The following is a 56296-nucleotide window of genomic DNA, read 5'->3' as shown; positions in this document are numbered from 1 at the left end:
TAGGTAGCCCTCACCTGTATCGTAAAACTCTTGAACTGAGACTGTAATTGTCCGATTGGCAAGATGGCGATGTACCATTTGAATGTGCTTGCCCTGAACCCAGTACCTATCGGTAGAAGATAAGCCCGAAACAAGAACTTCAGTGATGTCTGAATTTTGTGGCTCTCCATAGGCAAAGGCGTGGCCACCGTGTTCCTCGTCGAAGGAATGACGAACGCGATGCACCATGACTTCCCACATCTGTTCCCGTATTTTCTGGCGGATCTCCTCGTCCTCGACGCCGGCAACATCGATCTTCATGTTGCGGTCAATACTCACAACTCCTGAGAAGGAGAGGCTGCTGTCACCTTCTTTGGGAAAGTAGGTTATCTCAGCTCGGTAGCCAGGAAAGTCTTTGTCCCAGGTGTAGCGATTCTCAAAAGCCTCCTTGAATAGCTCTCGGGCCGGAGCTTGCTGTGCTGCCATAATCTCCTCCTTAATGAGAAATTTTACTATTTAAATCCTAGTAGAGGCTGATGGCTGGCCTTGGGATTTTAAGGTTTCCTTATGACTGGCCACCCGCTCAGCTCTCTTGTTCTCGAAGTTTCTCGAAGTTCTTGGCGGTTACCGATGGGCAGGAAGGCGGAACCTCAATCCTTCACTTGGCCTGAGGGGAGCCTTGAAGTTAATGAAAACCATTGGCAAGGCGCTGTCCACTGGCAACAGAGGGAGAGAGCTAAGCTAAAGCTCGGCGCTGTTGGCCTTTTGGCGACAAGCTGGCAGGAAGAGAGTCTGCTTTCTCAACTCACTCCATGTCCAAAATCCAACCCCTGAACCCAGAGCGGATCGCCCAGATGGCCGCGGGAGAGGTGATCGACTCGCTGGGGGCTGCTCTGCGAGAATTGCTGGAAAATGCCCTCGATGCTCAGGCCACCCGCATTCAGGTGGAGATCTGGCCCAGCCGCTGGCAGGTGCGGGTGGCCGATAACGGCCAAGGGATCCCCGCTTCGGAGCTGGAGCAGGTGGCCCGTCGCCACACCACCAGCAAGTTGGACGGTTGCAGCCTGGGGTTTCGGGGCGAAGCCTTGCACAGCCTGGCCCGGCTGGGATCCCTAGCTATCCAAACCCGCCACGCTGACGATGCTCACGGCTGGCTGGCCGCCTACGACCGACAGGGGGAGCTGATCCACAAGCAGCCGGCAGCCACTGCCTTGGGAACGGTGGTCACGGTTGCGGATTTGTTTGCCGACTGGCCTCTGCGCCGTCGGGCTTTGCCCCAAACTCGCCCGCTCCTAACCCTGGTGCAGAATGCAGCCCTAGCCCATCCCTGGGTCAGTTGGCAGGTGCATCAGGAAGGGCAATTGCTGCTCAGCCTCTGGCCGGGAAAGTCTCTGCAAGATCTGCTGCTGCAGGTGTTGCCGCAGGTGGATCCCACGGATCTGCGCTATCGGCGGATCCAGGATGGGGATAGCGATTGGGAAGTGGTGCTGGGCCTGCCGGATCGCCTGCATCGCCCCCACCCCGATTGGATCCGTGTGGCCGTAAACGGACGGTTTGTGCAGATGCCCGACTGGCAACGGCTGATCCAGTCGGTTTTTCACCACGCGTTGCCTCGCCACCGTCATCCACTGGTGGTTGTTCACCTGCGCCTGCCCCCAGAGCAGGTGGATTGGAACCGTCATCCTGCCAAAAGCGAGCTCTACCTGGAGAATCTGACGGCCCGCCAGGAGCAGTTGCGCCAACACCTGCACTCCCTTCTGCAATTGGGATCCGGGCAAGCCAGCCGCCGCTCTGTGCATCTGATCCGGGCCAGCGAGGCCAAGGTGGTCTATCGAGTCTCGCCCGATTTTCAGAGCCATCTTCCTCCCTCTGACCGGCCAACTTCTCCCTTGCCTCCCCTCAGGGCGCTGGCCCAACTGCATCGGATCTACATCTTGGCAGAGCACCCCCAGGGGTTATGGCTGGTGGAGCAACACCTGGCCCACGAGCGAGTTCGCTATGAGTACATCCAGCAGCATTGGCAACTGGTGGCACCGGCGACGCCCGTAACGCTGCAAGGACTATCGCCCCAAGCCCTGGAGCGGTTGGAGCAGTTGGGGCTGGAGCCGGAACCCTTCGGCCCCAATACCCATCTCATTCGACGCCTCCCTTTGGCTTTGGAGTCGGAAGATCCAGAAGAGGTACAGGGATCCCTGCTAGAGCTCAGCCGTTGTCAAGATGTGCAGGCAGCCCAGGTGGCGGTGGCCTGTCGAGGGGCCTTGCGCAATGGGATCCCACTGACCCTGGAGCAGATGCAAAAGCTGTTGGAAGCCTGGCAGCGCACCGCCAATCCCCACACTTGCCCTCATGGTCGCCCGGTCTACCTGGCCCTGGCAGAAAAAGATCTGGCCCGTTACTTCCGCCGCCGTTGGGGCCTCTGCGACCGGCCTATCTCCGACTCCAAACTGGGATCCCTATGGGAGCTGGATCCGCTGGGAGACAGGTTTGCCGCCCAGGTGCGCTCTTCTGCGTCGGATCCCACGGACGAGCCCAGCTCCACCCCACTATAATCGGGGGTGTCCAACTGCTGAAACCCCTGAAACTCCATGGCTTCTTATCTCAAACTCAAAGCCCAAGAAGAGACCTGGCTGCAGCGCCATTCCCGTCTGATCTTGGCGATCTTGGCCGGCCTGGGATCCCTGTTGACGGCCTATCTCACCTACACCAAGCTGACGGAGCAGCCCGCTGCCTTCTGCACGGGGGATGGGGGGTGTGACCTGGTGCTCTCCAGCCGTTGGGCAGAGTTTTTGGGGATCCCGACCGCGGCTGTTGGCCTGTTGGGATTTTTGGGAGTCTTGGCGCTGGCGGTGCTGCCGGATGGGCTCCCACTGGTGAAGCGGTGGCGCTGGCCGGCCCTGTTTGGCTTGGTTTCCGCCATGACCGCCTTTGAGATGTACATGCTTTACCTGATGGTGGCGGTGCTGCGGCAATTCTGCATGTATTGCACCACCGCGATTATCTTGGTGGCGGGGCTGGGGCTGGTGACCGTGCTGGGCCACCGCTGGCTGGATGGGGGCAAGCTGGCCTTCAGCTACATTCTGGTGGCCTTTCTCACATTGGTGACCACGATTGGGGTGTACGCCAACCAAGTTCCCCCGCCTAGCCCCCTGGCGGTAGGGTTGGCAGCCCACCTGCGGCAGATCGGCGGCACTATGTACGGGGCCTATTGGTGCCCCCATTGTCAAGATCAGAAAGAGCTGTTCGGGGCAGCTTTCGACCAAGTGCCCTACGTGGAGTGCTCCCCCAACGGCCCCGGCACTCCACAGGCTCGAGAATGCACAGAAGCGGGGATCACCAGCTATCCCACCTGGATCATCAATGGCCGCACCTACACAGGCGTTCGCTCTCTGGAAGCCTTGGCAGTGGCCTCTGGCTATCCGCTGGAAGAGGGCAGATAAACCCCTGGAGTCGGGATGAGGATGTGAACTCGGTTGCGCCCTGCCTGCTTGGCCTGGTAGAGCGCGCTATCCGCCTGCTGCAAGGCGGTTTCCGGTTCTGGGCAGTAGTCTTCGCTGAGCACGATCCCACCAATGCTGAGGGTAACCGGCAAGCTGCGCTTGGGGGAGATGTCAATGGGCCGTTTGGCGATAGCCTGCCGCAGAGACTCTGCGTAGCGACCACAGCGAGAGGGGCTAAGTCCGGGCGTAAGGCAAACAAATTCTTCCCCACCATAGCGGTAGAGCAGGCTGGAGGGCCGCAGTTGATTTTGCAGCCGCCCGACGATGGCCTGCAGCACACAGTCGCCAATGTAGTGGCCGTGGCTGTCGTTGATTTGCTTAAAGTGATCTACATCCATCATCAGCAGGCAGAGATAGCGGTAGCGAGCCTCCCCGCGGGCTCCCACCTGCTTGAGCAAATGGGGCAGTGCCTGATCCAGAGCTCGTCGGTTCAGCGCCCCGGTCAAGGGATCCGTCAAAGACAAAGACTCCAACAACTCATTGCGGGCTCGCAATTGCCGGTTGGCCTGGGCCAAAGCTTGGGTGAGCCGCTGGAGGCGCAGCCCTGCCCGCACCCGCGCTCGCAGCTCCTCGGGATCGACCGGCTTGGTGATGAATTCATCCGCCCCCGCATCCAGCCCCTCTACCCGAGCCTCAACTTCAGAACGGGACGTGAGCAAAATGAAATAGACGAACTGCCCTGCGGCGGATCCCTTGAGACGGCGACAGAACTCTACCCCCGATATCTCAGGCATGACCCAATCGCAGATCACCATGTCGGGCCACTCGTTCTCTTCCAAGCTTTGCAAGGGATCCCAAGCTGCTCGGCCGCTTTCCCAGCTTTCCACGTGGTACTGGGAGCCTGTGAGAGCATCGACAATATAGCGACGGACTACTGGGTCATCATCGACAACCCAAATGCGGGGAGTCCGGGCCGGAACAGAGCTCCAAAAGGTTTCTTCTGCTGAACCAGAAGGGTGGTACGCAGAATCCAAGCCCTCCAGATCAAGGGATGGCATAGCTAAAAAAGAGGGATCGCCCACTGTAGTCGGATCCCAATCTTAGCGCCAACAGCTAGTTGGAACCAGAGCCGGGAGCGGCCAGACAAGCATGGTTGGAGGCCCGCTCACGGAGCGCAAGGTGCAGTGCTTCCACAAACTGCCGCACCCGAATCGGGTCGATCATGGGAAAGGGATCCGAATAGCCTGCCGGCATGCCTGCGGAACGGGAAGACCGCTTCAGAGAACTGGCCACAATCACTCCATCTGCCCGCCGGATCAGGCTGCCGATGTTTTCAGCAGTAGCCCCCGAGCCGATGAGCAGCGGCACCTGAGGAGCAACTTTGCGGGCCAGCTCCAGCTCCTCGAGCAGGGGTGGCTTGCCGGTGGCCCAGCCGGAAAGGATGATGGCATCGGCCAGGCCGCGCTCCACCGTGTCGGTGATGGCCGCATCCAGGCTGATGGGACTTAGGGGTTGAGCGTGTTTCACCAGCACATCGGCAAAAATCTTGATATTAGCCCCCAGCTCCCGGCGATAGCGCAGCAGGCGGTAGGCATTCCCCTCGATAATGCCTTGGTCGGTCACCATCGCCCCGCAGAGCACATTCACCCGGATGAACTGCGCCCCCACGCAGGCGGCAATTGCCAGAGCACTGCAGCCATCGTTGCGCAAGACATTGATCCCAACCGGCAGCGAGACCAGGGTTTTCAGCCGCTGGACGATGACGGTCATGGCGCTGACCACCGCTGCGTCCACCCGATCCTTGGCAAAGGGGGCATCGTAAAAGTTCTCGACAAGGATCCCGTCTACCCCTCCTGCAGCCAGGGCAGTAGCTGCCTGTTCTGCCTGAGCGATCACCCATTCCAAGTCCCCCCCCCAGCGGGGTGAGGTGGGCAGCGGCAACAAATGAACCACCCCAATGACCGGATGGGGGGTTTTGAAGAGGTGTTGCAGCAGGTTCACCGGCAAGCTTCCTCAGGGATCCCTAACGATCTTACGCCTGGATCTGACCCACAGGGGTATTCTCTGGGGGAAGTGTAACATCAGGGCTGGGGGGAGAAGAGCGGGCTAGGCCTCGGAGCAATTGCGGCACCATACCCGGCCCTTCGTAAACCCAGCCGGTGTAGACCTGCAGCAGGCTGGCTCCCGCTTCCAGTTTCTCCAAGGCGTCGGCCAAGGTGAAGATGCCCCCCACTCCGATGATGGGCAATTTTCCTTGGGTGGAGCGGTGGATGTAGCGGATGACTTGGGTGGAACGCTCCCGCAAGGGGGCACCGCTGATCCCGCCGGCTTCTGCAAGGATTGGCCTAGACTCCGCTGGTGCGAAGGGGATCCCGCGGCCAGGCAGGAAACGGGTTTTCAGGTTATCGCGGCGCAGGGTGGTGTTGGTGGCCACAATCCCGGCCAGTTGATGGTCTTGGGCCAGCTCCAGGATGCTGTCGATGTCGGGCCAGTCCAGATCGGGGGCGATCTTCACCAGGAGGGGTTTTCGCTTCTGATTTTCCCGCTGTAAGGCAGATAGGATGGGCTCCAGTTGCTCAGCAGCCTGCAGGGATCGCAGCCCCGGCGTGTTGGGGGAGCTGACGTTGACCACAAAGTAGTCCCCCAGCTCCTGGAGCAGCCGGAAGCTGGCCAGGTAATCGGCAGCCGCTTCTTCCAGAGGGGTGATTTTGGCTTTGCCCAGGTTAATTCCAATGGGGATGGGACGTTGCTGTAGCCGGCGCAACCGTTCCGCCAGAGCCGCCGCCCCTTGGTTGTTAAAGCCCATGCGGTTGAGGGCGGCGCGATCTTGGGGCAGTTGAAACAGGCGAGGTTTGGGGTTGCCCGGTTGGGGCTGAGGAGTGATGGTGCCCACCTCTACAAAACCAAATCCTAGGCTGGGCCAGACGCCCAGAGCCAGGCCATCTTTGTCGAAGCCCGCAGCCAATCCAAGGGGATTGGGAAAGGTAAGGCCCCACAGCGACACCGCTAGCCGGGGATCCCGGTAGCAAAACAGTCGCTCCAGAGCCGATAGGATCCCGGTGGCCTGGGTGGCATCGATCCAATGCAAGGCGCGCAGCAGGCCCATCTTGACCGCTTCCGGGTCGGCTCTCAGCCCAGAAAAAAGCAGAGGCCACAACACATCTCGGTACAGGTTCACCGCAAAGACCCTCTACAGGTAAACTGCCCCTTGGCTGTAGCTTGCTTCCGCGTCGCAAAAATCGGTGAGCAACTGATGGACTCCGGGCTCACTGCCAGCTAAGGGATATCCCATTGCAGCACTCAACGGTAACCTCTCTGGGCTTGCTCTTTGCCGGAGATGGAGTCCCTTTGCCGCTCAAGGCTGGCTCCCCAAACTGCCCCCAACAGCAAGGTTACCAGCAGGTGAATGCGGCCATCCAACATCACCACATCCAAAAGCCCTGAGGCAAAAAACGCCGTCAAGGCCAGCAGCATCCCCAGCAGGACACTTTCTTGAGAGCGCCGCCAAGCATGCCATCCCCGCGCCAAAATCCAACCCCACAGGATCAGGTGGCCCAACAACAGCGGGATCCCACCCTCAGCCGCCAGGTGCAGGTACAAATTGTGGCAATGGCCCAGCAGCTCCGGCGGATCTTGAGCATTGTAAAGAGCGGCAAAGCTTTGCCAGCCCCAACCGGTCAAGGGCCGCTCCTGCACCATCTGCAGGGCGAATTGCCAAGCATCCAGCCGGTTGGCGGTGGAACTAAAGTAGAGCGCTTGAGGATCGAAGGTGTCTGCCAGACGGCTCCAAATCAATCGGGGCACAACAGCCCGCCAGCCCGGCCAATCCCAAGCAGCAGCCAAACCGGCCAATCCCAGACCGGCCAAGATCCCGATCCCCCACCAACAGCGCCGCAGGGCCAGCCCCATCATCAGCGCCAGCCCCCCCACTCCCCAGCCGTTGCGAGAGGCTGTCAGCAGCAACAAGAGGGATCCCAGCCCCAACACAGCTCCCAGCCCTACTGCCTGTGGCCAGTCTCTATCGGCTCGATCCAGCCACAGCCCTGCCGCCAAACACAGGTGGATCACCAGGTAGATGGCCAGGATATTGGGGGAAGTAAAAGCTGCCGCCGGTCGCTCTCCCCCGGCAACCCCCGTAATCCAAACCGGCCCCCAGAAGAAGTGCCCCTGCCATCCCCACAGCACTTCTCCCCAACCCAAAAGCAGCATCAGCCCGCTGCCCAGCACCAACACCTGGGCCAACCGCCGACGGCCTACAGGATGGAACTCCGTCCCGCTGACGCGAAAGGACTCCGTCCCGCTGACGCGATCGGCCAGAACAGCGGCAAAGGCCGGCAGCATCAATAAAAAAGGCCAGTAGTTGAACATCCCTGGCAGGCTCAGCCGCCAATCTTCCCCCAAAAAAGCCACTCCCACTGCCGCCAGGCTTAGGAGAGCCGCCAGTCCAAACAAGGGATCCCGCAGGATCGCCCCACCATAGCGGGTATAACCCTGGATCGTCCCCACCAAAGCCAAGAGTAAGCTGGGAGCCAGATTCACCGGGATCAGCGCCGCTGCCGCCAGCAGCCAGCCCCGCGGTTGAGAGGGCAAGGGATCCGGCGACAGTTGTTGAGACGAAACCGGTGCCGAAGAAGACATCACTCATCCTCGATGGGGATCCCTGGCCTGACCTGCCCCTGGCCGAAGTAGCGCCCAAATTGCAGCTCGTACACCTCATCTTCATCTTGGGTTTCTACCCAGAGCTCCGAGCGGGCATAGCCCACGCACAACAGCCCATACCCCTGCTCCTTCAACTCCCGCGAAATGCCCATGGCTTCCGGCTGGTACAGGGATCCCCGCCGTACCCGCACCGCACAGGTGGTACAGGCGCCATTGCGACAGGCAAAGGGCAGTTGGATCCCTTGGGCCTCGGCGCTGGCCAAAATGTATTGATCCGCCGGCACCTGGATTAGATAGTGAGTGTCCCGTTGGCGGTCATGGATGTGAACCGGGTAAGAAGGGACAGAAGAGAAAGGACGCATCGAGAAGTGGCCTTTTTGCAGAGGTCTTTATTCATGATTCCACAGGATTCTAGCCACTGCCCTGGCAAGCCCGAATTGGCTGGGGATCCCCAGGAGCTGAAGCCGATCTGTTGGTGGGTCTAAAGATAAACAAACAGACCCCGAGTTGGTTGTTGAGATAAGCTAAAGGTAGGGCTCCCAAGGAGAGCATCCATGCTGGAAACCCCCAATGCCAATCTGGCCTCACCGGAAAAACCTTCGCCTTCCCTCTCTGCCGAAACCCTCAACAAGCTGATCGAGAGCAATGCTGAAAGTCGGCCTTGGGGGAGCTTTACAGTGCTGGAAGAGGGCCCTGGCTACAAAATCAAGCGGATCGTGGTTTTGCCCAAGCATCGCCTTAGCCTGCAGTTGCACTACCATCGCAGCGAACACTGGATCGTCGTTGCCGGCACCGCCAAGGTCACCTGCGGAGATGAAGAAAAGCTCATCACGGCCAACCAATCCACCTACGTGCCCCCTTGCACCAAGCATCGCCTGGAGAACCCCGGCGTCATCCCTCTGGTGATTATCGAGGTGCAAAACGGCCAGTACTTGGGCGAAGACGACATTGTCCGCTTCAGCGACGACTACGCCCGGGTTAACGGTGGGCAAAAGTAGCCAATCTCAAATGGCCTAGGCGAGCTCTTCGCTGCTGAGGATCGCGATCCTCTAGAACAGCATCACCAGCAGGGCAACCACCAACAACAGCACAGCCCACATAGCCTGCCAGAAGGGATGGTAGCTGGTGAGTAGTTGGCCATGGCGGCTTTGAAAGCGGGCCAGATCCAGGTAAGGGGCCACCCCCCGTCGGAACCACCCCACTGCGGATCCCTCTTGGCCGATTACCCCCCCTGCCTGGCGCGCTCCAAACAGGAAGTTGCCCAGCGGCCCAAAGCGGGAAGCATAGCGCAGGAAGATCATCCCTGTCTCATCCTGGAACTTGAGATCGGAGCCAAAGCGATAGCCCGGATCCCCCCGCCCGATCACCCGCCCCTCCAACTGCATCGGCAACCCGCGCAAGGGGCTGGCGTAGGGATTGCTCATGGCCTTCAACACGGTCAACGCTGGCGGGTTTTCTAAGCTGGGGTACATCACTGTCATCTTCAGCAGCAGGCCCAAGCCCACCCCCATCAGGATCAGCCCGGCAAACATTTCATAGAAGCCCACCTGCAAGGCCGGGATCCCGAGCAGCGCCCCCACAATCGCCCCCAGCCACTCGGCGTTCAACAGCAGCACATCCAGGAGGAAGTTCCCGTAGAGCTGTTGCCGGTTGAGCTGCTTGCCCTGGGCAACCACGCTGGCCATATCGAACTCCACCGGCAGATCCAGTTGCTCCGCATAGGTGCTCAGCGCCCGTACCCGTTTGCCCGTGAGGGGATGGGTGGAGTTCAGCTCCATCCACCAGGCCCAAGGGTTAAACAGATCCCACAAAAATACCCTGCCCACCTGGCCGGGATCCGAGGCAACCCGGTAGGCCGTCCCCGCCGTAACAGCCGCCTTGGCATCGTAGATCCCCAAAGCCCGCGTTCCTTCCAGCAGGCGAGCACTGCGCTGTCGGGTTTCCTCATCCCGCTCCCGCTCTCCCTCTTGCACAATGCCGTAGGCAATTTTCACCAAAGCCCGCGAGAGCCCATTGGGGTTGCCGGTGGTTTCGGCAGCAAAGTGGTCGGCAAAGTACTCCCGCACCCGCGACAGATAGAGCAATAAATAGGAGCCAGCCACGTAGAAAAAGTAGGCGACCAAGGCCAGGAAGCGGAGGCTTCTGTCCACTTTGTCGTCGCCGCGCGCATTGCGCATGTAGACGTAGAGAAGGTAGAGAATCTGCACCAGCGTGGAAGCCAGGGTCATGACGGCGAAATCCCAGTGGATCACATGCCCCAGCTCGTGGGCATAGACCGTAGCCACCTCTTCATCTTCCAAGTAGGTGAACAACCCTTCGCTGACGACGATGCGGGCCGTATCCGGCAGGCTGCCGTAGGTAAAAGCAGTGGGGTTTTGGTCGCGGATCAGCCCCAGCTTCGGCTGCTTCAGCTTGTACTGGCGGCAGACCCGTTCAATGACCTCCGCACTCTCTGGGCTGCGACGCCCGATTTCCGCCAAGCTCACCCACTCGGTGCCATAGAGGCTGTGCTGGATCCAGTCCATCAGCCAGGGAGACAAGAAGAAAATCAAAGCGTTGAAGGCGAGGGTGAGCAGAATGGCGAAGATGAAAGAGCCCAGAGAGAATCCCCCCTCTAAGCTGCCCAAGACGGTCAGGAAAAGCACAAACACCATACCGAACAGCAGGCTCAGGGTCACACCTGAGGCCGCCGTCAGGTTGCCGGCAAAGCTGGCCAAAATCAGCGAGACCCCCACCTGAGGCGCGCGGTAGCTGCGCTTGGTTTGCCCAATTTTGAGACCTGAGGTGGCGGGATCCAATTCCGCTAGGGTGCGGCTGGGGTTGAAGCAATAGCGGCTCAGCCAAACGCTCAATAGACGCAGCTCGTGAGGATTCAGGCTTTTCAGAGGCTCCAGCCACAGGGCTGCCTCCACCGACAGCATCACCGTCGAGACGGCGCTGGGATTGCGAAACAAGGTGGGCAAGAGGGGCAGAACCTCCTGTTTTTGCCCAGAAGTGAGGCTGTGAAAACCCAAAACCGCCTGGCGGAGCAAACCAGGCGGCTGAGGAAGGTCGGCAGTAAGCAACTGGCGATCGCTGACAAAGCAGTAGCGGCTTAGATCCGGACTCTCCGGGGACTCCGTCCCACTGACGGGTTCGCGAGAGGGTCGCGTAGCGGTAAAGTGCTCTGCACTGCTAACACGACCGGGATCCACCTTGTCTGTCGCCGGCTCCGGATCCAGCCTCACCTGAGTTTTCCAGTCGGCAGCCTGCTGGCCCATGGGGCGGCTGTAGAGGGCCAACCGTTTGACTTGGGGGTAGCGAGTGGGAATCGCCTTCTGGAACCAGGCCGTCAACTCCTCATAGTTGAGAGCAAGGCCGGCAGGGCGGTTGATCATAATGACGAGGGCATAAGCCTTGGGACTCTCCTGGAGCGGTTGGGCTTTGGCCTGTAATCTAAGGTGGGGATTGGCCAGCGCCTGCTCCAGCCACTGCACCACTTCCTGTTCGTTCATGGCCCTCTCCCGGATCTAGTGGGGTGAAGAAGATCAACTATTCATCAACCATTCAACTGTTGCCTCGGTTGCCGACTGCCGATTGGCCTCACGGGAGCTATTCTGGCATTTCCTCCCGTCAACGGGATCCCCATCCTCCTACCAGCCCAGTACAGTTCCCCTGCTGGGAAAGCATGAGAACCTGAGCTTTGGGAATTTTTGGCTACAAAATCGAGCGCTGCCCTTCTGGGCTGATACCAATAATGGTGAGCTGGCAATCCAACACTTTGAAACCGTACTTTTCTGCCACCTTCTGGGTGATGTTAAGAATGGCGTTGTTTTTGAACTCGATCACCTTGTTGGTCTTGACGCACACCAGATGGTGGTGGTGGTGGGGGGCCGGCTGGTTGATCTCGTAATGTTTGTGCCCTTCGGTCAGTTCCAGTTCTCGCAAAATGCCCATGCGGGACATCAGCTTGACGGTGCGGTAAATGGTGGAAAGGCTAATGTTGTGGCCTTCTTCCCGCAACTTTTTGTGCAACTCCTCCGCGCTCAGATGCGTGCCCTCAGGCAAGTTTTGAAACGTTTGCAGGATGATCTCCCGCTGCCGAGTGGCTCGCCAGCCTTTGGCATTGAGCTCTGCCTTGAACGCCTCTTCGGTGTAGACCATGATGCCGCCCCTCCGCTGTTGGGCAACGTCGCCGTAACAGTCAATAAGTTCTGTAATTGATAATAACTTCATTTATGACGACACCACCCGACTTGGTTGCTGAAGACATCGTTCAGGCTCAGTTCAGGCCCAATAGAACAGGGACGCAACTGAGGCGCATGGGCTGCCGGGAGAGCCTCGGGAAGGGTGCGGGAAACCCAATCCCTCATCCATCCGGGATGAGCTAGCCTACAGAGCAGAGCCATGTGGCGGACTGTTTCTGGTGTTCGGGCGCGCCTAGGCTAACATACTCAAGAAAAGGCCCGCGGCATCCTGACAGCGTTGGCAAGCGTAGTGATCGGGGAAGGAAAACGAAAATGCGGTTTGAGCAGCCCAAAACCTATTCCATTTCTCTGGGTGGCTGGGGGTTCTGGCTGGGATCCCTGGCGTTGGCAGCTTTGCTGACCAGTGTCGGGCTGGGGTGGCTGGTCGCCGGATTGGTGGCTCTGTTGCTGTTTTTGCTGTCCTTGCCGGTATTGGTGCTCCTGGCCTTTCGCTGGTGGGCGCGCCGCTGGATTACCACCGATCGCTGCCCGGTGTGTGGGTCGGAATCGCAAGCCATTGAGGGCAGCCATTTCTTTTGCCCCAATTGTGGAGAGCCGCTGTTTGTTGCAGACGGACGTTTTTATCGGCAAACGCCCCCCGGCACCATCGATGTAGAGCCTGTGGAAGAGGGTGGCTGGGAATTGACGAGCTGATGCCCCCTCGGTTGCCGGGATGTTTAGAGGGTGTTTTCCGTGAAAAGTGCTATGCCTGCGGCACCCCATGGTGCTACACAACACTGTTGCTCCGCAACGCTGACGCCACGGCACGAACGACATCTGTGGGGCTGGCCCAGCAGACAGCTGGTTTCCAGCTGGGTTGGGCTGCTCTCGGCGGCCACTCTGTTGCTGAGTTTGTCTCCCACTTCTCAGGCGACGGAGCAGGGATCCCTGCAACCTCAGGTGGAAACTTATCTGGCTCAGTTGGCCGGTCGGGGGTTTTCGCCCACAGCTCAGGGGGTTTGGCTGCAGATGGAGGATCCTTCGCCTCAGCGGGACAGAATCCTTGTTTTGGGACAGCATCAGGGATCCACACCCTTGCCGGCTGCTTCTTTGACCAAGGTGGCAACGACCCTGGCCGCTTTGCAGCACTTTGGCCCGCAGCACCGCTTTGTTACCACCTGGCTGGCCACTGGCCCCTTAACTGCTGAGGGAGTTCTACAGGGGGATCTCTGGGTTCTGGGGGGGGAGGATCCCTTGTTCGTCTGGGAGGAAGCCTTCTCCGTCGGCAACCTGCTCAATGCCTATGGGATCCGCCAGGTGCGCGGGGATCTGGTGGTGGTGGGCCGCTTTTACATGAACTTTTCCCGGGATGTGGCGCAATCGGGATCCCTGTTGCGGCAGGGGCTGGATGCGCGGCGCTGGCCGCCAGAGGCGGAGGCCCAATTTCAAACCTTACCCCCCGGCACACCCAGACCGCAGGTGGAGATCTTGGGTTCGGTGCGGGTTGCCCAGCAGATCCCGCCCGGCGCTCAGGTTTTGCTCAGACATGAGTCCCCCCCCCTCATTTACCTCGTCAAGCTGATGAACCTCTACAGCAACAACTCCATGGCCGAGATGTTGGCCGATGCGGTGGGGGGTGCTGACCAGGTGGCGCAAATTGCCCGAGCCATCACCGGGATCCCGCCCGAAGAGCTACACCTGATCAACGGCTCCGGGTTGGGGGTGGAAAACCGCATTTCGCCGCGGGCCAATGTAGCTATGCTTCAAGCCATCCAGTCTCTTCTGGAGGAGCAGGGGCTCACTCTGGCGGATGCTTTTGCCGTCGTTGGCCAAGATGTGGGAGTGTTGGAGCGGCGTCTGTTGCCAGGGATCCTAATTGCCAAGTCGGGCACCCTGAGGAGCGTCAGCACCTTGGCGGGTGTATTGCCAACCGAGCAGGGGGACATCTGGTTTGCCCTGATGAATGGCGGATCCGATCTGGTCGGCTTTCGCACCCAGCAGGGACAATTCCTCAGCCGCCTCCAATCCCAATGGGGATCCCCCACCACCTTGCCTGAGCGTTGGATCCCTCGCTCTGGAGATACGGGATCCCGCACAGAGCTGAACCCCCGTCTTTGAAACTGGGCGTCAACAGCCCTCAACCCAGAAACCTCGTCCGGCAGGGATCCTCCCCATGGGGCGTACAGGGATCGAACCTGTGTAAGGCAAATTATGAGTTTGCTGCCTAAACCGCTCGGCCAACGCCCCTGATTCTTTTACTCTAGCGTTTACTCTAGCGCCCTTGTCTCCTCCAGAAGCGGCTGAAAACAGGATAAGCTGCATGTCGGTGGTTAGGATCTGACGCCATGGCTGCGCCGCGTTCTTGGCAGGGGCAAATGGCCCTGGGCTTGGGGCTGATTGCCTTGTCCTCGGCTCTCTGTTTTGGCTTCTTGGCCGTTGGGCAGCACTATCTCTACGAGGATGGATCCGCTGTGGATTTCCAGCCTGCCGGGGAGAGTTTGGCTTTGTCTCCCGCCCCCAGTACTGGGCCTCCGACGACACCGCCCCTCCCTAACCCCCCCTCTTCCGACGGCAATCTCCCAGAGGGATCCCCGCTGCAGCTCTGGCTTGTTACTTTTTTAACCGTGTTTGTGGCGGAAATGGGCGACAAAACCCAGTTGGCAACCTTGCTCATGAGTGCCCAATCCCAATCGCCTTGGGCGATCTTTTTCGGTTCCGCCGGTGCCTTGGTGACCGCCAGTTTTTTCAGCGTAGTGTTGGGAGAAGGTCTGGGCCAAGTCATTCCCCCGGGCTGGCTACAATGGTTGGCGGGTGCAGGGTTCCTGGTGATCGGGGGCTATGTATTATGGCAGGAGTGGCGGGGGAACAAGCTCCCAGAGGGCTAGCCTCCCTGAGCAGCCGATGCCAACCCGGCAGGACAGAGTGGAGAACAACCGAGGAACGTGTTGATCCAAGACAACGACAGCCGAACCCCGTCTTTTTTGCTGCGGCAAATGGCCGGACGGGCCGCCCTAGTGAGCTTTGGCTCGATTCTGCTGGCCGAAATGGGCGATAAAACCCAATTGGCGACCCTGCTCCTCAGTGCCCGCTCGCAAAACGCTGGGGTAATCTTTTTGGGCGCTGCTGCTGCTTTGATCAGCACCAGCCTAATTGGGGTGTGGGCAGGAGCTTGGGTGGCCCGCCTGATCCCACCTCGCTGGATCAAAACCCTGGCAGGCGTGGGGTTTGTTGTGATGGGCCTAGTCTTGTTGTGGGGATCCCTGCCCATAGCCGGCTGAGCAGAGGGCTTCAGGATGGCTTCGGCAAAGCGTGATAGGATTAAGAGCGCCTCACTTTGACACTTCAAACTGAGGACCTTCACTTGAGTCCGGACAACCGGTCAGGAAAACCAGCATGGCCAAAAAACGCAACCTGAAGCGGGAAAAAGCCGAGCGCAACCGCGAATATGCCAAACAGTTCCAAAAAAGTCGTGCTCGCAATGGCCGCCGCTTCCGTTCTGCCCCCCGCGACAACGAGGCCAGCGCTGGCGAAGAACAGCAGTAAGGTTGTTTTTGTCGAGATGCTCTGTCGGTCAATCCTGTGAGCGGAGCTAGTTCAACAAACCTGCTATCGTATGCAGGGGTGGGCCGGAGCGGATAAGCATGAAATATCGACGGATTCTACTGAAGTTGAGTGGTGAAGCCCTGATGGGGGAGCGCCCCTACGGGATCGACCCCGAGGTCTTGAAGTCCATTGCCGGCGAAGTGGCCTCAGTGGTACGGGCCGGTGTGCAGGTGGCGATTGTGGTGGGAGGGGGTAACATCTGGCGCGGGCGCAAAGAGGCGGCTGCCCAAGGGATGGATCAGGCTTCTGCCGACTACGTAGGGATGCTGGCCACCGTCATCAACGCCTTAACCCTGCAGGATGCCATTGAGCGAGCCGGGATCCCCACCCGGGTGCAGACGGCCATCGCCATGCAGGAGGTGGCGGAGCCCTATATTCGTCGCCGCGCCATTCGTCACCTGGAAAAGGGGCGGGTGGTGATTTTTGGGGCAGGATCTGGCAACCCCTTCTTCACCACCGATACCACTGCGGCCTTGCGGGCGGCGGAGATCGATGCCGAGGTGATTTTCAAAGCCACCAAGGTGGACGGAGTTTACGATGCGGATCCCAAGACTCACCCTCAGGCCCGCCGCTACGATGTCCTCAGCTATCAGGATGTGCTGAACCGCGATCTGCGGGTTATGGACAGCACCGCCATCGCCCTCTGCAAGGAAAATCAATTGCCCATCGTGGTCTTTGACCTGACTACCCCTGGCAATATTTATCGAGTGGTGCAGGGAGAACCCATCGGCACTTGGATCGGACAGCGGACGGTCGAGAACAACGGGATCCCCAGCCCAGGAGAGTTGATCCCAAGTTAGGGGGGAAATCGGCCTTGAGAGTCCGGCGACGCCCTAGCCAGGATTGAGTCCGAAGGATAGCCTGGCTCAAGGGTGTGCTCAGGCCGTTTGGAGGGAAAGGCAATGACAGATCAGGTTCAGCATTCGGCCCAAAAGGATCCCGTCTTGCCCAAATGCTCTGCTGCCCAAGGCGCTATACCCAGGTCACCCCATGTTGCTACGCAACGCTTACGCGAACGCTGGGGTCGGCGTCTTTTGCAGAGCTTGATTTTCCTGTTGGTTCTGGTCGGGGGATTGGGCTACTGGCAGTGGCAGACCTGGCTCCAGCCGGTGGGCGGCCCAGAACCGATCCAAGTAACAATCCAGCCGGGCAGCAGCAGCCGTCTGATCGGGCAAAAACTGCGCCAAGCAGGGGTGATTCGCTCAGCTCTGGCTTGGGAGCTGTGGAGCCGCACCTTCGGGCGCGACTGGGTGTTTCAGGCGGGCACCTACGCTTTGGATCCCAACCAGGACATGCTGGCCGTGGCCCAGCAACTGCGGCAGGGAAGGATCCTGCAAAGACGTCTGACCATCCCGGAGGGTTGGCGCATCGAGCAAATGGCAGAGGCTCTGGCCCAGCGCAACTGGCTGGCAGCCGATGCCTTCATTGCCGTGACCCGGGTGATTCCCCCCCTCGACTGGCTGCCCCCCAACTTGAGCTCACTAGAAGGCTACCTGTTCCCAGACACCTATCTTTTCCCCATCGAACAGGTGGAGGGATCCCTGCCGGATCGGGAAAAGGCCCAGATGGTGGTCGACGCCATGCTGCAGCGATTTGTCGCGGTGGCCCTGCCCCTGTTTCGCCAGCACACCACTTCCCTGTCTCTGCACGAGTGGGTTACCCTGGCCAGCATTGTGGAGCGGGAGGCCGTGGTGCCGGAAGAACGCGCTTTGATTGCAGGTGTCTTTCTGAACCGGCTTAAGAAAGGGATCCCCCTGGGAGCCGATCCGACGGTGGAATATGCCTTGAATATCCGGCAAACCCCAGATCGCCGCCTCACCCTTGCGGAGGTGCGCACCCCCTCTCCCTACAACACCTACCTCAACCCGGGCTTGCCCCCTGGTCCCATCGCCAGTCCGGGCTTGGCCAGCCTAAAAGCCGTTTTGCAGCCTGAGCAAACCGACTATCTCTACTTTGTGGCCCGCTACGATGGCACCCACGTTTTCAGCAAAACCCTAGCAGAGCACGAGGCAGCCCAATTGCAGATTATTCAAGAGCGTCGGCAAGCTGCCCAGGGATCCCACCATAGTCCTCAACCCAGTCCTTAGCCGAGGAGCGGATGGTACACAAACCTTGGTTCAAGCTCCTGCAACCGGATCTGGTGGTGGCCGGCACTGTCTTAAAGTTGCGGGCAGAAGACCTGTGGGCCTGGCAGGTAAAAGGCATCATCTTTGACGTAGACGGTACACTGGTGCCGAGCCGACAGGTTGAGGTGGATCCCGCTGTGGCTGCTTGGCTGGAGCAGTTGCGTCCGCACTTTCAAATTTGGCTGGTGAGCAACAACCTCAATCGCAACCGGATTCAACAAATCGGAGAAAGCCTGAACCTGCCCTACATTCACCGCGCTGGGAAACCCTCACGGCGGGCTTTGCGGCGGGCCGTAGCCCAGATGGGCTTGCCGGTAGAAGCGGTGGCTATGGTGGGAGACCGCCTGTTGACGGATATTTTGGCGGGCAATCGACTGGGGTTGGTAACCGTGCTGGTCAACTCCCTCTTGTCCGAAGCAGTCGAAAAGAACCCTGCTACCCTCTAGGGGCTGCGCTTTTGAGAGATTTGAGAGTTGGACAACTGTAATTGTTTCAAACTGAATTGAAAAGGTTTCCAAGCACTCCCCCTTTCCTTCGCAAAGAGAGAAGACCAAAAGACAATCCTGCTGCTCGGAAGGACTTAGTCACTCCAGTTTAGGGTGAGACGCCTGGGCAGCTGAGAAAAGCCCTGTGGCCCCATGCATGTTTCATGCATGTTTTAGGTTTGGGTACACTGTCCCAGTTTGAATCGAAATGACCAACCACAGGTTGTCAGCGCTGACAACTGCTGACCGGATGGGTAGCACATCTAAAAATCAAGACAAAAATCGAGAGAGATTTTCCAGACCTGACCCATCTGCCCCAATTTTTTGTAGAGTGACGGCAGGTGAGCCGGATCCCGCGTTGAAGCCCAGTAGGCGGCGGTGTGAGGGCGGTGTGAGATCCAAAGGTCAAGCATGCGAACCATCCCTATTGTCAAGTCTGCCATGCAACGGCTAAAGTCCATGCTGCAAAAATCCCTGCGTTCTGCTGCGACTTCCCCCGGCTCCAGATCCTCGCTTGTATCCAATGGACGGAGCCTGATCAAGCTGGGCAGCTTTCTGGCCTTGCCGTTGATATTCTCGACATCACCCGCTTGGGCTTTAACAGTGATGGCGCGTCCGGATCTGCGCGACCTCAAACGTGCAACCGTGTTTCGGGTGGTCAACTACAACACCCTGGTTGTTCAGCTTGAAGGAGACTTGAATTTGCGGCTGGTGCAACTGATTGGGATCGATCCCTTGCCTGACCCGATCAACCCCAACTGGACGGAGTTGCGCGGACAAACCCCTCTGGCAGTTTACAATGCCGGCCAATATCTGCAGACTGCTCTGCTGGGACGTGAGGTGTTTTTGGAGTTGGATCCTGCCCTAGCCCCTGCTCCCACCTTGCCTGCCTACGTTTGGCAAGCCAATACCCTCATCAACCAGGAAATGCTGTTTTTGGGGCATGGCCTGTTGTCGCCTCAAGCCGATGGCTTGAAGTACGGCCCCATTCTTACTGAAGCTGCCGATGCAGCCAAAAGACAAGGACGCGGCTATTGGACAACCTACGGCCCTCGCTAGAGACCAAGCCAAACCCAGAGCTGGAATTGCCGGCCTGTTTGTTGAGAATAATCTCAACAGCCATCTTCCGCCGGTCGGTGAGAGGTAGGTATTGTGGGCATAGCTGCTCCGAATGGCAGAGAAACAGCCCGAAGATTCTGAGCTCTCCTCTCCACTCTTGGCTGGTCACCCCCCAGAGCCGAGCTGCCGGGAAAGGGTTGAGCTGCTCTCTTGGGATTTCTCGCTTGTTTATGATGATCTCGTGTGGGTTTCCAAACGCGGGCTGCCCAGCTTTTCAGGGAAACGTAAGGGATCCCACTGTGGGGTTTGGAGTTCCCTATGGCGGATGAGTTGCCATTTACCTTAGATCAGCTCCTCATTGTGCGGGCAATTGCCCAGCAGGGTAGTTTTCGCCGTGCTGCCGATAGCCTGTTTGTCTCCCAGCCTGCCGTCAGCTTGCAAGTACAGAACCTGGAGCGACAGTTGGGGGTGGTGCTGTTCGACCGCAGTGGGCGCAAGGTGGAGCTGACGGATGCCGGGAAAGTGGTGCTGCAGTACAGCGAGCGCATCCTCAAGCTGTGCCGTGAGGCCGTCGAGGCCCTAGCGGATTTGCAGAAAATGGAGGGGGGGCATCTGGTTCTGGGGGCCAGCCAAACGGTGGGCACCTATGTCATGCCTTCTTTGATCGCCCAATATCACCGCCGCTATCCACAAATTTCCGTACAGCTCTTGGTGCAATCCACGCGGCGAATTGCCCAGAAATTGGTGGACGGCCAGTTGGATGTGGCCATTGTTGGCGGGGAGATCCCCTTTGAGCTGCAGCGGCACTTGAAGGTGATGGCTCTGGCGGAAGATGAATATGTGTTGGTCGGTGCTCCCGGGTGTGCCATCGACTCTCCGGCTCTTGTGGATCTGCTGGCTTTGCCCTTCATCACCTTGGATCCCCAGTCTTCCACTCGGCAAACCATCGATCGGGTGCTGAACCGCCACGGCATTAACCCGGCCCAATTGAACGTGCGGCTGGAACTCAGCTCGATTGAGGCGATCAAAAATGCCGTCCAGGCGGGGTTGGGGGTGGCCTTTCTGTCCATGGTGGCAGTGGGATCCGATGTGGAACAGGGACGGTTCCGGAAGCTGGCGGTGGAAGGGCTACAGATACGGCGTACCCTCTGGCTGGCTTTTAACCCGGAGCGCTATCAATCGCAGGCAGCCACCCGCTTCCTCCAAGGGCTGCTGACCCGCCAAGACTGGCTGAAAACTCCCCCGCCCCATTTGCAGTTGATCGGCTAAGTTGCGATGCGTTACGGCCTTTTCCGAGTTGATGGGATCCCAGGTAGATTCCGGTGGATTGAGCAGGATCCCTGTTCAAAGAGATACGAGAGATATTTCCGTATAGGTGCATTCGCTGTAGCCAATGCTGCTCCGGAAGAAACTGCATCTGCTGAATCTGTCTGTGTCTACTGACCCCAAGCCGATGACCAGGCAAACGCTGTTGGAACGACTCCCCCTGGCCCAGCGCTTGGCGGAGTTACAGGCCCGCGTTCAAGAGATCCCGCTGCACAGGGTGAAATTGGAAGGGTTGAACATCGCAGGGGCAGAGTCCTGCTGGGCTGCCTATCGAGACTGGGGAAAAGGGATCCCACTGCTGTTTCTGCATGGCTTTATGGCCACTCATGCCAACTGGTGGCCGCTGATGCAAGGGTTGGGAGACGAATATCGCTGCATTGCCTTGGATTTACTGGGGTTCGGGCAGTCCGGCCAACCGGCCTTGCACTACGACATCGCTGCAGAAGTAGAGTTTGTGCGCGGATTTGTCCAAAGGCTGGGCCTAGCTGCTCCGGTTTTGGTGGGCCATTCCTTTGGGGGATGGGTGGCGGCAGCTTACGCCGTGCGGTATCCGCTGCGGGGGTTGGTTTTGTTGGCTCCTGCCGGGATCCGCGACGACAGCTTTGTGAGACGCTACAACCATTTGCGGCCCTTGCTCTGGGAAAGCGCTTGGGTGGATTGGCTGTTGCGGGCGATCGCTCCGCTGGCCCGCTGGTGGCATTGGGAAGACAAGCTGGCCCAGCTCTTGTGGTTGCGGGGATCCCTGCGTCAGCAGCCGGTCGCTCGGCAATTTCTCCGACAACGTCTGCGCCCACAAGCTGCTGTCGATACGGTTGAACGTTATCTCAACTACATTCAGGCCCCCACCCTGGTGATCGCCGCCGAACAGGACGACACCATTCCCCTCTGGCACTGCCAAACCTATGCCGAAGGGATCCCTGGGGCTCAGCTCAAGATCCTGGCCGGGGCCGGCCACGCCATCCCTGCCTTGCATGGGGAACAGGTGCTGCCCCTGATCCGGGAATTTCTCGACACAGCCCTTTCCGCACAATGCGGGCTTTGAGCTGGGGCTGTAGCGTATGGCCGAGAGAGGAATGCCGCTTGCCAGATGGCGATGCCCGATAGGCGACGGAGCGCCGCCCAAGGGGAACGCCTGACCCTAACCAGCGGGCGGTTTCTGCTAGAAACCCATCAGACGAGCAACAGCGGACAGCTCAGGGACAACGCCGGTGTGGATAGGAGCGGATCCCTGGTGGCTGGCCGTGTCCGGATCCTTAAGGCCATTGCCCGTCAGCACGCACACCACCTGTGCTCCAGCAGGCACCTGCTCTCGCCATTTCAGCAATCCTGCCACCGAGGCCGCGCTGGCCGGCTCGCAAAAGATCCCTTCTTCGGATGCCAGGAGACGATAGGCTGCCAGAATCTCCTCGTCGGTGACGCTATCCACCTGACCGCCGCTCACCTGCACTGCCGCCTTGGCCTTCACCCAACTGGCAGGATTGCCGATGCGAATGGCCGTGGCCACCGTCTCTGGGTGTTCCACCACCCGGTTCAACACCATGGGGGCAGCACCGGCAGCCTCGAAGCCGTAGAGACGAGGGCGACGGGTAGCCTTGCCCTGCTGGCGGTACTGGCAAAACCCCATCCAATAAGCCGTGATGTTGCCCGCGTTGCCCACCGGAATACAGAGCCAATCGGGGGCATCCCCCAAAGCATCCACCACCTCGAAGGCGGCGGTTTTCTGCCCTTCCAAGCGGAAGCGGTTGACCGAGTTCACCAGGGCCACCGGGTAGGTTTCCGCCAGCTGCCGCACCATAGCCAGCGCTTGGTCGAAGTTGCCTTGAACGGCGATGATCTCCGCCCCGTACATCAGGGTTTGGGCCAGTTTGCCTTTGGCCACGTAGCCATCGGGGATCAGCACATAGGCCCGCAGACCTCCTTTGGCCGCAAAGGCAGCAGCCGCCGCCGAGGTGTTGCCGGTGCTGGCGCAGATCACGGCCTCTGCTCCGGCCTCTTTGGCCTTGGACACGGCCATCGTCATACCCCGATCCTTAAAACTACCGGTGGGGTTGAGGCCCTCCAACTTCAGGTAAACTTGACAGTCTCGCCCCAGCCGTTGGCTCAAAGCCGGGGAAGGCACCAGAGGCGTGTTGCCCTCATGTAGCGTGACCACAGGTGTGCTGGCGCTGACGGGGAGCCATTCCCGATAGTGCTGGATCAGGCCGGGCCAAAGCCCCACTTGCGCGCGGGATCCGGCTATACGAGGGGGATGGGTGGGATTCAGGGTCGCCATGCCGCAGAGGACACCGAGGCTAATCAAAGACCGGCTTTCTCACTGTAGCTGTTCGTGGAGGGGTTCGTATCCACCTCCCGCAGCGGCGGCAGAAACATCTTCCTGATCCCCTCTCTTCAGAAGCTGGGGAGCGGAGGAGCTGCAGGTCGCAAGGCCAGAGCCTGCACCAGAGAGCGCAACTTCAGACGAATCTCGGCCAGCTCTTGCTCTGGGTTGGAGTCAGCCACAATCCCGGCACCGGCATACAAGCGGGCCCAATTCCCCCGAATTAGGGCGGAGCGGATCCCCACCACAAACTCGCCATTGCCCTGTAAGTCTACCCAGCCCAAGGGAGCGGCATAGCTGGAGCGATCAAAGGGTTCCAACCGCTCTAGCCACTGCAGCGCCGCCTGTTGGGGATACCCTCCCACCGCTGCCGTCGGGTGGAGCTGGGCCAGCAGATCGAACAGATGTACATCGGCGGGGAGCTCCGCCTCGATCAAGGTTTGCAGATGCTGGATGTTGGCTAGACGGAGCAGCCGCGGTTGCGGGGAAATGCAGGGATCCATTCCCAACCGACTCAGAGCCTCCCGGATCGAGCGCACCACCCACTGGTGTTCGCGGCGGTCTTTGGGGCTGCGGAGCAGCTCCTCGGCCAACTGGCGATCCTGGACAGGGGTGGCGCCGCGGGCGGCGGAGCCGGCTAAGGCATCGATCTGCACCCGGCCTTGCCACACGGAAAGCAAGCGCTCCGGGGTGGCCCCCAAGAAAACCTGGGGAAAGGCCCCCTCTTGGACCAGGGGGAGAGGCCTGGCCGGCAAATTCCCCCGAGCATCTGCCTCCAAGGACTTCGGCCCGCTGACACCAGCGGCAAAGGCAAAGATGCTGCAATCGGGATGATCTGTTTCCAGGTAGGCCAGCAGGGACGGAATTGACGGCGGGACAGGCAAGTGCAGATCCACGGCTTCGGCCAGCACCACTTTCTCCAGGGATCCCGCCTGAATCACCTGCAGGGCTTTTTGGATGCGCGCCAAGAGGGGGGCTTCCTCCAAGTTCACTGGCACAGGAGCTTGCAATTCCCACGAGGGCAAGGGGGATCGAGAAAGGCGCTCCATTTGGGCAAAAAAGGCGGTGATCTGCCCGGCCAAAGCCGCTAGGTCGCTCTCGGGGTCGATTTCCAGATTGAGCCGCGCCACCGCCAGAGATCTCCAGGAGCCTGGTACCTGCAACAGTTGCCAGCGCGGCAGAACCAGCGCCGCCCCCCCTTTGCTCCTGGGGCTGAAACTGAGGCGACAGAAACACAGAGGGCGTTCCTGCCGGCTGCCTGGGAATCTTCCCACTTCCGAGGGCTCCGTTCTGCCAATGCAAGCGGCATGGACGTGGGGCTGCAGCTCTTCTACAAAGCTCCGTGCCGCCCGCAAGCCCCCTTCTCCCGCGAGATCAACCTGCCGCAGGGATCCCCATCCCAACACCCGCACCCTTTCCCCGTGGGCCTTGTGGGAGAGATAACAGTAGCTCGGGAATCGGTTTGTGGGGAGCGAACCCAGCCTCTGGGCCAGCACCGCCAGCGGATCCAGCTCTGGGATGGGCTGCGACAAGCTGAGGATTTGGGGAACACCCCGCGCCCGCGCCATCTGTTGGCAGGCGGCTAGGAAGGGATCCCAGTAGCGCCGATTCCCCGTCTCGCCTGTCCAAGCAGAAGTGCGCATCGGCGGCCATGCTCTCGGCCACTCCAGGCACTCAAGCGTACCGTGGGCATTCCGAGGGGAAAGAGAAGAGGTCATGCGAAAGAGCAAAGAGAACGATCCCACCTTGGCCGAAAACAGGACACCTGTCGATGGAGACCGGCAGGAGATGACTTTAGGATAAGAGATTAGGAGAAGAGACGGCAGCCTGGGCTTTTGGGGGCCAGATCTGAGGAGCTTCTTCACGGACTGCAAAGTTTCTTAGCATCCTGGAGAATGCTTCCTAAGGCGCTCTACCTTACAGAACAGATATAGACAGATCCGGAGACGGGCCCCAGAGCAGGCTTGCTCCCCAAGGAGAATTCGCATGCATCCAGATGTCAGCCAAGTGCAGCCAGCAGCAGAGGCCGCATGGAGCAACCGCTCTCGCCGGCAATTGTGGATGGCTGCCCTTAAGCCCCCCATGTACAGCGTGGCGATCATGCCCATCTGGGTGGGATCCGCCATTGCCTACGCCCAGTCAGGGGTACTGGATTTGGGGGTTTTGGGGGTGTTTTGGGGAGCTGCCATCTGCATCTTGGCCTGGGTCAACCTCAGCAACGACGTGTTCGATGCCCAGACAGGGGTGGACAAAAACAAACTCCACTCGCTAGTCAACCTGACGGGCAAGCCGGGGCAGGTGTTTTGGGTGGGGAATGCCTTTTTGGCTCTGGGGCTGCTGGGGATCCTGTGGCTGAGCTGGCGGCAATCGGATCCCACGGTGCTGCTGTTGGTGCTGCTGGCCTGCGGGCTGGGCTATGCCTACCAGGGGCCGCCCCTGCGCCTGGGCTATCAGGGCCTGGGCGAGATCCTCTGCTTTTTCAGCTTTGGGCCGCTGGCGGTTTTGGCCGCCCACTACAGCCAAAGCCAGACCTGGTCGCTGCCGGGGTTGGCAGCCTCACTGGTGGTGGGAATGGCGACCAGCTTGATTTTGTTTTGTTCCCATTTCCATCAAGTGCAGGATGACCTAGCCTGCGGCAAGCGCTCGCCGGTGGCCCGCCTGGGGACTTTGCGCTCGGCCCGCCTCATCCCCTGGCTCTGCGGCAGCCTTTTTGGCCTGATGCTGCTGTTTGTGGGGCTGGGGATCTTTCCAGCTTGGACCCTGCTGAGTTTGGCGGGGATCCCGTTTGCAGTGCGGCTTTCCCGCCTGCTGGGGGCTTACCATGACCAGCCGCAGCGGATTAGCCACTCCAAGTTCATCGCCGTCAGTCTCCATTTTTGGCTGGGGCTGTTTCTGGGGTTGGGGTTCATCCTCAGCCGCTATGGCTGAAGGCTGAAAAGTCGGCTTAAGGCTAGGTGTGCGCGGGATCCCCCCGGTGCAGCCGGCAAAATGGGATAAGCTACAGCCTAGAGTGCTAGCTCAGAGCGTTGGCTCCAAGGGGAGTGGTCAGTTCGGGTCGAGGTGAGGCGGCAGCAAGAATAGGATGGGGCGATTCTTCAATTCCAACCTGGGAGTGGCGCTGTTGGGGAGCAGCATCTTGGCTGCTTTGGTGGGCTGGGCCTTGTCGATCGACATCGAGGAAGTGAAGGTGGAGTCTCCTTCCCCCGATCAGCCCCTCTCGGTCAGCCGCAGGGTAGACATCTTGGGTCGTCGGGGAGGACATCAGCGTTGGCGGTTGATTGCCGAGCAGGTGGATCTGGCAGCTGGGCAACAGGTATTTGAACAGGGGGCACACGGCTACTTCTACGGAGAAGGTGCCGACCGGCAAAAAGGGGTGCCGGATCCCTTTTTTGATAGCAGCGAGCAGATGACTTGGCGGGCCAAGCGAGCCCGCTACAATGCCACCGCCGATGAGCTGTATTTGGATGAGGAGGTGGAGGTGAGGAGCGGCGACGGCAGCTTGCTCTTGACCAGCGCCTTGAGAGTCACCCCCGAAGAACGCATCGAGGTGCCGGCGGAGTTCACCCTCAAAGGCCGGGAAATGGTGCTGCAGGGCCGCTCCGGTTCGTTTAACTTTCAGTTTGCCCTTCTCAGGGCCGAGCAGGGCAAGCTGATAGTGTTGCCCCCAAACGGCTCGGCACCCACCTCCACCACCATCACCGCCGACCAGATCACCTACGACCGCACCAACCAGGTGGCCGAGGGGAAAGGGAACCTGCGCATTCGCGAACGTGGCATCGAGATTCGCGCTCCCCAAGGCACCTACCTGCGGCAACAGGCCCAAAGCATTCTCTCCGGCGGTGTGGTGTTGCAAGAGGTGGCCGGCGACAGCAGCCGGGATCCCTTATTGGCCGATCTGCGCTTGGCCCAGGCCTCTCCCGGCCCGGAGGCGACCCCAGACCAACAGGATCAAGAAGTCACCATCATTGCCGACCGCCTCACGTACGACCGCAACACACAAATTGCCCAAGGGGAAGGCAACCTGGAGATCCGCCAGGGGGAAACCATCATCCAGGCGGCCCAGGGCACCTACCGCCGCCGCGAATCCCAAAGTCTGTTGACGGGAGGAGTTACCCTGGAAGAACCCGGACGGGTGCTCACCTCAGCCCGCCTAGAGGGCAACCACCGCGACAAGATCTTCTTCTTTGAAGAGAACGTCCTTTACCGGCAGATGGCTGCCTCTACCCCCACGCCCGGCGGGGGATCCCTGACGGAAGAACTGCGCCAAGCCGAAACCGAAGTGCGGGCTGCCCGCCTGGTTTACAACTCCCGCACCGGTACTTCCGAGTTTAGCGATGCCGTCGAGTTTATCCAGCGGGGACGTAGGGCCAAGGCCAACCAAGCCACCATCACCCCTGAAAAGGTGGAGCTGCGGGGAGAGGTGGTGATCGAGCAGATCGAAGGGGACTGGCTGGCGCGGCGCTTGCAAAACTCAGAGACCCAGGCGGATGTGGATCAGCCGACGGTGATCTACGCCGACCGGGTGGAGATCGACCAAGCCAGCGGCGATGCCCGCTTCTTCGGCAATGTGGTTATTGTGCAGGCCAACCGCGCCATCGAAGGGGATCGCGCCGATTACTTCGACCGAGAACAAATTTTCAAAATCAGCGCCGAACAGGCTCCTGTGGTGCTCTGCGATCGGGGAGAGGTCGGCCGCCTTCCCGGGGAGAGCACCCAAGCTCTGCCGGGCCGCAACGCGCTGGATCAGATGTGCCGGGGCGCCAATCGCCTCAGTGGCAAGCTGGTTACCCTGAACATAAAACAAGATGAATACACCGTCGAAGGAGACGAGCAGCAGCAGGGAATGTTTCAGTTTCGCATCACCGACGCCCTCTGACGGGCTCCATCTGGGGTTTTTTATCGTCTAGGTTTGGCTGAGGTTGTGATCCGAGGTGATGTCATGACGGCTCCACTCGCCGAGGGCAAACTGCGCAGAACCCCTGCTCAAGCGGGCAGCTTTTGGGGATCCCTGAGATTGGGAGCTGCCTTTTTGGAGTTTTATCTCTTCAAAGAGATGATCCGCCCCTTCTTTCTGGGGGTGGCCGGGGGCACGGTGATGATGCTGGGCAACCAGCTGTTTATCTACACCGATCTGCTGGTGAAAAAGGGCGCCCCTCCCCTGACCATTTTGCACATTCTCCTCCTCAATTTGCCCGCCATTTTGGTGGTCACCTTTCCCATTGCCGGCCTCTTTGCCACCTTGCTCACCCTGGGCAAAATGGGAGCCGACAGCGAGATCACCGCCCTGCGTGCTGCTGGGATCCCCTATCGCAAAGTGTTTATCCCCGTGCTCTGTATTGGCCTGCTGATCAGCGGCTTGGCGCTGTTGACCAATGAAGTGATTGTGCCGGAAACCAACCAAAAGGTGAAAATCCTGAACAAGAACCTCATCTTGGCTCAAGATGCTCTTTTGTTTAATCCAGAAGAGATCGTGCGGGTGGATGATGATCTCTGGTTTCATGTCGGATCGATTGACCCGAAGACCGGCTTGATGCAGGATTTGTTGATCCTGGATCGCAAAGCTGAGACCGGCCACCTGCGCTATCCGCAGGTGATCTCCGCTCAAACCGCGCAGCAGGTGGGCCAATCGTGGCAACTGCGAGATGTGGTGATCCGCCGTTATGACGAGCAGGGGCGCACCTACTATGAAGGCCAGGTGGAAGAAATGCAGCTCAACATCGTCAACAAACTGGTGGGCCTGGTGTACGCGGAAAAAGTGCCCCAAGAGCAACGGGCGGGGGAGCTGTGGGAGCAGTGCCAGCGATATCGAGCGGAGCAACGCCCTTCTGCCGATGTGGCCCGCTGCCTGACGGAATACCACCTCAAGTTCGCCATTCCTTTGGCCAGCTTTTTCGCCATCTTGGTGGCTGCCCCCTTGGGCCTGCAAACGGTGCGGCAAACGGGGCGCTACGGCGGCGTGGCGCTAGCGATTGTTCTGGTGTTTATTTACTATGTACTGATGAGCCTGGGACGAGCGATGGGTCGAGTGGAGCATATCGATCCCTGGCTGGCTGCCTGGTTGCCGAATATGATTTTCGGTGGGGTGGGCTTCTCTTTACTGTGGCGGTTTTTACGGTGAAATCCTGCAACTTCCCCCCTGACTTCAGCCCTTGGGCAAAGTGGTTGGCTCTTTGCTGGGGCGGCTCCCTGTGGTTGGGGACGGGGGAGGCCGTCTTCGCCCAGTTGGACCCCCTGCCCACTGTTGGCGTCGGCGGGACGGAGTTCTCTCTGGAGGGCTACCAGCGCTTTCGGTCAGCGCAAACACTTGCTCAGCGCCTGCAACTGGCCCGCCGGGCTTCCAGCCCAGAACCGATGGCTGCCGCCGATGAGGAGCCCATCACCTTGGCCGAGGCGCAATCTTCTCTGCCTGCTACAGCCTTGACTGCGGCAACCCCACCCCCTACGGCCCCGGTTTCAGACTTTGGATCCCCTCCCCTTGCCAACTCTCCTGAAAAGCCCCTCACGCCAGAAGAACTGAACCGACAGCGGCTACAACGGCTGTTGGCCGAAGGGGCAGCAGCCCATGCTCGGCGACAGGCGCAGCAGGCCCAGGCAACACCTTCTCCCCAACCCCCTTCACCGGCGACGCCCACCGCGGCAGTTCCCAGCCTGAACTCCCTTCGGCTTTCCCAGCCCATGACTTCTCAGGCTGAAGCCCTGCAGGTGGAAGAGCAACCCTGGCTGCGCCCCACCAACACTGTGCAGTTGCCTGCTCCCACCTCGGCACCCAATGCCGAGAACCCGGCTACGGCTCAACTGCAAGGTGAAGCTGGTTCAGAGGCAAGGTTGCACCGGATCCCAGCTTCGACGGTTCCTCCCTTGATCTCCCAAGCCGGTGGGAGCTTGGATTTGGGCGGTGTCCTGTTGGCAGAGGCCACCCCTGGGTCGGGGCTGACGGGATCCCCTCCAAGGGGAACGGAAGCCTTTATCCCCACCGCTGGCTCACCCCTGGCTCCTCAGCTGCTGGAGCGGTTCCCGCTCCTACAGGATCTGGGCACTGGTGCAGATGCCGTTTCAGCGGCAGAAAATCTTGGCACCGGCAGCCAGGGATCCCAGATTCGCCAGCAACTCTCGGCCACCGCGCAGCGGCAAATCCCCCTCGACCCGGATCAAATCAACGTGAGTGGGGATGTGCTCAGCTACATCGCCGAACAAGACCTGGGCATTGCCGAGGGGAACGCCTTGATCCAACTGGCTGACGGCACCCGCATCACCGGCGACCGGCTGCTGTTTTATCGGCGGGAGCGACGCCTGCGCAGCGAGGGCCCTTTTCGCATGGAGCAGCCCCCTGGCCCCCAAGGGCGCGGGATCCGGCAAATCGAAGGGCGAAATTTGGATCTGGATATCCCCGGTCGCACCGCCCAATTTGAGAGCTCGCTGGTCATTCTGCCGGGGGAGGAGCCGGGCACCAAGGTTTTTGTGCGCAGCCAAGAGACCACCGCCATTTTGGGGGATCAGATCTTTTTCGAGAAAGCCACCGTCACCACCTCGCCAGAGCCGCCCATCACCCACTACGTGCAAGGGGATCGGGTGGAGGTGTTTCCCGATGACCGGGTGATCGTCTACGACGCCCGCGTGTTTGCCGGCGGCGAGCTGACAGAAGCAGGGGATCTGCGGGCGGGCCTGCAGATTGCCTATTTCCCCCTGTTCATCTACAGCCTGCGAGATCACCAATGGGTGCTGCCGGGGCGCAGCGAGACAGAGGGGGTGTTTGTCAAATCCAGTTGGGCCTACCGCTTCGACGAATACAACTTCGGCGGCCTGCGGCTGGATGCCATCCAGAAAAAAGGGGTGGGCATTGGTTTCTTGCATGACTACATCCTGCCCATCCCGGACAGCGTCAACTACGGGCGAGCCCAGTTTTACTTGGTTACCGAAGCCGACCAACAGCGCTTCTCCAGCCGTTTCCGCATCGACCACAACTTCGACTTTTACGCTGCCAACCTCTTTGGGCAGGAAGGCCAACTGCGGGGACAGCTCAACCTCAACCTGGACAACACCTACCGTCCTGCCGGCGGACGCAACGACAACGCCGATCTGCGTCTCAACGCCACCTTTCAGGGGGATCTCTCCACCACCACCCTCAACATCAGCCGCACCGGATCCCAGGAGCGGGGCATCTACAGCTTCCCCCTCACCCTCAGCCACACTCAGCGCTACGGGGGCGTGCATTGGCTGCAATCGGATCTGCGCTTGGACTACAACCAGCGGGTGAGCGTCAAAGATGGCCCCGACTTTGCCGATGCGCGGTTGACGCTGGGCACTCAACTGACCCCACCCGGTTGGGGAGGTACCTATCGCCTGGCCTACCGTGCCTACAGCAGTTCCAATGGCGACAACGAGCCGCGTCGCAACTTCGAGCTGGCCTTTAACCCCGACCTCATTCGCATCACGCCCGATATTGCCCTCAGCAGCGCCCTCACCCTAACTCAAGAGCAACAGCCGGATCAAGAGGTGGGGGCGGGCCTCCACTTTTTCAATCGCTACGAGCTGCGCTCCAGCCTTCAGTTCAACGATATTCAACCGGCTCCCTGGATCACCTTCATGCCGGGTTCTATCGATTACACCCAAGTTCTCTACTCCACTCCTGACCAGGAGTCTACCGTCAGCCTCAACCCTCGCCTCAGTCTCAGACCTGCCGACTGGAATACCATCGACCTGCGCTACAGCCGCACCTTCTACGGCAACAATTCTGTGCCCTTCCAAACTCTCTCCACCAGCCCTAAAGATGTGGATCGCATCAATGCCAACATCAGCTTCTTTACGCCCCGCGATCCCCTACCCGATGTGCCCCCAGGCTACATTGCCTTTGAAGATGACCTGCCCGGCGAGCTGCCGATAGCCCTGACCTTCCCCGACGATACCCCGGAGGATTTGGCAGCGATTGCCTCCCGCAACTTGCAGGATCTGCAGGCAGAGGTGAAAAACCTGGTGCGCCTGGACACCAACCTTGGCTACGACTTCGTTGCCCAGAAGTGGGATACCCTCAACGCCAACTTCACCTGGAGCACCGCCCCTGATCTGTTCAACATTCAGTTGCAGACGGCCTACGACCTGAACCAGGGACAGCTCCAACCCGTTCGTCTGGAATATCGGGGACGCAGCAGCACCACATTTAACCGGGATCAACGCTCTGGCCTGGATGTGTATGAGCCGGGGATCAGCTATGCCCTGCAGGCGGTTTACGATCCCCGGTTGGGCCAGATCTCTACCTATGGCCTGGAGCTGGATGCCACCCTCGGCACGCGATGGCAAAATCACTGGCGGCTGCGCTTGGGCCTGACGGAAGCAGGGATCCGCCGGGTGGAAGTTCGCCGCGACCTGCGGGATTTTGAGCTGCGCCTGGCCTACGATCCGGTAGCCGAGTCGCTGCGCCTGGAAGGGATCCTGGTGGCTTTCCCCAGTCGCCCGGTGGGCCTCACCCAAGAGCGGGGAGATTTTCAACTGACCTCTCCCATCACCTCCCCTATCGGCACCTTTCTGCTCCGCGACGCCGAAGCGACCGGCTGGGATGGCCTCAGGCCCTGATCCCCGCTTCTCCAGGAACCGCCGCCGGCAGGATCCCTGCCAACAGTTGCGGCGGGTTAGGTGATGACGTCTGGCTGCTGCCGACCGGTGCGGGCGCGAATCTGGGCAAGGTGATCGGCCAGTTGAATCTGTTCGGCCAAGGCCACTTGGGGATCCAGGCCATGCCGGGCGGGATCCAGCTCCAATCGCTCCAGGTACACCCGCAGGGTGGCTCCGTGGGTGCCGGTTCCCGAAAGCCGGTAGATGATGCGGGATCCATCCTCAAAGCCGATGCGGATCCCTTGGTGGCTGGTGGTGCTGCCGTCCACGGGATCGGTGTAGCTGAAGTCATCGGCATAAGCCACTGTGTGGGATCCCAAGCGCTGGCCCACCCACCCAGGCAGGGAGCGTCGCAAGTCTTCCATCAGCGCCTCGGCCACCTCCACCGGCAGTCCCTCGTAGTCGTGACGGGAGTAGACGTTGCGCCCATAGGTGCGCCAGTGCTCTTCCACGATCTGCCGCACCGGCTGCCGTCGAACGGCCAAAATGTTCAGCCAAAACAGGACGGCCCAGAGCCCGTCTTTTTCCCGGATGTGGTGAGATCCGGTGCCGAAGCTCTCTTCCCCGCAGAGGGTAACTTTGCCCGCATCCAGCAGGTTGCCGAAGAATTTCCAGCCGGTGGGGGTCTCGTAGCAAGGGATCCCCAACTTGGCCGCCACCCGATCTGCTGCCTGGCTGGTAGGCATGGAGCGGGCAATTCCCGCCAGACCTTCTCGGTAGCCGGGTACCCGGTGGGCATTGGCTGCCAGCACTGCCAAGCTGTCGCTGGGGGTCACGTAAAATTGACGGCCCAGGATCAGATTGCGATCCCCATCCCCATCGGAAGCGGCCCCAAAGTCCGGCCCATCTTCCCGAAACAACAGTTCCACCAATGGGCGGGCATGCACCAGGTTGGGATCCGGGTGTCCGCCGCCAAAATCCGGCAGGGGCTGCCCGTTGAGCACACTGCCCTCTGGTGCTCCCAGGGATCCCTGCAAAATGGCGTGGGCATAGGGGCCGGTGACGGCGTGCATGGCGTCGAAGGCAATGCGGATCCCGGAAGCCAGGTAGTCGCGGATGGCCTCGAAATCGAACAGACGCTGCATCAGGCTCAAGTAATCGGCCACCGGGTCGATGACGGACACCGTGAGGGACCCCAGCCGTTGCTCGCCCAAGCGATCCAGATCGACATCGGGAGCTTCCAGGATGCGGTACTCCCGGATCTGCTGGGTGCGGGCGTAAATGGCCTCGGTCACCTTCTCCGGGGCAGGGCCACCGTTGCCGATGTTGTACTTGATGCCGAAATCCCCCTGGGGGCCACCGGGGTTGTGGCTGGCGGAGAAGATGATCCCCCCGTAGGCGCCGTACTTGCGGATGAGACAGGAAACCGCCGGCGTGGAGAGGATCCCTCCCTGCCCCACCAACACCCGCCCGATGCCGTTGGCCGCTGCCATCTTGAGCAGGATCTGAATGGCCTCGCGGTTGTAGTAGCGGCCATCTCCCCCCACCACCAGGGTTTGGCCGGCGGATCCCTCCAGGACATCAAAAATGGATTGGACGAAGTTTTCCAGGTAGTGGGGCTGCTGAAACACCGATACCGGCTTGCGCAGGCCAGAGGTGCCGGGTCTCTGGCCAGGGAAGGGCGTCGTGGGAACGATGCGCAGGCTCATAGGCTGCCGGAAAAGCTGCTTGCTCCTCTACTATCTCATCGTTGGGCCTCTCGTTTGTGCTGAGCAGAGTTCTTTCCCCTCCACCCATTTGTGGATGGGTTGAATGGATGCATCGATCTCCGCTGGTAGCCCTCCATCCTCAATCCCCTGGCTTAACCACCCACTCCACCGGGGTTTTGCTGGGATCCGGCAATTTCAACGAGAACAGCCCCGCCGCCAAGATCAAGAGGGTGGAAAACCAAAGACAGCCCTCCAACCCGTAGAACTGGAAGAGGATCCCAGAAGTTACCGTCCCCAACAGCCGCCCGCCGGAATTGGCCATGTAATAAAAGCCCACATTGAGGGCTACGTCGTCGTCTTCCGTGTAGGCCAGCACCAGGTAGGAATGCACTGCCGAATTGAAGGCAAAGACGATCCCGAACAGGATCAAGCCGCCGGTGATCACCAGCTCCGGTGCCAGCCCGGCCATGAAGGCTGTAGCGATCATTGCCGGCACCGCCGTCAGCACGAAGGTCCAAATCTGGATGGTGCGGGCCTTGGGAGCACGGCCAGGGCGACCCCCGCTCAGCAGTTGCGGCGCTACAAACTGAATGAACCCATAGCCAATCACCCAGATGGCCATGTAACTGCCCACCTGCATAAAAGTCCAGCCCAGCTCGTCGTAGAGAAACACCGGCAGGGCCACCACAAACCACACATCCCGCGACCCAAACAGGAAAAAGCGAGCTGCCGAGAGGATGTTGATCTCTCTGCTCTTGGAAAACAGCCGCTTGAAGGGGATCTTGGCCTTGATTTTGCCCATGTCTGCAGGCAGCAGCGCCCCCGAACAGAAGATCAAAGCCAACGCCCCCGCCTGGACAAAGTTGGCCATGCGGAAGCCCATGGGATCCCCGTAGATTTCGGTGAAGATCTGCAGCAGGGCCGCTCCCACAAAGAACCCCACCCCCTTGAGGGCGTTTTTGGATCCGGTGAGCATAGCCACCCAACGAAACAGGCGGGATTCCGCTTCTTTGGGCACCACCAGGCGGATGGCGCTTTTGGAGCTCATCTTGGTGAGATCTTTGGCAATCCCGGCCAGAGCTTGGGCGGTCATCACGTAGGCCACCTGGCCCCAGACCGGCCACTGCATGTTCAACACGCCCAGCATCACCAATCCCAAGATCTGGATGGCAATGCCCCCATACAGGGTCAGCCGCAGGCCAAACAGGGATCCAATCCAGCCGCCCAGGAAGTTGGTAATCACCCCGAAGATCTCGTAGAAGAGAAACAACATGGCAATTTGAATCGGGGTAAAGCCCAACTTGTGGAAGTGCAGCAGCACCAACATGCGGATGGCGCCATCGGTGATGGTGAATCCCCAGTAGGCGGCTGTAACCAGGGCATAGTTGCGAACCGCAGAGGCTTGAGCCGTCGAAACAGAAGTCATGGGCAGGTCTCCAAGGGAGATGTTTCTATAGACTGCGGGCCACTTTGCGGGCCAGTTCCGCCATGCGGTTGGCGTAGCCCCATTCGTTGTCGTACCAGGCCAGGATCTTCACCTGGGCGCCATCCACCACCATCGTCGAGGGCGCATCCACAATGCTGGAACGGGGATCCCCTTTGAAATCCACCGAGACCAGGGGCAGCTCCTCGTAGCCGAGGATCCCCTTGAGTTCGCCCTCGGCTGCAGTTTTTAAGAGGTGATTGACTTCTTCCACGGTGGTGGGCCGCCTGACTTCGAACACCGCATCGGTCAGGGAAGCGTTCAAGAGGGGCACGCGCACGGCAATGCCGTTTAATTTGCCGTTGAGTTCGGGGTAAATCAGACCAATGGCCGTAGCAGAGCCGGTGGTGGTGGGCACCAAAGACAGCAGAGCGGAGCGGGCCCGCCGCAGATCTTTGTGGGGGGCATCCACCATGGTTTGGGTATTGGTGACGTCATGGATGGTGGTGATCACCCCGTGAACAATGCCGATCCCCTCGTGGATGACCTTCACCAAAGGAGCCAGGCAGTTGGTGGTGCAGGAAGCCGCCGTGAGCAAATGGTGCCGGGCCGGGTCGTACAGGTGATCGTTGACGCCCATAACAATGTTGAGGGCCTCTTCGTCCTTGACAGGGGCAGCCACAATCACCTTGCGCACCCCCGCTTTGAAGTAGGCATCCAGCTCCGCTGCCTTGACAAATTTGCCCGAGCATTCCAGCACTAGCTCGATCCCCAACTCTGCCCAGGGCACTTCACCAGGAGACTTGTGTTCGCTAAAGGTGAGGGTTTTGTCCTGAATGCGCAGCCGGTTATCGGATCCCTCGATGTCGATAGCCCAGCGGCCCTGCACCGAGTCAAACTTCAACAGGTGGGCCGCCGTCGCCGCTCCCCCTTTGATCTCGTTGATGTGGGCGAATTCCAGCTCTTCCCAGCCCCAAGCAGCCCGCAACACTAGCCGTCCGATGCGGCCAAAACCGTTGATGCCCACCCGCACTGCCATAGCATTGACCCTAGACTTGTCCAGAAGGGATCCCGCTCTCTCAGGGCAAATCCCGCCTCAACTTTATCAGAACGCCCTAGTCGTTTCAAGACAAGTTGATGGGTAGGGTCAGGAGAGACTGGCCGATGGGGGTCGGTTCACGGTTGGCCTTGGGAAATGTTGCCGAATGTCCTGAAATCCAAAAGGGATCCGCTGAGGCAGCCCCAATCGACAACAGGGCCTATCCTGTAGCCGATTTGCAGTCCAGATCCACACCTCTGGGCAACAATTCGCCCAACCCGGCAACCGGTGGCGTGACATACTCCCATCGCTGACCCTACGGGTACAGCGTGGGCTTCTCGCTTCATCGGGGAGCCTACGCAAGAACCCTCCACGAGCAGACACGGAATGCCCTACCGCGTAGTTGCACCAGATTCCGGCAAAAGCCGTTTTGTGCAAGTACTCCCACCATACACCATGTGGGGGTATCTGTATCTCGACACTGACTCTACGAGTACAGTGCGGGGCTTAGCTACCCCCACACCCCGACAAGCTAAGCTGGGAAAAGTTGTGCTTTTCTGGATGTGCCCCCGCCGCCTCAGCCTTCTGTGCAGGATGACTTTCCTCCCTTACCCCCCCCACCTCCCCGTTCTCCGGCTTTGAGGGTGGTGGAAACGGCTTTTTTGGCCAGTACGGCAGCCTTGATCTGGATCCTGAGCTACACGCCGCTAGCTCCTTTCATGCGCCTGTTTTTCCCCATTCCGGTGGCGCTGGCGGTGATGCGCTGGGATCCCCGCACAGGGGCAATGGCCCTGGTGGTCTCGGGCCTGTTGCTGACGGTGCTGATAGGGCCCACGCGCAGCATTCTCTATGTCATTCCCTATGGTCTGCTGGGCTATTGGTGTGCCCGCCTGTGGCAGCAGCGTCTTTCCTGGTACGTCTCGGTGGTGAGCGGGGCTGTGCTCAGCGCCCTGGGCTTGATCTTTCAGTTGGTGCTTTCCTCCCTACTGGTGGGGGAAAACCTCTGGATCTACGTAACCATTCAACTTACCGGCCTAACCAACTGGCTCCTGGATATGTCCCTCAGCCGATGGGGCGTCTACTGGGTGGCAGAACCCTGGATGGTTCAGGTGGTGGTGGTGGGATTTATTGCCTTCAATTCCCTCATCTACGTATTCACGGTGCATTTGGTGGCCGCCCTGGTGATGGAGCACTTTCGTTGCCCGCTGCCACCCCCGCCGAAGTGGGTACAGTTTTTGCTGGATTAGCAGCCCCTGTGAGTTGTACAAGAGCAGAGCAAGCTGCTCTACAAATGAGTTCTTGACAAATCTTGACAAATGAGTTCTTGGCAAAAGTCCCACCCTATTGCCATGCAACGCTACAGGAATGCAAGAACTGGAAGGTTCTCTGCTAGGATCGCGGTAGCGGGACGGAGTCCTTTCGCGTTAGCGGGACGGAGTCTCGTTGGGATCCTGGTGGCAACAAGATATCAAGATATCAAGATTTAAGACTGCGATTATGGCTTCCCGCAAGAATCAACTGGCTATTGACAATGACGAGCTGATGCGTCGGGTAGAGGCTCTGATCAACGCTTCCAAAAATCGCTATCGCATCACGGTACAGGTGGCCAACCGCGCCAAGCGCCGCCGCTACGAGGATCCGGATGATATAGAAGATGGCTGGATGAAGCCAATCCGCCGCGCTGTCATCGAAATGTCGGATGAACTGACTGAGCCGGAAATCATCGGCGATGAGTAGTCACTAGACTTGCGGCCTGCTGGCGCGACCGCCCTGTTGAAACTGCTAGCCGGCTGAGCGGCTAAGGGTAGAAGCTTTCGGCAGCCGCCTATTTTGTCAATTTGTCAAGTCGTTTGCAACGGGATCCCTTTCCCGCAGGCGAGCCTCGAGCCGCGATTCCATTAGGTGCAGCAGGCGGTGGGTCTCCTCTGGGCTGAGACCCTGGATGCGCATCTCCAAGGGGCTGTGGAACCAGAGGGTCTGCTGTGGGAAAGGAATCTGGATCCCTGCTTGGTCGAAGGCGTGTTTGAGGCGACGGCGGTATTCCCGCGCCACCCTCCACTGCTGCAGAGGCTGCACCTTGATCCAAATGCGCAGCGTGATCCCCCGCTCCCCCAGATCATCGACACCGTGCATTTCGGGGGGCTCGAGAATTTGTTCCCGCCAAGCCGGCTCCCGGTACATCTGCAGAGCCACCTGCTCGGTGATGCGTATCGCCTGTTCCAGGTCATTTTCATAGGCAATCATGATCCCCAGATCCACCCGTGACCAGCCGTTGGAGAGGTTTTCCACCACCCGGATGGCACTGTTGGGAATGGAGATCAAGCTGCCTTCGGTGTTGCGCAACTGGGTTAGCTAAACCGCCGGGAAGCCCCGCACTCTCTGCAACAGCAGGAGGGTCGGGATGAAAGGCGTATATATCCTGTGCCATAATCAACATGGCTGTACAAAACGGCGTTGCCGGAATCTGGTACAGCTACGCGGTGGGACATCCCGTGTCTGCGCGTGGAGGGTTCTTGCAGTAGCTCCCCGATGAAGCGCGAAGCCCACGCTGTACCTGTAGGGTCAGTGATGGGAGTATGTCACAGACGCTGGCAAAGGTGCTGAGGCGTTTGCTGAGGCGATAGGTGGGGGCATTTTGCTCTTGGCGCAGGGCAGCAAAGAGGTTATCCAGCACTAGTCCACTCAGCCAGACACTGCCATAGGTGGCCAGACCCACCCCTACCAACCGCAACAGAGGGCCGCGCAGGGAAACCAGGAAAAACCTTTGCAGGGGTCGCGTTTGCGGGAAAAGGCCCAAGCTCACCCCAACTCCGCCCACCCACAGGCTAATTTGCACCAGGCGTAGCAGGCGAATTTGCAGCTCCAAGTAGGATTCCTGCCGTTTGCGTCCGGCCTGTTGTTCGACTAAGACGGGATCCACGCCCGGCTGCTCTTCCCCCGCTAGGCGCTCCTGAATCTCTGCTTGGATGGCCTGGTATTCCGTCTGCAGGGCATCGCGTTTTTGCTGCAGCCGTCGCCGTTTTCGCTGGCAGAGCTGGCTCAGGCTGCCCGCCACGGCCAAGATGCCGAGGGCAATCACCGCTTGGCGGCGCAAAAATTGAGGCTGCCGCTCCCGTTGCGAAGTGCGCAGCGCTTCCTCAACAATGCCGGCTACCTGCTCAGCCCAGTCCATGGGTTGGGCGCCCTGGAATTGAGCATCGAGGGAGGTGATGGTTAGCAAATGTCGCCCATTCACCCGGATAACAGGCTGGTTGGTCTGGCCGTCCAGGGTGACTTCAACCTGCAGCGCCTCTGGATCGAATCCGGCGCTGGCCAACTGGTGCAGGGTTTGTTCAATGGAGCGCACCCGCTGCGACACCGGAGGCAGGCTGCCGGGATCCCCCTGGGGAGCAGTAACCACAAACAAATGCCGCCCATCCAGCGTCACGGCCTCCGCCTGGATAGAAGAGGTGGGGAGGCTAAGCGCTTGCCGCAGCTCTTCTAGGGCATCCAAACGGTTGAGCAAAGGCAGGTTGGGGGCGGTGCCGTTGTTTTCGGCAGCTTCCTGCCCCCATGCGGGCCTGCCTATGGGGGATAGGGCAAAAGATGCACCGAAAAGGAGAGGCCACAACAGGGATCCCGTTTTCCCCGGCTTCGGCTTGTCTACCGATTGCAGTTTGTGCAGCATGAGCCGTTTGCGTCAGCGGTGCAGAACACTTTAACGCCTCACTCCAGAAAGAAGAAAGCAATCCCGAGGATGGCATAGGTGGCCAAGAGCAGTAGCCCTTCCAGCCAGTTGGAGCGCCCATCGCTGCTGACGGAATTGATCAGCAGCACCGAGACTGCAATGGCCACCAACTCCACCATGCCGAAGTTAAAGTTCATGGGCTGATGCAGCACATCCCCGGCCAGCACCAGCAGGGGTGCCACAAACAGGGCAATTTGCATCGTCGAGCCCAGCGCCACCGAGAAGGAGAGATCCATCTTGTCTTTCATGGCCACCGTGATCGCCGTCGCATGTTCTGCTGCATTGCCGATGATCGGCAACAAAATCACCCCCATAAACAGCGGCGTCATGTGAAAGTGTTCCAGCGTGTCCTCTAGGGTGCTCACCAACAGTTCCGACTCCAGCGCCACCAACACCGTCAACCCCAAGAGGGCCAGCACCCAAAACCCCAAACCGGCTCCCTCGGGCGGAGCCGTCAACACCTGGGGAATGGATCCTTCCGCCTGCAAAACCGGATTGGGGGCCAGGCGATTGGCCGCCTCATCTTCTGCGGCTTCTGCTTCGTGAAGGGCGTAGAGGTAACTGTGGGTTTTGAGGGAAAACAGCAAAGTGAGACCGTAAACCCCGATCAGCACCAGGGCTACCGCCGTGGATAGCTCTTGGATGGAGATCTCCCCCAAGTTGGCATCGGCATAGGTGACCACGCTGGGCAAGATCAAGGCCACCACCGCCAGGTTCATCACCGAGGCATTCATGCGGGCCACCTCGGGTCGAAAGCTCTGCTCTCGAAACTTGATCCCGCCCAAAAACATGGCCAAGCCGGCCACCAGGAGCAGGTTACTGATGATCGCGCCGGTGACGGAGGCTTTTACCACATCCACCAGCCCCGCCCGCAGTGCCACCAAGCCGATGATTAACTCCGCCGCATTGCCAAAGGTGGCGTTGATCAGCCCCCCGACTGTCGGCCCTGTCAAGGCTGCGATCTCTTCCGTGGCCTGACCCATAAACTTCGCCAAGGCCACCACCGCCAAAGCCGCACAGAGGAAAACCAGGTTGGGATCCCAGCCCCGGAAGTGCCCCACCCAAGATAGGGGAACCCCCAACAGCAGCAGGAACATTATGCTGTTCAGACCTCTCTGCCAACCTGATGCAGAGCGATCCGGGGAAATCAAAGGATTTGCATTAGCCAGGGTCATGGTTCACAAGGGGAAAATAAGGTAGCGGGGCTGTTTGGGTTTCGGGGATCCGCGCCCCCTATGGCCAGAGGCGGCCACCATGAGGCCATCTCCAAGAGTCTAGCGGCTGCGAGGGGAGGTTGGATAGGTGCTGCTGGCTAGAGGGAGATAACCCGGTTGCGCTGCAACTGCCGGGCGATCTCGGCTCCCAGGTGATCGACCAGACGCTGGGGATCGGCGATTTTCAAAAAACTGCTGCCCTCTACCTCAAAGGGAAAGGATCCCTCGATGCCGTCGCGGGGGAGTTGTACCAGCAGCAATTGTTCGGGGCGCTTCGATTGCAGGGCATAGCCCAACTCCAGACAGACCTGAGGGCTGGGTAGGGGACGCCCCCGGCCATTCACCTGCACAGGGGTTACATCGGCCACCACCAGCAGCGCGTGCTTGAGCTTGCGAATCAAGGCCGCATCGATGAGCGGGGTCTCAGCCTCAGCGGGAAGGGATCCCTGAAGCTGTAGGGGCACAACCGGCCCGTGGTTGCGATTGAGGGTCTCTACCACGGCTTGCAATGCCCGGTGCAGAGTGGCGCTGGAGTCGGGGTAATCCGATTGGCCGCAGAAGTAGATGACCGGCTCGGTCATGTTCAGAGTGGCCCGCTTATTAAAGTAGATCTCGCGGCTAATTAAATCGAGGTTGGAGATGCTGTAGGCACCGCTGCCCTCGATGTAAAACTCCACCAGCTCTCCTTCCAGGTAGCGCTGCCACCACAGGGAAGCCTTCACCTGCTCCACATCGTCGAGAAAGTCGGCCCGCATCGCCGTTTTCAAGAGGCCGGTACGGCTCAGGCGCAGGTCGGGGGCCCTCTGTTGGACTTGGGAAGCAGACAACACCGAATCCAAATACCAGGCTTTCAGGACGATGATCGCCATGGGATCCCTCTGCGCTCAGCCTTAAAGGTACGTGACATACTCCCACACTCATGCTGACGCAAAGCGCTCCGCGCCGCCAAAGCGAGAGAGTGCAGGCTTCAAGGACTCCGTCCCGCTGACGCGAACAGTGACTCCGGTTAGCGCTCCGCGCCGCTAGCGCGAAAAGGACATTTCCTGCGCTTGAGGACTACGTCCCGCTGACGCGAAAAGAACGGGATGCCCCACCGCCCTGTGCTTGATGTTGATGGCCGCACGGTGGTCGCGCCCTAGTTCTAGCCCACAATGGGAACAAGAATGCCACCTGTCTTGAATCGCTTTCGGTACTCTTTGACCGCACCGAGAGCAGTTTTGACTGCTGAGGTGCGCCTTAGCCAACCGCTTCAAGGCTTTCTTACGGCGGTTTGACCCTCTCCTCTTGCGAGACAAGGCTCGCTGCAACCTCTTGAGCCTGAGCTCTGCCTTGCGATAGTACTGGGGAACTGGAACAGACTCCCCCGCATCGGTCACCAAAAAGGAGTCCAGCCCCACGTCGATCCCCATCGTGTTCTCCAGTGTTGGCGGGTCAGGGGTAAATACGGGGACAGATGAATCTTGCAGGCTCAAGGTCACATACCACCCGTCTGCCTTGCGGGTGATGGCAGCGGTCTTAATCACAAAGCCCTCAGGCAAAGGACGGTGCTGAATTATGCGAACAGCACCGATTTTGGGCAGATGGATAAACTGCCCGCAAATGCAGTCTTGTTTCATCGGGGGGAAACTGAAGGAGCGATACCGCCCAACTCCCTTGAATCTGGGTTTCCCTGCCCGCTTGCCGTTACCGTCCCCCTTCAGCCACCGGTCGAATGCTTTGTGCACTCGCTCTATGCAGTTTTGCAGGACTTGCGAATGGACTGCTCTGTACTGCGGAAACAGGGCTTTCGTGCTCACCAAGTCCCGTTTCTGGGAGTAGAAATCGGGCTTGTCTTTCAGCTCAGGCAAGTGACAGATTAAGGGACAAGCATTGATAGCACAGCGATTGTGTTCCCACCACGCAAAGCGCTCTGCCAAGCGGTAGTTGTACTGCTTGCGTAACAAGTCTAGCCACTCGCTCATCAAAGCAATCTGGCTGGGCGTAGGTCGCAAACGGTACTGGTAAGCAGTTCTCATTGAGGCAAGGGTAATCTACTGGAATGAATCCTACCTTATTGCTTCATGCGGTGGGGTTACCGTCTCGGTTTTAGGCCAGTCCATTGAAAACCAAAGTGTCCCCGCCTTTCATCCCGACCTTCACCCTGGATAGTGGTGAGTGGATAGTGACTAGCCACTATATAGAGGGCGGGGCTTCCCGGCGGTGTAGCTAACGGGGTGCGGGGGCAATCAGTCCCGCGCCCTGCCCGCAGGGTGAGCACCGGGATACATGGATCCCCGCCATACCCCTGAGCAAAATCTGTAGTAAAACGTACCTGTGCTGGCGTACCCTACAAGCACCGGATTGATCCAGATGCCTCCCAGCAAGCCGCTCGCGTTAGCGGGACAGAGTCCTCGCTGTTGACGTGGCTGGAGATTGGCCGGCGCGTATACAACTACGCTTTGCCAGAAATCTAAGGAGTGGGTAGAATCTTGCTCTTGGCCACTGGACAGGGGTTCCTTGCTGCAGGAGTCCATCCTGCCTGCCGATGCACCCTTCCCTTCTGATTACCGTCAGCAGAACCCCTTGCCAGACAGCGTCTGCCGGGAACGGCCCAAGGGTTTCAAAGCCCTGCAAGGCCAGCTGAGAAGGCTGCAACCCAGGGGGGCGAGAAAACAGCAGGGGTCTTGCCACTGGAAGAGAGCACCACTGCAGGTTGCCAGGATGCAGCAGGGCATTGCCAATGGTTGCCAAGAGTTCCATTTCCAGAGGGCCCATTGGCGTTAGGACCGAGGGCAGACCCTCTTTATCTTTATCTTTTCTTTGTGGAAGACCTCAAGGCCAAGGGCTGGGCAAGGGGGATGTTGCCCAAGGAGTGCGTCGAGTCGGTTGCAAGTGCTGAGGGACGGTTAGCAACAGCTGGGCTGTCGGGGGGCCTCAGTGCCCTGAATGCCGGTACCGGGTGCATCGGGACTCAGCCTCAGCCTTGGGAACTGTGCTGGGTGGATTAGAGGTTGTTTTGCGAGCTGGCAGTAGCCAGGGAGGCTGGGGAAGGAGAACCGCCTGTCCAGTTGTTTTGTCGGGGGTTGTAGACCCAGGCAAGTGGCGTGGGGCAGGAATGCCCAACTGCGAGGTAAGGACTCCGTCCTGCTGACGGGAAGGGTAGCCCGCGCTCTGTCCGCAGGACGAGCGCCGGGAGGATGTCACTCCTCTGTCCAGAAACGCTCGGAAAGATATTTGTCAGCCCCGTCGCAAAAGATGGTCACCACCACTCCAGAGGAGAGCTGACGGGCCACCTCTAGGGCTGCCACCACATTGGCGCCGGCAGAGATGCCCACCAGCAGGCCTTCTTCCAACGCCAAGCGCTTGACCATTTTCTGGGCTGCTTCTGTGGAGATCTCGATGTGCTGGTCGGGTAGGGTGGGATCGTAAATCTCGGGTTTTAGAGCTGTGGCCATGTGCTTGAGCCCTTCCAGGCCATGGAAGGGAGAGTCGGGCTGCATGGCAATGATTTGGATATCCGGGCGATACTCTCGCAGGCGCCGCCCCACCCCCATACAGGTGCCGCTGGTGCCTAGCCCGGTAACAAAATGGGTGACCTGCCCCTGGGTTTGCTCCCAAATCTCCACCCCAGTGGTTTCGTAGTGGGCTTGCCAGTTGGCGGGGTTGCTGTACTGGTCAGGGTAGAAATAAAGCTCGGGGTTTTCCGCATAGAGGGCGCGGGCTTTCTCGATGGCCCCATCGGATCCCAGAGCGGGATCCGTCAGAACCAAGTCCACGCCGTAGGCAGCCAGGATCTTCTTGCGCTCTGGGCTGGCGTTGGCGGGAAGGGCCAGCTTGACTTTGTAGCCCAAGGCCGCCCCGATCCAGGCATAGGCGATGCCGGTGTTACCGCTGGTGGCATCGAGGATGATCTTGCCGGGGGTAAGCTTGCCCTGGCGTTCGCCAGCGCGAATCATGTTGAGGGCCGGGCGATCCTTGACTGAACCCCCAGGGTTGTACCACTCTGCCTTGCCATATACCCGTACCGATTCCGGCAAATCGGCAGCAACCCGCCGCAGACGGATCAGCGGCGTCCCCCCCACCAGCTCAATAGGGCTATCCACAGCAGGGAGTAACGGGCGAGAAGAAAATGCAGTCGGATACAAGGGGGATCCCTCGCTAGACAGGCATCGGCTGGACAACCATTGCTCATCTTACCCCGGTCTTTCCGGCCTCTTGGGAGCTTTTTAGTTTCCCCCTCCTGCCCAAGTTCTGGCTAGGCTCCAAGTAGGCTCTAAGATAGGGGTAGAAAAGTGGGATTTTCCCACAGCAGGATGACGCGGAGGGGCATGGCAGAAATTGGGATTGTGACTGCCCAGCAGTTTGATCGGCGACGGGGCCAGATCCATGTCTACGACGGCGAGGGCAAAGGCAAGTCCCAGGCGGCCCTAGGGGTTGTGCTGCGTTCGATCGGCTTGGGGATCGAAAAGGCGGCCCCCAGCCGGGTGTTGCTGGTGCGGTTTCTCAAGGGGCCAGGCCGAACCTATGCTGAGGATGCGGCCATTGCGGCTCTGCAGCGAGGCTTCCCCCATCTCATCGATCAATTGCGCACCGGGCGGGGAGAGTTTTTCGGCCCAGATGAGATCACCAAGTTTGACCGTCAGGAGGCCCGCCGCGGTTGGGATGTGGCCAAAGGGGCTTTGGCGTCGGGGTTTTACTCGGTGGTGGTGCTGGATGAGCTCAACCCGGTGCTGGATCTGGGCCTGTTGCCTGTGGAGGAGGTGGTCAGTACCCTCAAGCAAAAGCCGGAGGCCATGGAGGTGATCATCACCGGGCGCGGCGCTCCCAAGGAAATTATCGACCTGGCGGATTTGCACTCGGAAATGCGCAGTGTCCGGCGGGCGACGGATCCCCAAAACGGCCAACCCCCTTGCAGCGGCATCGAGATCTACACCGGCAACGGCAAGGGAAAATCCACCAGCGCTCTGGGGCGGGCTCTGCAGGCGATTGGACGCGGCATCAGTAAGGATCTCTCCCATCGTGTACTGATCATGCAATGGCTGAAGGGGGGAACGGGCTACACCGAGGATGCAGCCATTCGGGCCCTGCGGGAAAGCTACCCCGATTTGGTGGATCACCAGCGTTGCGGTCGGGACGCCATTGTCTGGCGGGGCAAACAACAGGAAATCGACTATGTAGAAGCGGAGCGGGGCTGGGAGTTGGCACGGGCGGCCATCGCTTCTGGCCTGTACAAAACCATCATCTTGGATGAGTTGAACCCGACAGTGGATCTGGAGCTGTTGGACGTGGAGCCGATTGTGCAGGCTTTGCTGCGCAAGCCGCGGGACACAGAGATCATCATCACGGGGCGGTGCCATGCCCCCTTACCTTACTTTGAGCTGGCCTCTGTCCACTCGGAAATGGTGAGCCACAAGCACTATGCCGAGCAGGGGGCCGATCTGCGGCGCGGGGTGGACTATTGATGGGATCCTTCGCAGCGTTCTCAGCCAATTCTGCTCTCTCTTGGCCTCCAGACCCCAGGACTCTGGCCCAGTTGTTGCTCACCCTTTTCCAGACGGAAGTGTGGGTGGAGGGAGGGGAGCGTGTTCCTGCTGGCCCGCTGGTGGTGGTGAGCAATCACCGCAGTTTTCTGGATGCACCGGTGCTGATCGCGGGGTTGGGCCGACCGATTCGCTTTGCCTGCCATTACTACCTGGCTCAGGTGCCGCTGCTGCGGGAGATCGCCTTGGCTTTGGACTGCATTCCCCTCAAGCAGGGATCCCGACAGCAAATCCATTTTTTTCGCCAGGCGCAGGCCAGTTTGGCAGCGGGGGTGGGGGTGGGGATCTTCCCAGAAGGGGCGGAGCAGATCACCCGTGAGACCTCGCCTGGGGAGGTGGGGCGGTTTCAGCCAGGTTTTGCCCACCTGGCGCTGGCGGCAGCGGTGGATCCCTTGCCGATTCTGCCGGTGGCGGTGTGGGCGCAGGAAGAATGGCGGGGAGTAGATATTCCTATGGCTTTTTTCCGCTGGTTTGACCCCACTGAACCCCGATTTCAACAGGAAGGGGGACATCCGGTGGTGTTGTATCGGCGGGTGGTGCTCAGGGTGGGATCCCCCCTTTGGGTGGGCAGGAAGCAGCGCCAGGGATCCCGACGCGAGCGAATGCAGGTCATTCAAGAGCTAACTGCAGCGGCCCGAGAACAGGTGCGATTGGGATTGGCAGAGAGATGAGAAAGTTGAGTGGCGAGCCGGTAGCATCTGCCTCTAGCTTGGTCAGCCCGGCAACGGGAGCGGTCGGTCAGGAGCGGCCCCTGCTGCTGTATTTGCCCGGTATGGATGGCACAGGTACGTTGTTTTACCGGCAGGCGCAGGCTCTGCAGCGGGAGTTTCGCATTCGCCCCCTGAGTTTGAACCACCCGGAAGCGGGGGATAGCTGGGAAACCCTGGCCGATTGGGTGGGATCCCAGCTAGAAGCGGGGGCGTACTTGTGTGGAGAATCCTTTGGGGCTTGCCTGGCCTTGTTGGTGGCCGCCCAATGGCCGGAACGGTGCCGCGGCCTCATTTTGGTCAATCCAGCCTCGTCGCTGCGACGTAGGCCCTGGTGGTGGGCAGGGCATGTTCTCCTGCCTTTTTTGCCACCGGCGCTCTATCACCAGTTGTCGGAGCGGGGGTTGGGGGTTTTGGCGGAGCTCAGCCAAATGGAGCCGCTCGATCAGGAGCGGCTGCGCCAGGCAGTTCACAGTGTTGAACCCACAGTAGCTGCTCGGCGCTTGGCTTTGCTGGGATCCTTTGCTGTGGAGAAGCTGCCCCTGGAGTCGATGACCCTGCCGACTTTGCTGGTGGCGGGGGGGCGGGATCGCCTGTTGCCCTCGGTGCAGGAGGTGGGCTGGCTGGCGGAACGGCTGCCCCAGGCGCAGGTAGAAATCTCGCCCCAGAGCGGCCATGCTTGCCTGCTGGAGCGGCGGATGAACCTGCGGCGTTACCTGCTCAAGCCGGATGGCCTTTTTGCCCCTCTGCTGCTCAATTCTGCTTCGGCCCATTGAGCATGGACAGGGATCCCCACAGATCTTCTATCCGCTCTGGGCAGGAGCTCTCCTTCCCCTCTCGATCCAGCCAAAGGGCTCGCAAGCTTGCTGCTTTTGCCCCCTGGTAGTCTTCGCGGTGGCTGTCGCCAATGTGGCCGGCGGCTGCGGGGGGGATCCCGTGGGCTGCCAGGGCAGCTTGGAAGATGCGAGGATCGGGCTTGGCATAGCCCACTTGGGTGGAGAGGGTGAGGGTGGAAAAGTAGGGATCCAACTGCAACTGCTGCAGCACCCTGGGCAAGCGGCTGTCGAAGTTGGAGATCACCCCCAACCGGATCCCTTCCTGCTGCAGGGCCCGCAAAGCCGGCAGCGTCTCGGGATACAGCTCCCAGGGATCCGCCCCGGCAAAGTGCTCAAACAATTGGGCGAAAAAGTCTTCAAACCGGTGCTCTCCGAAGGCAGCCAGGGATCCCACCCGGGCAAAAGTCTCCCGCACCACCTGGCGCCACCAGGTCCGCTCCCACTCCCGCAAAGGGGATCCCGTCAATCCTGGGCAGGCCGGGGCTGGAGCCTGGGCAAAAACTTGGCCAAAAGCGCGATCCAAGGCCTGGGGATCCACCCTTACCCCATACTCCGCTGCCACCTGGCTGTAAACCTGGCCCACACTGCCCCGCACCCGAAACAAAGTGCCCACAGCGTCGAAAAAGAGCACCCTCAGCCTCACGACTGCCCCTCGTAGCGCGCGTAGGCATCGACAATCCGCTGCACCAGAGGGTGGCGCACCACATCCCGCTGGTCGAAGTAGCAAAAGGCAACCCCCTCCACCCCTGCCAGAATGCGCTCTGCCGCTGCCAGGCCGGACATGCGATGTTTGCCCAGATCCGTTTGGGTGAGATCCCCGGTAACCACCATACGCGACCGGAATCCCAGCCGCGTGAGGGCCATCTTCATCTGCTCGGGGGTGGTGTTCTGGGCTTCGTCCAAAATGATGAAGGCATTGCTCAAAGTACGGCCTCGCATATAGGCCAGCGGCGCCACCTCGATCACCCCCTGCTCCATCAACTGCGGCAGCTTGGCCGGGTCGATAAACTCGAACAGGGCATCGTAAAGGGGCCGCAGATAGGGATCCACCTTTTCCACCAGATCCCCCGGCAAAAACCCCAGTTTTTCTCCCGCCTCCACAGCCGGGCGAGTCAAGATCAGGCGCTCATACTCTCGGTTTTGCAGAGCCGTGATGGCCACAACGGCAGCCAGATAGGTTTTTCCTGTGCCCGCCGGTCCAATGCCAAAGCAGAGGTCGTGGGTGCGAATGGCTCGCACGTACTCCTGTTGGCGGGGCGTTTTCGGTCGGATAAGCTCCCCTTTGCGGGTGCGGGCCAAAATCCCTGCTTGTGCTTGCTGGTAGGCGGCAGCCTCTTGTCCGGAGAGGGCGCGAAAAGCTTGCTCTGCATCGATCACAGTGACGGGGTGCCCAGTTTGCCAAAGCGGCCTCAGCAATTCTAGCCATTGCCGCACCTGCTGCCGCTGTTGGGGAGTGCCTTTCAGGTACAGGTCTTGTCCGCGCAGCGTTACAGAAGCACCGCTGGAGCGACTGATCCACCTCAGGTTGGCCTCCTGAGTGCCCGCCAAAGACATGGCCTGTTGAGGATTGGACAGAGAGATGACTTCGAAATCAGAAGAGAGGGAAGTAGGGTTGTCGTGCATGCCGTGGGCGCCGGGCACCCTGGGAGACCTGTAGGGGTGATCTTACCAAAAACGCTTGTCAGGGCGCTCTGGGCTGTGGAAAGCCGCTGCAGAGCCCAGGGGTCGAGCGCAAGAGTGCTTAACAGGGGATTACACCATTAATGTGTTCCAAAATACAAGCTTCTGGAAGATCTGCAGCAAACCTGGATTTGGGTTCCGGCCTTCATTGGCAGCCGAGTCACAGGGAATTAACAACTCCCTAAGGTTCCCTAAAAAAGTATTGCAAAGGGCTATCTTTTCGGGAATAGCTCTTATTCATCAAGTAACGTTGATCTATCTGCTAAAGGAGCTTGAACTCCCAGTCTCTCGTCGGTCGGGCAAGAGCTTGAGGTTTTCAACTCCGTTGGTCATCGTGCATCTGACATTCTCCATCCAGCAGCAGGGATGTGGATGGGGGTCTCTTACAACCTTTCCCCAGGCTCCTCTTGGGGATCCCTGTGACTCCTCAATTTCTGAGCAAGAGGCTCATCCCTTCTGGAGTCACTTTGAAAAATCAGATGGATGTATAATATGTTCAGTACGGATTACTACCAGTTGATCTTTCTGTTTACTTTCGAGTCTGCCAACATGGTAGCCAAAGCAAAGCAGAAAATTGGTAGTAAGACGACACGGAAACTGCGCTTTGGGTATTCTACTCAAAGCTTTGCGGGATACCGCCATTCTGGTTGGAAACAAACAGAATGCTATCGCTGCATAGTTGAACAATGATGTTCAGCAGTGTTCAGCGTAAATGTATCAGAGATAGATGTTTACCCAATCTGCGTCTGATACCCTGGGGTTGGCACAACTGGATTTGGCGCAAATTCCGCGGCAGATCACCTGCGATGGCAGTGACTTGGATTGGAGCCAGGCCCTGGCCATCGAAGGGATCCAACCTGAAGAAGAAGCTTTACAGGCTTGGATGGCTTTCCGTGACCTGCGGGTGAACCAAGAGGCGGGCAACATTTTACGCTGGCAAGGGCGTCCGTTGCGGGCCAGCCGTATCCGCTTTTTCCCCAGGAATGTGGCTTGGCGCTATGGCTTCTCGTTTTCCACCAGCATCCGCTCGCCCCTTGGCAAAGGGATCCCGACCCCTGAGGAGTGGCGCTACCCGGGCCTCTGCCGCTACGGGATTGTGCTGTTTCAACCCAACGCCCAACTGGTGGCCCATCAGGTTTTCGAGTCCTCGCCAGAGCAGCCCCAAGAGGTGGATCTGGATCCCAACCTGGATATTGCCTTCAACATCAATGACGCCAAGGGCAGCTACGGCGACAATAGCGGCAGCTTCGATATTTACCTGCAGGTGGTGAGCTAGACTCACCCAACCCCAGGAGGGATCCCGGCTGATCGCGATAGCGGGACGGAGTCTTTGCAGGGCGGGTCAGGGGGCAGTTGCCGGGTGGGATCCCATCCCCTACAATGAGTGAACTGGTGGCTGGATCCCAGCTTGCCAGTGCCCTTCCTGGCCCTGGAGAGGTGGCTGAGTGGTCGAAAGCGGCTTCCTGCTAAGAAGTTACGGGGCCCAAAAGCTCCGTCGAGGGTTCGAATCCCTCCCTCTCCGTCCATATTTGCTGACCAAGGTTGTTGACGTCCTCTGCGCGCCGTTAGCTTACTTCCCCATAGCGGTAGGGCGGGGCTTTTCTCAGTAGCTCGGGCGTCTCAGACTAACCTGAAACGACCATAGAGGCCAACTCCGCTACCAGTCATGGGTCGTGGAAGCAGGAAGAAATCAGAGACGTCACCTCCTATTGGGGTTTCGTAAGTTTTTCAGAGGGGTGTAGTCCTCAATCCAAATAGGCGCTCAACTCCTGCTCCAATGTAGGCAGTTGCACCTCTCCCTGCTCCAGCTCTTCCAAATCTTCCAGTTGCTTGCGCAAACGGGCGATCCGCTCTTGCAGGCACTCTTTGATGCCTTTGGCCCCCAAACCGAGGCAGCTGCGGCAGACTTCCCCGTAGATTTGCCCGCGGTCGTTATAGACCACCGCCAGCAACACTTGGTGCCCTTTTTTCTGGATGGGGTTGGCCCATCCCCCACAGATAATGCAGGGCACTCGGCCATTGCCCCCGTAAATGCTGCGTTCCCAGACGATTCTCACGCTCAGCCTCAATGCAACTTGTTGCCCACCAGCATAAAAACCCAGGGGGATCCCTTGCCACCCCAAGATGCCGCGTTCCTTCCCTTCCCATTGCGGTGAAACGGTTTGCTGGTTAAATGCCTGCCCCCCTCTCCCCCTGGGAGAGGGGCTTGGGGGTGGAGGCCAAAAAGGGATCCCAGTGGCTAGGTGCTGGGCCGGGCAGATTGAGAGCGGTCGATGGTGCGATAGGTGAGGCTGGCAGCCACCTCTAGAGCTTTGGCGGCGTCGCGGAAATAAAACCCCAACTCCTCATCCTTCTCCGTGCGGTTGGGCTTATTGAACTTGGCCTTGAACTGCACGTTGCAATACATGGCCAACCCCACCAGAACCTCTGACAGTCCGTGCTGGTTGATCAGCCGCTCCACGTCCGTAAGCAGGCTTTTGATCAGAGCATCGGCTACTGGTTCTGGCAAACTGTCCAGGTCGTGCATGGGGGCTCCTCAACCAACGAGAGCAAACAAGCCAACGGGTCTGGGATCCCGAAGGCAACCTCTCCTGATTTTCCTGCATCTTTTCCAGAATGCCCAATCCCCTTGCCAACGCTACCACCACTGCCGCAGCCAGCCCCACAGGCCCGGATAACGAATGGAGCGCTCCTGGGCCGCTTGTTCCAGATGATGGGCGTGGTCTTGGCTGCCGGGATCCCGCAGACATTCAGGCGCATCAAATAGGCATAGCGGTGGATCTGTTCTCGCAACTGAACTGGGGGAAGGGCAAAGCACTCTGGGCAAATAGGGCCGAGATTCAGACCCCTATCGTTGAAAAGGCAACGAACTCGCTTCCCGCCCGCAAAACGCTTTCCGCAGGCGGCACAGTAGCAAGCTGAGGGCTGGTTGGCAAGGCGCTGCCAGCGAATTCGCATGGTCTTCCCGACAAAAAGGCAAGCAACGTGCAGGCAATTCGCTGTAGCCATAATAGGCTAGAAGCTGGTGAGCAGAACCCAGGATGGGGGGGCCTGGAGTATCGAAAACCATGCCGCAACTCTACGACTGTGTCATCGTCGGCGCCGGCCCTGCTGGAGGATCTGCCGCCTACCATCTGGCCAAGCGGGGACGCTCGGTGCTGGTTCTGGAAAAGGATCCCTTGCCCCGCTACAAACCCTGTGGGGGCGGCGTTTCTCCTATGGTGGCGGCTTGGTTTGACTTCGACTTTGGCCCCGCCATTTCCCTCAAGATCCGGCAAATCCGCTACACCTGGCGCGGCGGCGATCCGGTGGTGGTCGATTTGGATTTGAAAGAGCCCGTTTGGATGGTGCGGCGGGATGTTTTCGACCACTACCTGATTCAGCAAGCGCAAAAGCAAGGGGCAGCGCTCCAGGCAGAATGCCCTGTCTCTGGCCTCGAGTGGCAAAGCGACCGCTGGCAAGTGATGACAACCGCCGGCCCGGTCTGGGGTCGGTACGTGATCGGGGCCGATGGGGCAAAAGGCTCAATGGCCAAGTGGCTGGGCTTTCAGGAACGCCGCCGTCGCTTGGCTGCCGCCTTGGAAGCAGAAGTGCCTCTCCTGCAGCCGCAAACTGCAGCCGCCCATTTTGACTTCGGCGCCGTCAGCAATGGCTACATTTGGAACTTCCCCAAGGCTGATGGCTACTCGATTGGAGCGGGCACCTTTCGGGGTGGAGAAAAACAAAACCTGCGGGAAATTGCCGCCCAATATGCCCAAAGCTTTGGCGTAGACTTGAAGTCGGTCAAGCCGTTTGGCCATCCCATCTGCCTCTGGGACGAAGATCAACCGCTTCACACCCAAAATGCCCTCTTGGTGGGAGATGCCGCCTGCGTTATCGATCCGTTTACCGCTGAAGGGATCCGCCCTTCCCTTCTCACCGGCATGTTGGCGGCCCAGGCCATCGATCAAGCTCTAGGCGGGGATACAGAAGCTCTGGCGAACTACTCTGCCCGAGTGCAGCAGGAATGGGGCTCAGAAATGCGCTGGGCTAAGCGGATTGCGGCGTTGTTCTATCGCTTTCCGGGCGTGGGCTACAGGGTGGGCGTCAAACGACCGGGAGCCACTCGGCGCATGGGCCAGATCTTGGCCGGTGAACTGCGCTACAGCGATGTGGCCAGCTCAGCTATTCGCAAGTTAAGCGGTGGTCTGCTCGCCTAAGCCCGGCACCGACAGACGCGGGCGAGATCCAGGATCGTCGAAGCGCTTGCCGATCAACAGGCAGTTGCGACCATCCGCTTGGCGGCTGTAGCTGAGGTGAGTAGAGAGAGCTTTCATCAGCAAAATACCCCGTCCCCCCTCGGACTCAAGATTGGCGTTGGGCGATGTGGGATCCGACACGTTCCGAGCAAATCCCTCCAGATCAAACTCCTGCCCCTGATCCCAGATGCGCAACTCCAGCCCTTGCGGCATCAGCAGCAGCTCAATGTCGATGGGCGTACTTTCCGGCAGAGCGCGGTGGGCGTGGCGAACGGCGTTGGTAAACCCCTCTACCAAAGCCAACTGACATTCCGCCCAAATGGGATCCGGGATGCCCGCATTTCGGAAAGACTCAAACCAGGTCAAAACCTGGTCAAGCGCGTCCAGGGTTGTGTCAACCCTCAGCGCAAACGTTTGCCTCTTGTCCAGAGGGATCCCTGCCGCGTTCAAAACCGAACCCCAACGATGAGGATTTAACCTGCACCCATCAATCCTGGCCGGATTGACCCTACCAGATTCTAGACCAGAGCCCTGCTAGAACGTGTCATCCCCCACTTTGGGGGGGTAGCTAGGGAGCGATGACCAAATCCACGCGGCGGTTCCGCTGCCGTCCGGCTTCTGTGTCGTTATCGGCCACCGGCAAGGTGGGACCAAAGCCAGAGGTTGTCCAACTGATGGGATGGCCTTCCGGCAGCAGCTTCGTCAAATAGTCCTTAACCGCATTGGCGCGGCGCAGAGAAAGGGCCAAGTTGTAGTTTAAGGGCCCGATGTTATCGGTGTGGCCGTTGACTTGAACGCGAGCGCCGGGCATGGCCTCCAAGGATTTTGCCACCTGGGCCAACAGCGCCGCTGCTTCAGGTCGAATCTCGGCTTTGTCAAAATCGAACAGCAAATCGCCCGGCAGGCTGATGGTTTGGGTTCCCACCTGAAAGGAGGTTGGCGTTGTGGTCGGAGCCGGGGTGGGCGCAGAGGCGCTTTCTGCCCCTGGAGCGATCTCAGCAGCAGTGGAAGATTCCCTGACAGGCTCAGGGGCTGTTTGAGAACGCAGCCGTTGCAGCCGCGACTCCAATTCCTCAATTCTGATCAAGAGCTGGATCACCTGCTGGCGGATCTCCCGGATCTCTGCCTCCAGATCCGTGGGGCTCTCATGATTTTCCTCTGGATCTGCATCTGCTGTTGGGCTGGCCACCGGAGGATTGGCCTGGGGCGGGGCCAAGGTGGGCAGGATCGGTGGTGTGGGAGAAGCGGGTTGAGTGGGAGAGATGTTGGTCTCCGGCTGGGGCTGAGGTTGGGCCTGCTGGGGAAGCACCATCCCGACCCAGATTCCGCTGCTGACCAAGAGGATCCCGCTTAGGGAATGGAGAGCGACTGTTAGGAGCTGGGACGAACGAGCCATTGCAGGCAAACCTGATACATTTACGCTGAACACTGCTGAACATCACTGTTCAACTATGCAGCGATAGCATTCTGTTTGTTTCCATTCGCGTTAGCGGGACGGAGT

At 59.6% G+C, this 56296-nt stretch carries 51 protein-coding genes, 2 tRNA genes and 2 pseudogenes (1 of these 55 cut by a window edge); 28 read left to right on the top strand and 27 right to left on the bottom strand.

Going from position 1 to position 56296, the window contains the following annotated elements:
- Window positions 1–465, bottom strand: partial view of a DUF3386 domain-containing protein gene (locus tag ACVWY9_RS10950; RefSeq protein ID WP_457388353.1) — the 5' portion only. It extends 198 nt beyond the left edge of the window; the window shows 465 of its 663 coding nt (coding positions 1–465); it begins with the start codon at window positions 463–465; its stop codon lies beyond the left edge, outside the window.
- Between the two features lie 326 nt (window positions 466–791).
- Here ACVWY9_RS10950 and mutL point away from each other — a divergent pair, with 326 nt between their 5' ends.
- Window positions 792–2528: a DNA mismatch repair endonuclease MutL gene (mutL, locus tag ACVWY9_RS10945; protein ID WP_457388352.1), complete on the top strand. Its 1737-nt coding sequence runs from the start codon at window positions 792–794 to the stop codon at window positions 2526–2528.
- 36 nt (window positions 2529–2564) lie between these two features.
- Entirely contained in the window at window positions 2565–3416 is an 852-nt protein-coding gene (locus ACVWY9_RS10940) for a vitamin K epoxide reductase family protein (RefSeq protein WP_457388351.1), read from the top strand.
- Here ACVWY9_RS10940 and ACVWY9_RS10935 read toward each other — a convergent pair.
- The 5 genes from ACVWY9_RS10935 to ACVWY9_RS10915 form a co-directional block, all read right to left on the bottom strand.
- The gene (locus tag ACVWY9_RS10935; protein ID WP_457388350.1) at window positions 3392–4474 is read right to left on the bottom strand and encodes a diguanylate cyclase; all 1083 of its coding nucleotides are present in this window, start codon (window positions 4472–4474) and stop codon (window positions 3392–3394) included. The genes ACVWY9_RS10940 and ACVWY9_RS10935 overlap by 25 nt on opposite strands.
- 55 nt (window positions 4475–4529) lie before the next feature.
- The gene (btpA, locus tag ACVWY9_RS10930) at window positions 4530–5417 is read right to left on the bottom strand and encodes a photosystem I biogenesis protein BtpA (RefSeq protein ID WP_011433849.1); all 888 of its coding nucleotides are present in this window, start codon (window positions 5415–5417) and stop codon (window positions 4530–4532) included.
- A 31-nt stretch (window positions 5418–5448) separates the two neighbouring features.
- Complete coding sequence (locus ACVWY9_RS10925) at window positions 5449–6594, bottom strand: quinone-dependent dihydroorotate dehydrogenase (RefSeq protein WP_457388349.1); 1146 nt, start codon at window positions 6592–6594, stop codon at window positions 5449–5451.
- Between the two features lie 122 nt (window positions 6595–6716).
- Window positions 6717–8054, bottom strand: a complete 1338-nt coding sequence (locus ACVWY9_RS10920) for an O-antigen ligase family protein (RefSeq protein ID WP_457388348.1) — start codon at window positions 8052–8054, stop codon at window positions 6717–6719.
- A complete protein-coding gene (locus ACVWY9_RS10915; protein ID WP_414407531.1) occupies window positions 8054–8437 on the bottom strand; it encodes a 2Fe-2S iron-sulfur cluster-binding protein in 384 nt (127 codons plus the stop codon). The genes ACVWY9_RS10920 and ACVWY9_RS10915 overlap by 1 nt, the downstream gene beginning before the upstream one ends.
- 192 nt (window positions 8438–8629) lie before the next feature.
- Between ACVWY9_RS10915 and ACVWY9_RS10910 the strand changes: the two genes are divergently transcribed.
- Window positions 8630–9073 carry a phosphomannose isomerase type II C-terminal cupin domain gene (locus ACVWY9_RS10910; RefSeq protein WP_011433853.1) on the top strand — a complete coding sequence of 148 codons (444 nt, stop codon included), beginning with the start codon at window positions 8630–8632 and terminating at the stop codon, window positions 9071–9073.
- A 51-nt stretch (window positions 9074–9124) separates the two neighbouring features.
- Here the strand turns inward: ACVWY9_RS10910 and ACVWY9_RS10905 are convergent, their stop codons facing one another.
- Together ACVWY9_RS10905 and ACVWY9_RS10900 are read right to left on the bottom strand one after the other, a co-directional pair.
- Window positions 9125–11569, bottom strand: a complete 2445-nt coding sequence (locus ACVWY9_RS10905) for a M48 family metalloprotease (protein WP_457388347.1) — start codon at window positions 11567–11569, stop codon at window positions 9125–9127.
- Between the two features lie 202 nt (window positions 11570–11771).
- Window positions 11772–12218, bottom strand: coding sequence for a Fur family transcriptional regulator (locus tag ACVWY9_RS10900; RefSeq protein ID WP_011433855.1), 447 nt, complete (start codon window positions 12216–12218; stop codon window positions 11772–11774).
- 356 nt (window positions 12219–12574) lie between these two features.
- On the opposite strand from ACVWY9_RS10900, the gene ACVWY9_RS10895 reads away from it, so the two are divergent.
- Both ACVWY9_RS10895 and ACVWY9_RS10890 read left to right on the top strand, forming a co-directional pair.
- Window positions 12575–12955 (top strand): hypothetical protein, encoded by a 381-nt coding sequence (locus ACVWY9_RS10895; protein ID WP_414389207.1) that lies wholly within the window; start codon window positions 12575–12577, stop codon window positions 12953–12955.
- Window positions 12956–13153: 198 nt separating this feature from the next.
- Window positions 13154–14359: a D-alanyl-D-alanine carboxypeptidase gene (locus ACVWY9_RS10890; RefSeq protein WP_457388346.1), complete on the top strand. Its 1206-nt coding sequence runs from the start codon at window positions 13154–13156 to the stop codon at window positions 14357–14359.
- 56 nt (window positions 14360–14415) lie between these two features.
- On the opposite strand, the gene ACVWY9_RS10885 is transcribed toward ACVWY9_RS10890, so the two are convergent.
- Window positions 14416–14488 (bottom strand) — tRNA-Ile (locus ACVWY9_RS10885).
- A 98-nt stretch (window positions 14489–14586) separates the two neighbouring features.
- On the opposite strand from ACVWY9_RS10885, the gene ACVWY9_RS10880 reads away from it, so the two are divergent.
- From ACVWY9_RS10880 to ACVWY9_RS10840, 9 genes are all read left to right on the top strand, one after another.
- Window positions 14587–15126: a TMEM165/GDT1 family protein gene (locus ACVWY9_RS10880; protein ID WP_457388345.1), complete on the top strand. Its 540-nt coding sequence runs from the start codon at window positions 14587–14589 to the stop codon at window positions 15124–15126.
- Window positions 15127–15183: 57 nt separating this feature from the next.
- Complete coding sequence (locus ACVWY9_RS10875; RefSeq protein WP_011433859.1) at window positions 15184–15519, top strand: TMEM165/GDT1 family protein; 336 nt, start codon at window positions 15184–15186, stop codon at window positions 15517–15519.
- Between the two features lie 115 nt (window positions 15520–15634).
- Window positions 15635–15784 carry a hypothetical protein gene (locus tag ACVWY9_RS10870; protein ID WP_011433860.1) on the top strand — a complete coding sequence of 50 codons (150 nt, stop codon included), beginning with the start codon at window positions 15635–15637 and terminating at the stop codon, window positions 15782–15784.
- 98 nt (window positions 15785–15882) lie between these two features.
- Complete coding sequence (gene pyrH / locus ACVWY9_RS10865; RefSeq protein ID WP_011433861.1) at window positions 15883–16644, top strand: UMP kinase; 762 nt, start codon at window positions 15883–15885, stop codon at window positions 16642–16644.
- A 102-nt stretch (window positions 16645–16746) separates the two neighbouring features.
- Entirely contained in the window at window positions 16747–17931 is a 1185-nt protein-coding gene (gene mltG, locus ACVWY9_RS10860) for an endolytic transglycosylase MltG (RefSeq protein WP_457388344.1), read from the top strand.
- Window positions 17932–17942: 11 nt separating this feature from the next.
- A complete protein-coding gene (locus ACVWY9_RS10855) occupies window positions 17943–18416 on the top strand; it encodes a YqeG family HAD IIIA-type phosphatase (protein ID WP_457388343.1) in 474 nt (157 codons plus the stop codon).
- Window positions 18417–18866: 450 nt separating this feature from the next.
- Complete coding sequence (locus ACVWY9_RS10850; protein ID WP_457388342.1) at window positions 18867–19514, top strand: thermonuclease family protein; 648 nt, start codon at window positions 18867–18869, stop codon at window positions 19512–19514.
- 318 nt (window positions 19515–19832) lie between these two features.
- The gene (locus ACVWY9_RS10845) at window positions 19833–20783 is read left to right on the top strand and encodes a LysR substrate-binding domain-containing protein (RefSeq protein WP_457388341.1); all 951 of its coding nucleotides are present in this window, start codon (window positions 19833–19835) and stop codon (window positions 20781–20783) included.
- A 184-nt stretch (window positions 20784–20967) separates the two neighbouring features.
- Window positions 20968–21882, top strand: a complete 915-nt coding sequence (locus ACVWY9_RS10840; protein ID WP_457388340.1) for an alpha/beta fold hydrolase — start codon at window positions 20968–20970, stop codon at window positions 21880–21882.
- A gap of 117 nt (window positions 21883–21999) precedes the next feature.
- On the opposite strand, the gene thrC is transcribed toward ACVWY9_RS10840, so the two are convergent.
- Window positions 22000–23112 carry a threonine synthase gene (gene thrC, locus ACVWY9_RS10835; protein WP_414407018.1) on the bottom strand — a complete coding sequence of 371 codons (1113 nt, stop codon included), beginning with the start codon at window positions 23110–23112 and terminating at the stop codon, window positions 22000–22002.
- 116 nt (window positions 23113–23228) lie between these two features.
- Window positions 23229–24875: an isochorismate synthase gene (locus ACVWY9_RS10830; RefSeq protein WP_457388339.1), complete on the bottom strand. Its 1647-nt coding sequence runs from the start codon at window positions 24873–24875 to the stop codon at window positions 23229–23231.
- 268 nt (window positions 24876–25143) lie between these two features.
- On the opposite strand from ACVWY9_RS10830, the gene menA reads away from it, so the two are divergent.
- The 4 genes from menA to ACVWY9_RS10810 all read left to right on the top strand — a co-directional run bounded on the left by menA (window position 25144) and on the right by ACVWY9_RS10810 (window position 32724).
- Complete coding sequence (gene menA, locus ACVWY9_RS10825; protein ID WP_457388338.1) at window positions 25144–26085, top strand: 2-carboxy-1,4-naphthoquinone phytyltransferase; 942 nt, start codon at window positions 25144–25146, stop codon at window positions 26083–26085.
- Window positions 26086–26239: 154 nt separating this feature from the next.
- Window positions 26240–28033 (top strand): LptA/OstA family protein, encoded by a 1794-nt coding sequence (locus tag ACVWY9_RS10820; RefSeq protein ID WP_457388337.1) that lies wholly within the window; start codon window positions 26240–26242, stop codon window positions 28031–28033.
- Between the two features lie 63 nt (window positions 28034–28096).
- Window positions 28097–29275 carry an LptF/LptG family permease gene (locus ACVWY9_RS10815; RefSeq protein WP_414351333.1) on the top strand — a complete coding sequence of 393 codons (1179 nt, stop codon included), beginning with the start codon at window positions 28097–28099 and terminating at the stop codon, window positions 29273–29275.
- Complete coding sequence (locus ACVWY9_RS10810) at window positions 29257–32724, top strand: hypothetical protein (protein ID WP_457388336.1); 3468 nt, start codon at window positions 29257–29259, stop codon at window positions 32722–32724. The genes ACVWY9_RS10815 and ACVWY9_RS10810 overlap by 19 nt, the downstream gene beginning before the upstream one ends.
- 56 nt (window positions 32725–32780) lie before the next feature.
- Here the strand turns inward: ACVWY9_RS10810 and ACVWY9_RS10805 are convergent, their stop codons facing one another.
- The 3 genes from ACVWY9_RS10805 to ACVWY9_RS10795 form a co-directional block, all read right to left on the bottom strand.
- Window positions 32781–34412 (bottom strand): alpha-D-glucose phosphate-specific phosphoglucomutase, encoded by a 1632-nt coding sequence (locus ACVWY9_RS10805; RefSeq protein ID WP_457388335.1) that lies wholly within the window; start codon window positions 34410–34412, stop codon window positions 32781–32783.
- Between the two features lie 139 nt (window positions 34413–34551).
- Complete coding sequence (arsJ, locus tag ACVWY9_RS10800; protein ID WP_457388334.1) at window positions 34552–35838, bottom strand: organoarsenical effux MFS transporter ArsJ; 1287 nt, start codon at window positions 35836–35838, stop codon at window positions 34552–34554.
- A gap of 25 nt (window positions 35839–35863) precedes the next feature.
- Entirely contained in the window at window positions 35864–36874 is a 1011-nt protein-coding gene (locus ACVWY9_RS10795) for an ArsJ-associated glyceraldehyde-3-phosphate dehydrogenase (protein WP_011433875.1), read from the bottom strand.
- 563 nt (window positions 36875–37437) lie between these two features.
- Here ACVWY9_RS10795 and ACVWY9_RS10790 point away from each other — a divergent pair.
- Window positions 37438–38121, top strand: coding sequence for a DUF2232 domain-containing protein (locus ACVWY9_RS10790; protein WP_457388333.1), 684 nt, complete (start codon window positions 37438–37440; stop codon window positions 38119–38121).
- Between the two features lie 250 nt (window positions 38122–38371).
- On the top strand, window positions 38372–38611 hold the full coding sequence (locus ACVWY9_RS10785) for a DNA-directed RNA polymerase subunit omega (protein ID WP_011433877.1): 240 nt from the start codon (window positions 38372–38374) through the stop codon (window positions 38609–38611).
- Between the two features lie 96 nt (window positions 38612–38707).
- On the opposite strand, the gene ACVWY9_RS10780 is transcribed toward ACVWY9_RS10785, so the two are convergent.
- The 5 genes from ACVWY9_RS10780 to ACVWY9_RS10760 all read right to left on the bottom strand — a co-directional run bounded on the left by ACVWY9_RS10780 (window position 38708) and on the right by ACVWY9_RS10760 (window position 43830).
- Window positions 38708–39217, bottom strand: coding sequence for a mechanosensitive ion channel family protein (locus ACVWY9_RS10780; protein WP_414522167.1), 510 nt, complete (start codon window positions 39215–39217; stop codon window positions 38708–38710).
- Window positions 39218–39347: 130 nt separating this feature from the next.
- Complete coding sequence (locus ACVWY9_RS10775) at window positions 39348–40541, bottom strand: hypothetical protein (protein ID WP_457388332.1); 1194 nt, start codon at window positions 40539–40541, stop codon at window positions 39348–39350.
- Window positions 40542–40579: 38 nt separating this feature from the next.
- A complete protein-coding gene (gene cax, locus ACVWY9_RS10770) occupies window positions 40580–41698 on the bottom strand; it encodes a calcium/proton exchanger (protein ID WP_457388331.1) in 1119 nt (372 codons plus the stop codon).
- 215 nt (window positions 41699–41913) lie between these two features.
- A complete protein-coding gene (locus ACVWY9_RS10765; RefSeq protein WP_457388330.1) occupies window positions 41914–42684 on the bottom strand; it encodes a hypothetical protein in 771 nt (256 codons plus the stop codon).
- Between the two features lie 153 nt (window positions 42685–42837).
- The gene (locus ACVWY9_RS10760) at window positions 42838–43830 is read right to left on the bottom strand and encodes an RNA-guided endonuclease InsQ/TnpB family protein (RefSeq protein WP_457388329.1); all 993 of its coding nucleotides are present in this window, start codon (window positions 43828–43830) and stop codon (window positions 42838–42840) included.
- Between the two features lie 13 nt (window positions 43831–43843).
- On the opposite strand from ACVWY9_RS10760, the pseudogene ACVWY9_RS10755 reads away from it, so the two are divergent.
- A pseudogene (locus ACVWY9_RS10755) lies at window positions 43844–43963 on the top strand (IS200/IS605 family transposase); the annotation flags it as partial.
- Window positions 43964–44994: 1031 nt separating this feature from the next.
- Here the strand turns inward: ACVWY9_RS10755 and ACVWY9_RS10750 are convergent.
- Entirely contained in the window at window positions 44995–45897 is a 903-nt protein-coding gene (locus tag ACVWY9_RS10750; protein ID WP_011433884.1) for a PLP-dependent cysteine synthase family protein, read from the bottom strand.
- Between the two features lie 210 nt (window positions 45898–46107).
- Between ACVWY9_RS10750 and ACVWY9_RS10745 the strand changes: the two genes are divergently transcribed.
- The 3 genes from ACVWY9_RS10745 to ACVWY9_RS10735 are packed head-to-tail and all read left to right on the top strand — an operon-like array spanning window position 46108 to window position 48817.
- On the top strand, window positions 46108–47256 hold the full coding sequence (locus ACVWY9_RS10745) for a cob(I)yrinic acid a,c-diamide adenosyltransferase (RefSeq protein ID WP_041436711.1): 1149 nt from the start codon (window positions 46108–46110) through the stop codon (window positions 47254–47256).
- Entirely contained in the window at window positions 47256–48005 is a 750-nt protein-coding gene (locus ACVWY9_RS10740) for a lysophospholipid acyltransferase family protein (protein ID WP_414342020.1), read from the top strand. The genes ACVWY9_RS10745 and ACVWY9_RS10740 overlap by 1 nt, the downstream gene beginning before the upstream one ends.
- Entirely contained in the window at window positions 48002–48817 is an 816-nt protein-coding gene (locus ACVWY9_RS10735) for an alpha/beta fold hydrolase (RefSeq protein WP_414413353.1), read from the top strand. Before ACVWY9_RS10740 ends, ACVWY9_RS10735 begins: the two co-directional genes overlap by 4 nt.
- On the opposite strand, the gene ACVWY9_RS10730 is transcribed toward ACVWY9_RS10735, so the two are convergent.
- The gene (locus ACVWY9_RS10730) at window positions 48795–49520 is read right to left on the bottom strand and encodes an HAD-IA family hydrolase (RefSeq protein WP_457388328.1); all 726 of its coding nucleotides are present in this window, start codon (window positions 49518–49520) and stop codon (window positions 48795–48797) included. The genes ACVWY9_RS10735 and ACVWY9_RS10730 overlap by 23 nt on opposite strands.
- Window positions 49517–50500 (bottom strand): PhoH family protein, encoded by a 984-nt coding sequence (locus ACVWY9_RS10725; RefSeq protein ID WP_457388355.1) that lies wholly within the window; start codon window positions 50498–50500, stop codon window positions 49517–49519. The genes ACVWY9_RS10730 and ACVWY9_RS10725 overlap by 4 nt, the downstream gene beginning before the upstream one ends.
- Window positions 50501–51052: 552 nt before the next feature.
- On the opposite strand from ACVWY9_RS10725, the pseudogene ACVWY9_RS10720 reads away from it, so the two are divergent.
- The 3 genes and pseudogenes from ACVWY9_RS10720 to ACVWY9_RS10710 form a co-directional block, all read left to right on the top strand.
- A pseudogene (locus tag ACVWY9_RS10720) lies at window positions 51053–51236 on the top strand (hypothetical protein); the annotation flags it as partial.
- A 48-nt stretch (window positions 51237–51284) separates the two neighbouring features.
- Window positions 51285–51833 (top strand): hypothetical protein, encoded by a 549-nt coding sequence (locus ACVWY9_RS10715; protein WP_011433891.1) that lies wholly within the window; start codon window positions 51285–51287, stop codon window positions 51831–51833.
- Between the two features lie 155 nt (window positions 51834–51988).
- Window positions 51989–52079, top strand: a tRNA-Ser gene (locus ACVWY9_RS10710).
- 223 nt (window positions 52080–52302) lie between these two features.
- Here the strand turns inward: ACVWY9_RS10710 and ACVWY9_RS10705 are convergent.
- From ACVWY9_RS10705 to ACVWY9_RS10695, 3 genes are all read right to left on the bottom strand, one after another.
- Window positions 52303–52614: a hypothetical protein gene (locus ACVWY9_RS10705; RefSeq protein WP_011433892.1), complete on the bottom strand. Its 312-nt coding sequence runs from the start codon at window positions 52612–52614 to the stop codon at window positions 52303–52305.
- A gap of 182 nt (window positions 52615–52796) precedes the next feature.
- Window positions 52797–53084 carry a hypothetical protein gene (locus ACVWY9_RS10700; RefSeq protein WP_011433893.1) on the bottom strand — a complete coding sequence of 96 codons (288 nt, stop codon included), beginning with the start codon at window positions 53082–53084 and terminating at the stop codon, window positions 52797–52799.
- Window positions 53085–53195: 111 nt separating this feature from the next.
- Window positions 53196–53384: a hypothetical protein gene (locus ACVWY9_RS10695; RefSeq protein WP_457388327.1), complete on the bottom strand. Its 189-nt coding sequence runs from the start codon at window positions 53382–53384 to the stop codon at window positions 53196–53198.
- A 241-nt stretch (window positions 53385–53625) separates the two neighbouring features.
- Here ACVWY9_RS10695 and ACVWY9_RS10690 point away from each other — a divergent pair, with 241 nt between their 5' ends.
- Window positions 53626–54756, top strand: coding sequence for a geranylgeranyl reductase family protein (locus tag ACVWY9_RS10690; RefSeq protein WP_011433895.1), 1131 nt, complete (start codon window positions 53626–53628; stop codon window positions 54754–54756).
- Here the strand turns inward: ACVWY9_RS10690 and ACVWY9_RS10685 are convergent.
- Complete coding sequence (locus ACVWY9_RS10685; RefSeq protein ID WP_457388326.1) at window positions 54733–55245, bottom strand: ATP-binding protein; 513 nt, start codon at window positions 55243–55245, stop codon at window positions 54733–54735. The genes ACVWY9_RS10690 and ACVWY9_RS10685 overlap by 24 nt on opposite strands.
- A 118-nt stretch (window positions 55246–55363) precedes the next feature.
- Window positions 55364–56191, bottom strand: coding sequence for an OmpA family protein (locus ACVWY9_RS10680; RefSeq protein ID WP_457388325.1), 828 nt, complete (start codon window positions 56189–56191; stop codon window positions 55364–55366).
- Between the last annotated feature and the right edge of the window lie 105 nt (window positions 56192–56296).

It is taken from the genome of Thermostichus sp. OS-CIW-31, from assembly GCF_054060305.1.
This window is presented reverse-complemented; position numbering and strand designations above follow the sequence as displayed.

Bases quoted from the DNA above. Each gene is read 5' to 3' on its own strand.
- ACVWY9_RS10900 (WP_011433855.1), bottom strand. From the start codon at position 12,218: ATGGTCTACACCGAAGAGGCGTTCAAGGCAGAGCTCAATGCCAAAGGC.
- ACVWY9_RS10735 (WP_414413353.1), top strand. From the start codon at position 48,002: ATGAGAAAGTTGAGTGGCGAGCCGGTAGCATCTGCCTCTAGCTTGGTC.
- ACVWY9_RS10895 (WP_414389207.1), top strand. From the start codon at position 12,575: ATGCGGTTTGAGCAGCCCAAAACCTATTCCATTTCTCTGGGTGGCTGG.
- ACVWY9_RS10840 (WP_457388340.1), top strand. From the start codon at position 20,968: ATGACCAGGCAAACGCTGTTGGAACGACTCCCCCTGGCCCAGCGCTTG.
- thrC (WP_414407018.1), bottom strand. From the start codon at position 23,112: ATGGCGACCCTGAATCCCACCCATCCCCCTCGTATAGCCGGATCCCGC.
- ACVWY9_RS10775 (WP_457388332.1), bottom strand. From the start codon at position 40,541: ATGCTGCACAAACTGCAATCGGTAGACAAGCCGAAGCCGGGGAAAACG.
- pyrH (WP_011433861.1), top strand. From the start codon at position 15,883: ATGAAATATCGACGGATTCTACTGAAGTTGAGTGGTGAAGCCCTGATG.
- ACVWY9_RS10795 (WP_011433875.1), bottom strand. From the start codon at position 36,874: ATGGCAGTGCGGGTGGGCATCAACGGTTTTGGCCGCATCGGACGGCTA.
- mutL (WP_457388352.1), top strand. From the start codon at position 792: ATGTCCAAAATCCAACCCCTGAACCCAGAGCGGATCGCCCAGATGGCC.
- ACVWY9_RS10940 (WP_457388351.1), top strand. From the start codon at position 2,565: ATGGCTTCTTATCTCAAACTCAAAGCCCAAGAAGAGACCTGGCTGCAG.
- ACVWY9_RS10805 (WP_457388335.1), bottom strand. From the start codon at position 34,412: ATGAGCCTGCGCATCGTTCCCACGACGCCCTTCCCTGGCCAGAGACCC.
- ACVWY9_RS10765 (WP_457388330.1), bottom strand. From the start codon at position 42,684: ATGGCGATCATCGTCCTGAAAGCCTGGTATTTGGATTCGGTGTTGTCT.
- ACVWY9_RS10855 (WP_457388343.1), top strand. From the start codon at position 17,943: ATGGTACACAAACCTTGGTTCAAGCTCCTGCAACCGGATCTGGTGGTG.
- ACVWY9_RS10680 (WP_457388325.1), bottom strand. From the start codon at position 56,191: ATGGCTCGTTCGTCCCAGCTCCTAACAGTCGCTCTCCATTCCCTAAGC.
- arsJ (WP_457388334.1), bottom strand. From the start codon at position 35,838: ATGACTTCTGTTTCGACGGCTCAAGCCTCTGCGGTTCGCAACTATGCC.
- ACVWY9_RS10935 (WP_457388350.1), bottom strand. From the start codon at position 4,474: ATGCCATCCCTTGATCTGGAGGGCTTGGATTCTGCGTACCACCCTTCT.
- ACVWY9_RS10880 (WP_457388345.1), top strand. From the start codon at position 14,587: ATGGCTGCGCCGCGTTCTTGGCAGGGGCAAATGGCCCTGGGCTTGGGG.
- ACVWY9_RS10690 (WP_011433895.1), top strand. From the start codon at position 53,626: ATGCCGCAACTCTACGACTGTGTCATCGTCGGCGCCGGCCCTGCTGGA.
- ACVWY9_RS10910 (WP_011433853.1), top strand. From the start codon at position 8,630: ATGCTGGAAACCCCCAATGCCAATCTGGCCTCACCGGAAAAACCTTCG.
- ACVWY9_RS10915 (WP_414407531.1), bottom strand. From the start codon at position 8,437: ATGCGTCCTTTCTCTTCTGTCCCTTCTTACCCGGTTCACATCCATGAC.
- ACVWY9_RS10785 (WP_011433877.1), top strand. From the start codon at position 38,372: ATGGCTTCCCGCAAGAATCAACTGGCTATTGACAATGACGAGCTGATG.
- ACVWY9_RS10905 (WP_457388347.1), bottom strand. From the start codon at position 11,569: ATGAACGAACAGGAAGTGGTGCAGTGGCTGGAGCAGGCGCTGGCCAAT.
- ACVWY9_RS10850 (WP_457388342.1), top strand. From the start codon at position 18,867: ATGCGAACCATCCCTATTGTCAAGTCTGCCATGCAACGGCTAAAGTCC.
- cax (WP_457388331.1), bottom strand. From the start codon at position 41,698: ATGTTCCTGCTGCTGTTGGGGGTTCCCCTATCTTGGGTGGGGCACTTC.
- ACVWY9_RS10830 (WP_457388339.1), bottom strand. From the start codon at position 24,875: ATGACCTCTTCTCTTTCCCCTCGGAATGCCCACGGTACGCTTGAGTGC.
- menA (WP_457388338.1), top strand. From the start codon at position 25,144: ATGCATCCAGATGTCAGCCAAGTGCAGCCAGCAGCAGAGGCCGCATGG.
- ACVWY9_RS10700 (WP_011433893.1), bottom strand. From the start codon at position 53,084: ATGCACGACCTGGACAGTTTGCCAGAACCAGTAGCCGATGCTCTGATC.
- ACVWY9_RS10715 (WP_011433891.1), top strand. From the start codon at position 51,285: ATGTTTACCCAATCTGCGTCTGATACCCTGGGGTTGGCACAACTGGAT.
- ACVWY9_RS10760 (WP_457388329.1), bottom strand. From the start codon at position 43,830: ATGAGAACTGCTTACCAGTACCGTTTGCGACCTACGCCCAGCCAGATT.
- ACVWY9_RS10745 (WP_041436711.1), top strand. From the start codon at position 46,108: ATGACGCGGAGGGGCATGGCAGAAATTGGGATTGTGACTGCCCAGCAG.
- mltG (WP_457388344.1), top strand. From the start codon at position 16,747: ATGACAGATCAGGTTCAGCATTCGGCCCAAAAGGATCCCGTCTTGCCC.
- ACVWY9_RS10820 (WP_457388337.1), top strand. From the start codon at position 26,240: ATGGGGCGATTCTTCAATTCCAACCTGGGAGTGGCGCTGTTGGGGAGC.
- ACVWY9_RS10870 (WP_011433860.1), top strand. From the start codon at position 15,635: ATGGCCAAAAAACGCAACCTGAAGCGGGAAAAAGCCGAGCGCAACCGC.
- ACVWY9_RS10725 (WP_457388355.1), bottom strand. From the start codon at position 50,500: ATGCACGACAACCCTACTTCCCTCTCTTCTGATTTCGAAGTCATCTCT.
- ACVWY9_RS10815 (WP_414351333.1), top strand. From the start codon at position 28,097: ATGACGGCTCCACTCGCCGAGGGCAAACTGCGCAGAACCCCTGCTCAA.
- ACVWY9_RS10740 (WP_414342020.1), top strand. From the start codon at position 47,256: ATGGGATCCTTCGCAGCGTTCTCAGCCAATTCTGCTCTCTCTTGGCCT.
- ACVWY9_RS10920 (WP_457388348.1), bottom strand. From the start codon at position 8,054: ATGTCTTCTTCGGCACCGGTTTCGTCTCAACAACTGTCGCCGGATCCC.
- ACVWY9_RS10845 (WP_457388341.1), top strand. From the start codon at position 19,833: ATGGCGGATGAGTTGCCATTTACCTTAGATCAGCTCCTCATTGTGCGG.